Annotated in this window: 51 protein-coding genes (2 of these 51 only partly in view); 17 read left to right on the top strand and 34 right to left on the bottom strand. The window is 71.1% G+C overall.

Translation table 11 applies throughout. From position 1 onward, the window contains the following. Positions 1–403: the start of an NAD-dependent epimerase/dehydratase family protein gene (locus J5X86_RS25415; protein ID WP_208519037.1), read on the bottom strand. 509 nt of this gene lie to the left of the window's left edge; only the first 403 of its 912 coding nucleotides appear in the window; it begins with the start codon at positions 401–403; the stop codon falls past the left edge of the window. Positions 404–508: 105 nt separating this feature from the next. Beyond that, positions 509–1,342, bottom strand: coding sequence for a YwqG family protein (locus J5X86_RS25410; protein ID WP_208519036.1), 834 nt, complete (start codon positions 1,340–1,342; stop codon positions 509–511). Positions 1,343–1,598: 256 nt separating this feature from the next. Between J5X86_RS25410 and J5X86_RS25405 the strand changes: the two genes are divergently transcribed. From J5X86_RS25405 to J5X86_RS25395, 3 genes are all read left to right on the top strand, one after another. Beyond that, complete coding sequence (locus J5X86_RS25405) at positions 1,599–2,816, top strand: TerD family protein (RefSeq protein ID WP_208519113.1); 1,218 nt, start codon at positions 1,599–1,601, stop codon at positions 2,814–2,816. Positions 2,817–2,884: 68 nt separating this feature from the next. Next, positions 2,885–3,175 carry a hypothetical protein gene (locus J5X86_RS25400; protein ID WP_208519035.1) on the top strand — a complete coding sequence of 97 codons (291 nt, stop codon included), beginning with the start codon at positions 2,885–2,887 and terminating at the stop codon, positions 3,173–3,175. Next, complete coding sequence (locus tag J5X86_RS25395; protein WP_208519034.1) at positions 3,157–3,570, top strand: PIN domain-containing protein; 414 nt, start codon at positions 3,157–3,159, stop codon at positions 3,568–3,570. The genes J5X86_RS25400 and J5X86_RS25395 overlap by 19 nt, the downstream gene beginning before the upstream one ends. A gap of 171 nt (positions 3,571–3,741) precedes the next feature. Here the strand turns inward: J5X86_RS25395 and J5X86_RS25390 are convergent, their stop codons facing one another. The 3 genes from J5X86_RS25390 to J5X86_RS25380 form a co-directional block, all read right to left on the bottom strand. Further along, positions 3,742–4,830, bottom strand: a complete 1,089-nt coding sequence (locus J5X86_RS25390; RefSeq protein ID WP_308124715.1) for an LLM class flavin-dependent oxidoreductase — start codon at positions 4,828–4,830, stop codon at positions 3,742–3,744. Between the two features lie 101 nt (positions 4,831–4,931). After that, positions 4,932–6,398: an alkaline phosphatase PhoX gene (locus tag J5X86_RS25385; RefSeq protein ID WP_208519033.1), complete on the bottom strand. Its 1,467-nt coding sequence runs from the start codon at positions 6,396–6,398 to the stop codon at positions 4,932–4,934. Between the two features lie 1,008 nt (positions 6,399–7,406). Next, entirely contained in the window at positions 7,407–8,963 is a 1,557-nt protein-coding gene (locus tag J5X86_RS25380; protein ID WP_208519032.1) for a hypothetical protein, read from the bottom strand. A gap of 450 nt (positions 8,964–9,413) precedes the next feature. Between J5X86_RS25380 and J5X86_RS25375 the strand changes: the two genes are divergently transcribed. Continuing rightward, positions 9,414–11,240: an endonuclease/exonuclease/phosphatase family protein gene (locus tag J5X86_RS25375; protein WP_208519031.1), complete on the top strand. Its 1,827-nt coding sequence runs from the start codon at positions 9,414–9,416 to the stop codon at positions 11,238–11,240. Between the two features lie 77 nt (positions 11,241–11,317). Here the strand turns inward: J5X86_RS25375 and dapD are convergent, their stop codons facing one another. The 11 genes from dapD to J5X86_RS25320 all read right to left on the bottom strand — a co-directional run bounded on the left by dapD (position 11,318) and on the right by J5X86_RS25320 (position 20,104). Further along, on the bottom strand, positions 11,318–12,307 hold the full coding sequence (gene dapD, locus J5X86_RS25370) for a 2,3,4,5-tetrahydropyridine-2,6-dicarboxylate N-succinyltransferase (protein ID WP_208519030.1): 990 nt from the start codon (positions 12,305–12,307) through the stop codon (positions 11,318–11,320). Positions 12,308–12,457: 150 nt separating this feature from the next. Beyond that, positions 12,458–13,033, bottom strand: coding sequence for a TetR/AcrR family transcriptional regulator (locus tag J5X86_RS25365; RefSeq protein WP_208519029.1), 576 nt, complete (start codon positions 13,031–13,033; stop codon positions 12,458–12,460). Further along, positions 13,033–13,353, bottom strand: a complete 321-nt coding sequence (locus tag J5X86_RS25360; RefSeq protein ID WP_078640796.1) for a multidrug efflux SMR transporter — start codon at positions 13,351–13,353, stop codon at positions 13,033–13,035. Before J5X86_RS25360 ends, J5X86_RS25365 begins: the two co-directional genes overlap by 1 nt. Before the next feature lie 116 nt (positions 13,354–13,469). Next, the gene (locus tag J5X86_RS25355) at positions 13,470–13,805 is read right to left on the bottom strand and encodes a metal-sulfur cluster assembly factor (protein WP_059144908.1); all 336 of its coding nucleotides are present in this window, start codon (positions 13,803–13,805) and stop codon (positions 13,470–13,472) included. Then, positions 13,802–14,266 (bottom strand): Fe-S cluster assembly sulfur transfer protein SufU, encoded by a 465-nt coding sequence (gene sufU, locus J5X86_RS25350; RefSeq protein WP_078640797.1) that lies wholly within the window; start codon positions 14,264–14,266, stop codon positions 13,802–13,804. The genes J5X86_RS25355 and sufU overlap by 4 nt, the downstream gene beginning before the upstream one ends. A gap of 11 nt (positions 14,267–14,277) precedes the next feature. Next, positions 14,278–15,534, bottom strand: coding sequence for a cysteine desulfurase (locus J5X86_RS25345; RefSeq protein ID WP_208519028.1), 1,257 nt, complete (start codon positions 15,532–15,534; stop codon positions 14,278–14,280). Continuing rightward, the gene (gene sufC / locus J5X86_RS25340; RefSeq protein ID WP_208519027.1) at positions 15,531–16,295 is read right to left on the bottom strand and encodes a Fe-S cluster assembly ATPase SufC; all 765 of its coding nucleotides are present in this window, start codon (positions 16,293–16,295) and stop codon (positions 15,531–15,533) included. Before sufC ends, J5X86_RS25345 begins: the two co-directional genes overlap by 4 nt. A gap of 7 nt (positions 16,296–16,302) precedes the next feature. Next, positions 16,303–16,626, bottom strand: coding sequence for a bifunctional 3-phenylpropionate/cinnamic acid dioxygenase ferredoxin subunit (locus J5X86_RS25335; protein WP_078640800.1), 324 nt, complete (start codon positions 16,624–16,626; stop codon positions 16,303–16,305). Then, complete coding sequence (gene sufD / locus J5X86_RS25330) at positions 16,623–17,792, bottom strand: Fe-S cluster assembly protein SufD (protein WP_078640801.1); 1,170 nt, start codon at positions 17,790–17,792, stop codon at positions 16,623–16,625. The genes J5X86_RS25335 and sufD overlap by 4 nt, the downstream gene beginning before the upstream one ends. Before the next feature lie 93 nt (positions 17,793–17,885). Continuing rightward, positions 17,886–19,307, bottom strand: a complete 1,422-nt coding sequence (gene sufB, locus J5X86_RS25325) for a Fe-S cluster assembly protein SufB (protein WP_119986924.1) — start codon at positions 19,305–19,307, stop codon at positions 17,886–17,888. Beyond that, complete coding sequence (locus J5X86_RS25320; RefSeq protein ID WP_208519026.1) at positions 19,304–20,104, bottom strand: metalloregulator ArsR/SmtB family transcription factor; 801 nt, start codon at positions 20,102–20,104, stop codon at positions 19,304–19,306. Before J5X86_RS25320 ends, sufB begins: the two co-directional genes overlap by 4 nt. Positions 20,105–20,310: 206 nt before the next feature. Between J5X86_RS25320 and J5X86_RS25315 the strand changes: the two genes are divergently transcribed. From J5X86_RS25315 to J5X86_RS25305, 3 genes are all read left to right on the top strand, one after another. After that, positions 20,311–21,237, top strand: a complete 927-nt coding sequence (locus J5X86_RS25315) for an ABC transporter ATP-binding protein (protein WP_208519025.1) — start codon at positions 20,311–20,313, stop codon at positions 21,235–21,237. Then, a complete protein-coding gene (locus J5X86_RS25310) occupies positions 21,234–22,007 on the top strand; it encodes an ABC transporter permease (protein ID WP_014059863.1) in 774 nt (257 codons plus the stop codon). Before J5X86_RS25315 ends, J5X86_RS25310 begins: the two co-directional genes overlap by 4 nt. Before the next feature lie 83 nt (positions 22,008–22,090). Next, positions 22,091–23,083 (top strand): heme A synthase, encoded by a 993-nt coding sequence (locus J5X86_RS25305; RefSeq protein WP_208519024.1) that lies wholly within the window; start codon positions 22,091–22,093, stop codon positions 23,081–23,083. Here the strand turns inward: J5X86_RS25305 and J5X86_RS25300 are convergent. The 3 genes from J5X86_RS25300 to J5X86_RS25290 form a co-directional block, all read right to left on the bottom strand. Continuing rightward, positions 23,053–24,192, bottom strand: coding sequence for an amidohydrolase (locus J5X86_RS25300; RefSeq protein ID WP_243981328.1), 1,140 nt, complete (start codon positions 24,190–24,192; stop codon positions 23,053–23,055). The genes J5X86_RS25305 and J5X86_RS25300 overlap by 31 nt on opposite strands. Before the next feature lie 84 nt (positions 24,193–24,276). After that, positions 24,277–24,696 (bottom strand): hypothetical protein, encoded by a 420-nt coding sequence (locus J5X86_RS25295; RefSeq protein WP_243981326.1) that lies wholly within the window; start codon positions 24,694–24,696, stop codon positions 24,277–24,279. A 24-nt stretch (positions 24,697–24,720) separates the two neighbouring features. Next, positions 24,721–25,671: a heme o synthase gene (locus J5X86_RS25290; protein WP_208519023.1), complete on the bottom strand. Its 951-nt coding sequence runs from the start codon at positions 25,669–25,671 to the stop codon at positions 24,721–24,723. Positions 25,672–26,065: 394 nt separating this feature from the next. Here J5X86_RS25290 and tkt point away from each other — a divergent pair, with 394 nt between their 5' ends. The 5 genes from tkt to pgl are packed head-to-tail and all read left to right on the top strand — an operon-like array spanning position 26,066 to position 32,762. After that, positions 26,066–28,144, top strand: a complete 2,079-nt coding sequence (gene tkt / locus J5X86_RS25285) for a transketolase (protein WP_208519022.1) — start codon at positions 26,066–26,068, stop codon at positions 28,142–28,144. A 44-nt stretch (positions 28,145–28,188) separates the two neighbouring features. Next, positions 28,189–29,307 (top strand): transaldolase, encoded by a 1,119-nt coding sequence (gene tal / locus J5X86_RS25280; RefSeq protein WP_208519021.1) that lies wholly within the window; start codon positions 28,189–28,191, stop codon positions 29,305–29,307. Between the two features lie 4 nt (positions 29,308–29,311). Then, complete coding sequence (zwf, locus tag J5X86_RS25275; RefSeq protein WP_208519020.1) at positions 29,312–30,835, top strand: glucose-6-phosphate dehydrogenase; 1,524 nt, start codon at positions 29,312–29,314, stop codon at positions 30,833–30,835. Next, complete coding sequence (gene opcA, locus J5X86_RS25270) at positions 30,832–31,983, top strand: glucose-6-phosphate dehydrogenase assembly protein OpcA (protein WP_208519019.1); 1,152 nt, start codon at positions 30,832–30,834, stop codon at positions 31,981–31,983. Before zwf ends, opcA begins: the two co-directional genes overlap by 4 nt. Next, entirely contained in the window at positions 31,980–32,762 is a 783-nt protein-coding gene (gene pgl, locus J5X86_RS25265; protein WP_208519018.1) for a 6-phosphogluconolactonase, read from the top strand. The genes opcA and pgl overlap by 4 nt, the downstream gene beginning before the upstream one ends. Positions 32,763–32,876: 114 nt before the next feature. Here pgl and pgi read toward each other — a convergent pair whose 3' ends face one another. The 13 genes from pgi to J5X86_RS25200 all read right to left on the bottom strand — a co-directional run bounded on the left by pgi (position 32,877) and on the right by J5X86_RS25200 (position 48,939). Then, the gene (gene pgi / locus J5X86_RS25260; protein ID WP_208519110.1) at positions 32,877–34,529 is read right to left on the bottom strand and encodes a glucose-6-phosphate isomerase; all 1,653 of its coding nucleotides are present in this window, start codon (positions 34,527–34,529) and stop codon (positions 32,877–32,879) included. Positions 34,530–34,580: 51 nt separating this feature from the next. Next, positions 34,581–35,819 (bottom strand): MFS transporter, encoded by a 1,239-nt coding sequence (locus tag J5X86_RS25255; RefSeq protein ID WP_208519017.1) that lies wholly within the window; start codon positions 35,817–35,819, stop codon positions 34,581–34,583. 154 nt (positions 35,820–35,973) lie between these two features. Further along, entirely contained in the window at positions 35,974–36,309 is a 336-nt protein-coding gene (locus J5X86_RS25250; RefSeq protein WP_009718803.1) for an RNA polymerase-binding protein RbpA, read from the bottom strand. A 216-nt stretch (positions 36,310–36,525) separates the two neighbouring features. Then, positions 36,526–36,753, bottom strand: coding sequence for a preprotein translocase subunit SecG (gene secG, locus J5X86_RS25245; RefSeq protein WP_046085731.1), 228 nt, complete (start codon positions 36,751–36,753; stop codon positions 36,526–36,528). A gap of 113 nt (positions 36,754–36,866) precedes the next feature. Further along, positions 36,867–37,643, bottom strand: coding sequence for a triose-phosphate isomerase (gene tpiA, locus J5X86_RS25240; RefSeq protein WP_078640815.1), 777 nt, complete (start codon positions 37,641–37,643; stop codon positions 36,867–36,869). Positions 37,644–37,648: 5 nt separating this feature from the next. After that, complete coding sequence (gene pgk, locus J5X86_RS25235) at positions 37,649–38,851, bottom strand: phosphoglycerate kinase (protein ID WP_208519016.1); 1,203 nt, start codon at positions 38,849–38,851, stop codon at positions 37,649–37,651. Between the two features lie 82 nt (positions 38,852–38,933). Continuing rightward, complete coding sequence (gap, locus tag J5X86_RS25230) at positions 38,934–39,938, bottom strand: type I glyceraldehyde-3-phosphate dehydrogenase (RefSeq protein ID WP_059144928.1); 1,005 nt, start codon at positions 39,936–39,938, stop codon at positions 38,934–38,936. A 175-nt stretch (positions 39,939–40,113) separates the two neighbouring features. Beyond that, entirely contained in the window at positions 40,114–43,080 is a 2,967-nt protein-coding gene (locus tag J5X86_RS25225) for a M14 family metallopeptidase (protein WP_208519015.1), read from the bottom strand. Between the two features lie 261 nt (positions 43,081–43,341). Further along, entirely contained in the window at positions 43,342–44,331 is a 990-nt protein-coding gene (whiA, locus tag J5X86_RS25220; protein WP_208519014.1) for a DNA-binding protein WhiA, read from the bottom strand. Continuing rightward, positions 44,322–45,341, bottom strand: coding sequence for a uridine diphosphate-N-acetylglucosamine-binding protein YvcK (gene yvcK, locus J5X86_RS25215; protein ID WP_078640818.1), 1,020 nt, complete (start codon positions 45,339–45,341; stop codon positions 44,322–44,324). Before yvcK ends, whiA begins: the two co-directional genes overlap by 10 nt. Further along, positions 45,338–46,273, bottom strand: coding sequence for an RNase adapter RapZ (gene rapZ / locus J5X86_RS25210; RefSeq protein ID WP_014059882.1), 936 nt, complete (start codon positions 46,271–46,273; stop codon positions 45,338–45,340). Before rapZ ends, yvcK begins: the two co-directional genes overlap by 4 nt. Next, on the bottom strand, positions 46,270–48,363 hold the full coding sequence (uvrC, locus tag J5X86_RS25205; RefSeq protein ID WP_208519013.1) for an excinuclease ABC subunit UvrC: 2,094 nt from the start codon (positions 48,361–48,363) through the stop codon (positions 46,270–46,272). The genes rapZ and uvrC overlap by 4 nt, the downstream gene beginning before the upstream one ends. Before the next feature lie 150 nt (positions 48,364–48,513). Further along, positions 48,514–48,939: a Rieske (2Fe-2S) protein gene (locus J5X86_RS25200; protein WP_208519012.1), complete on the bottom strand. Its 426-nt coding sequence runs from the start codon at positions 48,937–48,939 to the stop codon at positions 48,514–48,516. Positions 48,940–49,167: 228 nt separating this feature from the next. Here J5X86_RS25200 and J5X86_RS25195 point away from each other — a divergent pair, with 228 nt between their 5' ends. Next, positions 49,168–50,238 (top strand): LacI family DNA-binding transcriptional regulator, encoded by a 1,071-nt coding sequence (locus J5X86_RS25195; protein ID WP_208519011.1) that lies wholly within the window; start codon positions 49,168–49,170, stop codon positions 50,236–50,238. Then, entirely contained in the window at positions 50,235–51,185 is a 951-nt protein-coding gene (locus J5X86_RS25190; RefSeq protein ID WP_078640822.1) for a carbohydrate kinase, read from the top strand. Before J5X86_RS25195 ends, J5X86_RS25190 begins: the two co-directional genes overlap by 4 nt. Positions 51,186–51,261: 76 nt before the next feature. Here J5X86_RS25190 and uvrA read toward each other — a convergent pair whose 3' ends face one another. Next, on the bottom strand, positions 51,262–54,279 hold the full coding sequence (uvrA, locus tag J5X86_RS25185) for an excinuclease ABC subunit UvrA (protein WP_208519010.1): 3,018 nt from the start codon (positions 54,277–54,279) through the stop codon (positions 51,262–51,264). Between the two features lie 229 nt (positions 54,280–54,508). Here uvrA and J5X86_RS25180 point away from each other — a divergent pair, with 229 nt between their 5' ends. From J5X86_RS25180 to J5X86_RS25170, 3 genes are all read left to right on the top strand, one after another. After that, on the top strand, positions 54,509–55,240 hold the full coding sequence (locus tag J5X86_RS25180; RefSeq protein ID WP_208519009.1) for a maleylpyruvate isomerase family mycothiol-dependent enzyme: 732 nt from the start codon (positions 54,509–54,511) through the stop codon (positions 55,238–55,240). Between the two features lie 4 nt (positions 55,241–55,244). Then, positions 55,245–55,901, top strand: a complete 657-nt coding sequence (locus J5X86_RS25175) for an MBL fold metallo-hydrolase (RefSeq protein WP_078640824.1) — start codon at positions 55,245–55,247, stop codon at positions 55,899–55,901. A gap of 129 nt (positions 55,902–56,030) precedes the next feature. Next, positions 56,031–57,341 (top strand): MFS transporter, encoded by a 1,311-nt coding sequence (locus tag J5X86_RS25170; RefSeq protein ID WP_208519109.1) that lies wholly within the window; start codon positions 56,031–56,033, stop codon positions 57,339–57,341. Positions 57,342–57,431: 90 nt separating this feature from the next. Here the strand turns inward: J5X86_RS25170 and J5X86_RS25165 are convergent, their stop codons facing one another. Continuing rightward, positions 57,432–57,671, bottom strand: the end of a protein-coding gene (locus J5X86_RS25165) for a TerC family protein (RefSeq protein ID WP_208519008.1). It continues 765 nt past the right edge of the window; only the last 240 of its 1,005 coding nucleotides appear in the window; the start codon falls outside the window, past its right edge; the stop codon is at positions 57,432–57,434.

The following is a 57,671-nucleotide window of genomic DNA, read 5'->3' as shown; positions in this document are numbered from 1 at the left end:
CGCGGATGGGGTGGTCGGGCTCCCAGGCCGATCCCGGGTCCAGGACGCCCTCGTCGTAAACCACCTCCGACGCCTCGCCCTCCGTGCCGGTGCCGACCGTGCTGGAGCCGCTGGTGTGGATCAGCGCCTTACCTGATCCGGCCAGGGCGGCGATGAGCGTGTCCACGGCCGCGCGGTGGTCGCTGTCGGCCGCGTTGACCACGGCGTCGGCCCGGCGGGCCCGCGCGGCGAGGAGGTCCGCGTCGTCGAGCGAACCCACCACCGGCTCGATGCCCAGCCGGGCGAGCTGCCCGGCCTTGGCCGGATCGCGGGTCAGCCCACTGACGTGGTGGCCTGCTCGGAGCAGGCGGACGGCGACGGTGCCGCCGATGTAGCCGCTCGCGCCGGTGACGAAGACATGCATGGGCGGGTGCCTTTCTGACGGGTCGGCCTCCCTGACGGGATCAGCCCGCAGAATCGATCGGCACCCGACGGATCCCCAACGGGGTTTGCCGGGGCGGCAAAGCCGTCAGCAGCACTGCCAGGTGAACATGGCCTTCTCGAAGCGGCCCGCGGCGAGGTCGTCGGGGCGGATCAGCCAGTACAGCGCGCCGCCGTCGCCCCACATCATGTCCGCGTCCTCGTCGGAGTCGAACTGCGCGAGGAGCACCCAGCGCCCCGCCTCCTCGTCGAGCCGCGGGTCCTCCCACGACACGTCCCGTCCGCCCAGCGCGCCATGGGCCACCACGATCTCCACCGCGCCCTGAACGGCCTGGGCATGGCCGCCGATCTGATGGGCGACACCGCTCTGGTGGTCCCATATCGCCCTCTCGAACGCGTCCGGAAACGCGTCCTCGCCGCACGCCGCGGTCAGCGCGGGCAGATCGAAGTCGGGGGCGCTCGGCGCCATATGGGCGGTCAGCGGCAGCTCCGGGTAGGGGGTGAGACCGGGCGGTGCGGGCCGTACGGGCGCGTCGGCGGGCGCGGGCGGGAGGTGGAGCACGCGGGCACCGGCCCAGGTGTCCGGGTCGGCGGTGTCGACCAGCACGTCGTCGTCCTCGTCGCCGTAGTAGAAGAAGGCCAAGCGGCCATCGGCGGGCAGCGGTATGTCCAGCTCCCCCCGAGGCAGCGCGGCGCAGTCCAGATCGGCGACGAAGCCCAGCGGCCCGTGCCCCTCCCACACCGGCCACTCCACGCCCTCGGGCAGCCGGGGCAGCCCGCCGAGCCGGCCGACGACCGGATCGGCCGCCCCGGCCGGGCGGAGGTGGGCGGCCGGGCGCAGCAGCCCGGTCCAGCGGGCGGCGAGGTCGGCGGGCAGGTGGGTGCGGGCCAGGGTGTGCAGCGCGTCGGGCTCGGTCGTCATGCGGACCATGATGGCGGGGGCCACCGACAGCCGGACCGGGCCGACCGGGGCGAGGCGACCAGGGCCCGACCGCGGCGAGGCAGGCCACGGCCCGACCGCGGCCGGGCGGCTCACGGGCGACCGCGGCGGGGCGGCTCACGGGCGACCGCGGCGGGGCGGCTCACGGGCGACCGCGGCGGGGCAGGTCTTGACGGAAGTCAGACGCAGGTCAAGGAACCGTAAAGCGGGGGCGTTCGTTACCCCGGGCATGACCGCTATGACACCCGGCTCGAATCTCCCCCTCTCCGTCGCGCGCGTGGCGGTTGACGTCACCGCTCCGGTGCGGCTCGACGTATCGGGCCTGCTGCTCACCGCCAACGGCAAGGTGCGCTCCGACGACGACTTCGTCTTCTACAACCAGCCCGCCGGACCCGGGGTGACCCATCGCGCCGGAGCGGCGGGCGCGGGCGACACCATCACCGTGGACACCGCCGCCGTCCCCGCCGACATCGAGAAGATCGTGGTGACCGCGAGTCTGGACGCGCCAGGGGCGACGTTCGCGGGCACCGAGCCGACCGCCACCGTGCGCGGCGCCGACGACGGCGCGGTGATCGCCACGTTCACCCCGCCGCAGCTGGGCAACGAGACCGCTCTGGTGACCGTGGAGGTCTACCGGCGCAATGGGGCGTGGAAGGTGCGCGCGGTCGGGCAGGGGTATGCCAACGGTCTGGCGGGCATCGCCACCGACTTCGGGGTGTCGGTCGAGGAGCCCGCCGCACCGGCCGCCCCCGCCGCCCAGGCGCCGGCCCCGCCGAGCGGCCCGCCCGCCGGTTTCCAGCCCCCGCCGCCCATGCCGAGCGCCCCGCCGCCCGCCGCCCCGGCCGCGCCGCCCGCCGCCGCACCGGCCCCGGCCACCGGGAAGATCAACCTCGACAAGGGCCGCGTCAGCCTGCAGAAGAACCAGACGGTGTCGCTGGTCAAGGGCGGCCGCCCGTTGCTCAGCTCCGTGAAGATGGGCCTGGGCTGGGAGCCCGCCTTCCGCGGCAAGGACATCGACCTGGACGCGTCCGTGATCGCCTTCGGCGTCGACCGTAAGAAGATCGACGCCTGCTTCTTCGGCAAGCTGGCCATCCTCAACGGCGCCATTCAGCACTCCGGCGACAACCTCACCGGTGAGGGCGGAGGCGACGACGAGTCCATCACCGTCCACCTCGGCGGCCTCCCGCCCGAGGTCACCGCCCTGGTCTTCACGGTCAACTCCTTCACCGGCCAGAAGTTCACCGATGTGGCCAAGGCGTACTGCCGCCTGCTCGACGCCCAGTCCGGCGAGGAACTGGTCCGCTTCGACCTCACCCACGCCGAGTCGCGCACGGGCGTGATGATGGCGAAGCTGATCAAGCAGTTCTCGGGCGAGTGGGAGATGACCGCGATGGGTGAGTACGTGGACTCACGCACCGTGCGCGGCATGGCCAAGCCCGCCGGCAAGGCCCTGTGAACCACCCCGCCCGCCACCCGTCAGGCGTTTCCGCCCCGGATTATTAAACCGATTGCTAAACTGGCCGCATGCATGAGGACTCAGTGGAGCCGGGAATCGGGGAGGGACCCGCGAAGGCGCTCAGCGTGTCCCTCCCCGAGGGCACGGTGCGGGCGTTGCGGGACCGGGCGGGCAACCGCGGCGTCTCCGCCCTTGTCGCCGCTGCCATCGAGGCGCACCTGCGCAACCAGGCCACTCGCGAGAATCTCGCCGAGTTCGAGAAGGAGCACGGCCCCTTCACGGCCGAGGAGCGCCAAGCGGCCGCGGACGTCTGGTCCGCGGCCGAAGGCCGGGAGTCCCGGTGGCGCGAGGCCGGCTGACCGGGGCCGGCAGCTTGGTGCTGGACAGCCAAGGGTTGTCGCTCTACCTCGAAGAGGACCGGGCCGTGATGAACATGGTGCGGTCCGCGCTGGACCGCGGCGCCGACCGCGTGGTCAGCGGAGCCACGCTCATCGAAGCCCAGCACAACGGCATCAAACGCGCCCGCTGGAACCACGTGCTGTCGCAACTGCGCGTCGAACCGCTCAGTGTCGACTGGTCCAAGGAAGCCGCGCTGCTCCTGCGGGACACCGGCCTGCACGGCCACAAATACGCCATCGACGCCATGGTGGCCGTCACCGCGCTTCACCAGGCAGGTCCTGTGGTCATGCTGACCTCGGACACGGACGACATGGCCAAGCTGTGTGGGGAGAGGATCACGCTTGTCGCCGTCTGACGTGAGCCCAAACGAACTGACGGGCGCCGATTGCCACCAGGCCGCGCGGCGACAGGTCGAGCGGGACCGTCTTGCCGAGCTGACCGCCGAGTACGAAGCCCGTCATGGGGCACTGAGCCGGGCGGAGGTCGACGCGGCGCGGGCGCTTCTGCGCCACTGCGGATGCCGGACTCATGACCACGACTCGGCATGCGCGAACCCGGTGACGTTGCGGCCCGGCGCCGAACCGGAACCCGGGCCGGGGCCGGAGTCGCCCGACAGCCCCGCCAAGCGGGCCAGGCGTCGGTACGAATCCAGCAGGGCCTCGCGGTCGTAGGTGCTCGTCGTGACCAGCACCTCGTCGGCGTCGCTGCGCTCGATCAGCTCGTCGAGCGCGGCGGCGACCTCGTCCTCCGTGCCGTACAACTGGCCGCGCAGGCCCCGCTCGTAGAAGCCGCGCTCCTTCTCGGTCATCTCCCGGGCCTCGATCTCCGAAGCCGGGGCCAGCGGCGGGAAGGCGCCGTGGGTGCGGGAGTAGGCCATCGCCCATGCCTCGGGGAGCAGCAGCCGGCGGGCCTCCTGCGCCGTGCCGGCGACCGCGACATTGCCCGAGACGACGACGTACGGGGCGGAGGACCACGCCGAGGGGCGGAAGCCCGCGCGGTAGCGGTCGATCGCGCGCAGCATCTCGTCCCGGCCCCGCAGATCGCCGATCACCAGGGACAGTCCGGCCCGCGCCGCCAGATCCGCGCCCGCGCCGGTGGCCAGGACGAAGACGGGCAGCCGCAGCCCCTCCGCCGGATGGGCGTGGACCTGGGGGTAGGCGTCCTGCTCGCCGGTGAACCAGCCGAGCAGCTCGTCCAGTTGGGCGCCGAAGTCCTGCGCGGCGTCCTTCTCGGTGCCCAGGGCGCGGCGGATGCCGTCGGTGAAGCCGACGGAGCGGCCCAGGCCCATGTCGATCCGGCCCGGGAAGAGGGATTCGAGCACCCCGAACTGCTCCGCGACGACGAGCGGGCGGTGGTTCGGCAGCATCACCCCGCCCGTGCCCACCCGGATGCGGACCGTCGCCGCCGCGACGGCGGACGCCAGCACCGTGGGCGCCGAACCGGCGACGCCGGGCACGCTGTGGTGCTCGGAGACCCAGAAGCGGTGGTAGCCGAGGGCCTCGGCCTGCTGGGCGAACCGTACGGTGTCGCGAAGCGCCTGCGACCGCTCCCGGCCCTGGCGGGTGCGGGAGCGGTCCAGGATGGAGAAGGGGGTGGTGCGCAGGCGTGAGGTCACCCTCACGTCAACGCATCCCCCGGCCGGGAGGATTCCCCCGGGCCTTGCGGCCGTCCGGCCTTCGCCTTCGGCCTTCGGCCTTACGGCCTGATCGGCGTACGTCAGCGCTGGCGGCGCCAGGGGCCGGTGATCGCGAGCATGATGCCCGGCACCTGGATGTTGGCGTACAGCGTCGATCCGTCGGGCGAGAAGACCACACCGGTGAACTCGCTGAACTCCGGCTCCTCCGCCGTGCCGATGTTCAGGTCGTTGCGCGCGATCGGGTACGTCCGGCCGTCCTCGGTGGCGCCGAAGAGGTGCTGGATGCCCTCGCCGTCCTCGGCGATGACCAGACCGCCGTACGGCGAGACGGTGATGTTGTCCGGGCCGTCGAAGGCGCCGTCCTTCGACGGGTCGGGGTTGACGCCGAGCAGCACCTTGAGGGTGAGGGTGCGGCGCTTGGGGTCGTAGAACCAGACCTGGCCGTCGTGCTGGACCGGGCTCTCCTCACGGGCGAACGAGGAGACGATGTACGCGCCGCCGTCGGCCCACCACATGCCCTCGAGCTTGCGCGCCCGGGTGATCTCGCCGTCCTTGAACTGCTTGCGCACCGACACGGACTTCGCGTCGCGGTCCGGCACCGGCTCCCAGTCCACGCCGTAGACCGTGCCGGTCTTGGTGGCGCGGGACAGGTCGTCCACGAAGTTGCCGCCCGAGTCGTAGCACTTGGGCGCCTGAAGCACGCCCGCGTCGTCCTTGAGCCGGTCGAGCTTGCCGCGGCCGTGCTCGAAGCCGTGCGGCGGCACCCAGCGGTAGAGGAGGCCGTTCGGGCCGGAGGCGTCCTCGGTGAGGTAGAGGTGGCCGCGCTTGGGGTCCACGACGACGGCCTCGTGGGCGTACCGGCCCAGGGCCTTGATCGGCTTCGGGTCGCGGTTGGCCTTACGGTCGTGCGGGTCGACCTCGAAGACGTAGCCGTGGTCCTTGGTCATGCCGTTCTGGCCGGCCTTGTCCTCGGTCTCCTCGCAGGTCAGCCAGGTGCCCCAGGGGGTGCGGCCACCGGCGCAGTTGGTGGCGGTGCCCGCGATGCCGACCCACTCGGTGACATGGTCGCCGTGCTTGGAGACCTCGACGACGGTGCAGCCGCCGGAGGCCGCCGGGTCGTAGACCAGCCCCTCGATCAGCGGGACCGGGTGCGGCCAGTCGCTGCGGGGGCCGGCCAGCTCGTGATTGTTGACCAGCAGCGTCGCACCGCGCGAGCCCTCGAAGGTGGCGGTGCCGTCGTGGTTGGACGGGGTGGACTCGCCGGACTCCAGCTTCGTCTCACCGGTGCGGGTGATGATCTTGTAGCGGAACCCCTTGGGCAACGCCAGGATGCCCTTGGGGTCCTCGACGAGCGGACCGTAGCCGAGCGACGCGCCGCCGTGACCAGGGTGGCCCGCGACGCCCGCGGCACCCGCGGCGCCCGCGTCGGTCGCCTCAGCGGCGAGCGCGCCGGGGGCGGTGGCGAGCACCCCCGCGCTTCCGACCAGGGCGACCCCGGCCCCGGTGTACGCGGAACGCTTCGCGAAGTCTCTTCGGCTGAGCGACATGTCTTCTCCCGAACGCAGGATGGTGTCCTCCGACTGCGGCCATACGTTCCCGTCCCCGCCCGAACATCAGTTGAACGGAGCGCGACATCAAGGGACGAATGACCGCCGACCCCTTATACGGAGCGTAGGCCGATACGGCTCTAGGCAGCCCTCAACTTCCCGGCCGGGGGAAATCGCGAGCCCCTCGCGGGACCGGTGCCCCCCGAGGGGCCTTCGGCGCGGCGGAGTGGGCGTGCCGCCCGGCGGCACGCCCGTCCAGCGGGCGGGCGCCCGCACCGGACCGCGACACGCAAGCGCCAGGCAGGCCCCGGGACGGGGCCAGCCCCGCCCACGCCCGTGCTCGTGCCAGGGGGTGCCCGGCGGATCTTTCCCCTCCCCGCCCCTTCCCGATACCAAGGGCTCCGCCCCTGGACCCCGGAGTCCGAGGCGGACCCCCACCAGGCGGCGGAGCCGCATACCGATGCCGCGGGAAGGCACAGGGACGGGAACAGCCTGCCCGGACCGCACCCGTCACCAGGACTTCACCCCCGGACCCCGGGGTCCAGCGCAGAGCCCCACCACACGGCGAAGCCGCACACCGATGCCGCGGGAAGGCACAGGGACGGGAACAGCCTGCCCGGACCGCACCCGTCACCAGGACTTCACCCCCCGGCCCCGGGGTCCAGCGCAGAGCCCCACCACACGGCGAAGCCGCACACCGATGCCGCGGGAAGGGGCGGGAGGGGAACAGCCCCGTCGCAAGCGGCACGATCCGGCGGATATCCCTGAGCGGGGTCTCCCGCGCGGCGGATGCCGCGAGACGCCCCCGGCGGTACGCCCGTGGGTGTTGCGAGGCGCGGTGCGCGGGTGTGGGGCGCTTCTGCCGTCCGGGGCCCGGGGTGTCGGGGGCACGGGCGGCACCGGGCCGGGCCAGGCGGGCGGTCGTTCTGCGACGACGCCACGGGCCGGCCCAGGCCGCAGCGCGCCCGCGTCACGGATCGGCCACGGCCGCGGTGAGCCCCCGCGTGGCTATGCCCTTGAGCGGGCCTTGAAGGCGGCCTTGCGGGCTTCCTTGGCGGCCTGCTTGTCCGGGTGCAGTCGGCCCATCGCCTCCAGCACCTCCGCGGTCGCCGGGTGGTCCACCCGCCAGGCCGAGTCGAAGAAGCTCCCCGACTGGTCGACCAGGCCGCGCACCAGATCCCGCAGCTCCGCCGAGTCGCCCTCGGTGGCGAGCTGGGCCGCGAGGGTGTCCACGGTCAGCCAGAAGACCATCGCCTCCGACGGCTCCGGGACGCCCGCCACCTCGTGCTCGGCCAGCCAGACCCGGGCCAGTCCGCCCAGGTGGCGGTCGTCGAGTACCTCGCGCAGCGCGGGCTCGGCCTCGGTCCCGACCAGCGAGAGGGTCTGCTGGCAGGTGAGGCGGCGCAGGGGTGCGTCCTCGTCGTCGCCGCGCGCGGCGGCCAGCAGCTCGCGGGCGGCCTCCTCGGGCGTACGGCGGGCCAGCCACTGCTCGGCCTCGGCCTGCGCGGCGGGCTCGGGGTGGCCGGGGAGGGCGTCCAGCAGGATGTCGGCGCCCTTGTCGGCCAGGTCACCGACGGCCGGGGCGTCGATGCCCGCCTCGATCATCCGGGCCCGTACGGCGTAGACGCCGAGCGGGGTGAGCCGCACCATGCCGTAGCGGGAGACGTCCTCGTCCTCGAGCTCCTCGGCCGTCTCGGGCTCCTGGATCCGGCCCTCGCCGTCGACCTCCTGGATCAGCGCCTCGTCCACCGGCTGGTAGTCGATCAGGCCGGTCGGGGCGAGCAGCCGGAACTGGTCGTCCAGCCGCACCATCGCCTCGGAGACCTCTTCGAGGACGTCGTCGGTGGGCTCGTCCATGTCCTCGGGGACGATCATGGAGGCGGCCAGCGCGGGCAGCGGTACGGAGGCCGCGGCGGCCTCCTCGTCCAGGGCGGTCAGCAGATAGAGGTTGCCCAGCACCCCGTCGAGGAACTCGGCCTCCTCCTCAGGGTTCCAGTCGATCGCGTCGAGGTCGAGCTCACCGCCCTCGCTGATCTGGGCGGCGATGTCACCCAGGTCGGGGGCGGCGGCATCGGCCAGCACCGTCTCGAAGCCGTCGAGCCAGATGTCCAGAATGTCGCGGGGGCCGCCCTCGGTGATCAGCCGCAGCTCCTCGCCGCTGATCGCGAGGGCGGAGAACTCGTCCCCGAGCGGCGCCTCGCCGTCCGCACGGTCGCCGTCACCCTTACCGTCGCCATCGCCGTCGCCATCGGGCCGCGCGGCCGCCCCGGCGCCCGACGCCTCCTCGGACTCGTCGATCTCGACCAGCCCGGTGTCGACGGCGAGCTGCCACGCCTGCGCCGTGTGCTCGGGCCCGTCCTCGTCCCCCGCGAGCCCCAGCAGCTCGATCGCCGCCCGCAGCTCGCCCTCCGGCAGCACCCCGCCCGACGCCACCGGCTTCCCCGGCTCGGCCCAGCGGGCGAGCCGGACCGCGCGGGCGAGGAGCGGCGCGGCGAGTGCGTCCCGCGCGAGTTCCGCGTCGGTGCGAAGCCGCACGGGCGGCATGGTGGGGCGCTCTTCTGGCATGGGCGGACGTCACTCCTCGGGGCGCGGAAGTCGCGGGGGCTGTGGGGCTATAGGGCTGTGGGGCTATGGAGCTGTGCGGGGGCTGTGGAGCTATGAGGCTACGGGTCTCAGGACCCCGCTGTGGAGCCATGGGGGTACGGATATGCGGGTGTACGGGCACGGGCGCCACGGCACGGCCCGGACCCCAGCGTAGACGGAACGGGAGGGCACTTTCGTCCCGATGTGGTCCCGCGTCCGATCCCGCACCGCGGCAAGCGGTGAATTCGGCCGGCGGGCTCCGGGAACCGGCCGGGGCGAGGGGGCGGGCGGCGCCCCCTGGTTCATGTCCCCGCCCCGCTCCCGCCATCCGCAAGCCACCCGTCCTGTCTTGACAACTTCAGCGCCCAGGAAAGAGATTGACGCGCGTAGAGGCGATTTCCTCGCCGTTCACTCCTTTCGGAGGCCACCACCATGTCCCTTCGCGCACCGCGCGGACCCGTCGCCGTCACCGCCGTCGCCGCCTCCGCCCTCGCGGCCGGGCTGCTCGTCGTGCCCTCGTCGGCCTCCGCCGCCGAGATCCGCATCCATGACATCCAGGGCACCACCCGGATATCCCCGCTCGCCGGACAGCAGGTGACCGAGGTCCCCGGCACGGTCACGGCGATACGCGCCTTCGGCTCGTCGCGTGGCTTCTGGATCCAGGACACCGAGCCCGACCGGGACACGGCCACCAGCGAGGCGATCTTCGTCTTCACCGGATCGACCACGCCCTCGGTCGCCGTGGGCGACTCGGTGCTGGTCTCCGGGACGGTGTCCGAGTACTACCCGGGCGGCAAGGACGCCGGTCTGCAGTCGCTCACCGAGATCTCCAAGGCGACCTGGACGGTCCGGTCCTCCGGCAACGCGCTGCCCGCCGCATACCGGCTCAACCCCGCCACGATCCCCGACCGCTACACCCCGGACGCCGGCGGCGACTCCATCGAGGGGCTGACGCTGCGGCCGCGCTCGTACGCCCTGGACCGCTACGAGTCGCTGGAGGGCATGCGGGTCTCGGTCGAGAACGCCCCCGTGGTCGGCGCGACCAACACCTACAAGGAGCTGTGGGTCACCGCCGAGCCCCGCCACCAGCGGACCGAGCGCGGCGGCGCCCTCTACGGCTCGTACCGCGACCCGAACGCGGGCCGGGTGAAGGTGGTCTCCCTCCTCCCCTACGCCGAGCACCCCTTCCCCGTCGCGGACGTCGGCGACTCGCTGACCGGCACCACGGCCGGGCCGCTGGACTACGACAACTTCGGCGGCTACACGCTCGCGGCCACCACGATGGGCGACCTGGCCGACCACGGCCCGAAGCGGGAGACCACCCGCAAGCAGAAGGCGGACGAACTCTCCATCGCCACCTACAACGTGGAGAACCTCTCCCCCAAGACCGCCCAGTCGAAGTTCGACCGGCTGGCCACCGGGCTGGTGGAGCACCTCGCCTCGCCGGACATCGTCGCGCTGGAGGAGGTCCAGGACGACAACGGCGCCACGAACGACTCGGTGGTGGGCGCCGACGCCACGCTGACGAAGCTCACCGACGCGATCAAGGCGGCGGGCGGCCCCTCGTACGAGTGGCGCCAGATCGACCCGGTTGACGACCAGGACGGCGGCGAGCCGGGCGGCAACATCCGCGTGGCGTTCCTCTACAACCCGAAGCGGGTCTCCTTCACCGACATCCCCGGCGGCGACTCCACCACCCCGGTGACGGTCGAGAAGAAGGGCGGCAAGGCCACGCTGTCGGCCTCCCCCGGACGTATCGACCCGGCGAACGGCGCCTGGAAGGACAGCCGCAAGCCGCTGGTCGGGCAGTTCTCCTTCCGGGGCCGCCCGGTGTTCGTGGTCGCGAACCACTTCAACTCCAAGGGCGGCGACCAGGGCCTGGACAGCCGCTTCCAGCCCCCGGCCCGCTCCTCGGAGACCCAGCGCACCGGACAGGCCAAGACCGTCAACACCTTCGTCAAGGCGCTGCTCAACGCCGACCCGAAGGCCGCGGTGGTCGTCGCGGGTGACCTCAACGACTACCAGTTCTCGCCCGCGCTGGCCGACCTCACCAAGGGCGGTGTGCTGACGGACCTGGTGACCCGGCTGCCGAGGGACGAGCGCTACGGCTATGTCTACAACGGCAATTCGCAGGTGCTGGACCACATCCTGACCAGCCGCGCGCTGCGCCGTGCCGACTACGACATCGTGCACATCAACGCCGAGTTCGCGGACCAGTCCAGCGACCACGACCCGCAGGTGGTGCGGGTGCGCCCCTGAGAAAACCCTTCCGGGGGTGCGGAGGCTGTGCTGCCCCCGCACCTCCGGGACCGGCGCGAAACCCCGCGCGCCCCAACTCAGTTGTGGCTGTGCAGCGCCTCGTTCAGCCCGCCCCAGGAACCGGTGCGGGGCAGCGCCTCGACCGCGCCGGTGATGGAGTTGCGGCGGAAGAGGAGGTTGTCGGCGCCGGAGAGCTCCAGGGCCTTGGCGATCTTGCCGTCCGGGAGGGTGACGCGGGTGCCCGCCGTGACATACAGCCCCGCTTCGACGATGCAGTCGTCGCCGAGCGGGATGCCCAGGCCCGCCTCGGCGCCGAGCAGGCAGCGCTCGCCGATGGTGATCGTCTGCTTGCCGCCGCCGGAGAGGGTGCCCATGATCGAGGCGCCGCCGCCGATGTCGGAGCCGTCGCCGACCACGACGCCCGCGCTGATCCGGCCCTCGACCATGGAGGTGCCCAGCGTGCCCGCGTTGAAGTTGACGAAGCCCTCGTGCATGACCGTGGTCCCGGGGGCGAGGTGCGCGCCGAGGCGGACCCGGTCGGCGTCGCCGATGCGGACGCCGGCGGGGACGACGTAGTCGGTCATCCGGGGGAACTTGTCGACACTGGTCACCGCCAGGTGCAGCCCCTCGGCGCGGGCGGCGAGCCGGGCCCGCTCGACCTGGTCGGCGGCGACGGGGCCGAGCGAGGTCCAGGCGACGTTGGCGAGCAGGCCGAACTGGCCGTCCAGGCTCAGGCCGTGCGGCTTGACCAGCCGGTGGCTGAGCAGATGCAGCCGCAGATAGACGTCGTGCGCGTCCAGCGGCTTCTCGTCCAGCGAGGCGATGACCGTGCGGACGGCGACGACCTCGACGCCGCGCCGGGGGTCCGGCCCGACCGCCTTGAGGGCGGTCTCGCCCAGCAGTTGCGCGGTCCGCTCGGCGTCGAGCCGCTCGGTCCCGGCCGGGCCGGGCTCGGCGGCCAGCTCGGGGGCCGGGAACCAGGTGTCCAGAACGGTGCCGTCCTCGGTGAGGGTGGCGAGACCGGCGGCGACGGCGCCGGTGGGGGCGGTGGTGGATGCATCGGTCATGGTCAGAACGCTAACCGGAGGCGGGGCCGGGAGGCGAACCGGTCTCAGCGAGCGGTCCCGGGGCGGCCCGGCGTGCCGTCTCATCGGCCGATCCCGGGCGGCCCGTCATGCGGCCTCAGCGACCAGTCCCGGACGGCCCGTCATGCGGCCTCAGCGGCCGGTCCCGGACGGCCCGTCGCCGCCGTCTCCGCCCATGATCCGCGCCAGCGCCGCACGAGTGCCCTCCCGGTCGTACGGGCGGTCCGCCAGCAGCACCTGCAAGGTCAGCCCGTCGATCAGAGCCACCACCGCGCGCGCCGTGGCCGCGTCGCGCACCAGTCGCGTCAGCATCCGGGCCATCTCGTCCAGGCACTCGGCGGCGAGCGGCCGCAGCCTCTCATGGCGCAGCGCGGCGAAGTACAGCTCGTACTCCAGCTCCATCCGCGTCCGGTCGCCGGTGAGCTGCTCCTCCAGCCACCGGGCCAGCTCGTCGGCGGGCGGCGCGGCCGGATCGACGCCCTCCACCCAGCTCTCCACCTCCGCCAGCCACTCCGCGTTGATCTGGCGGAGCGCCGCGACCAGCAGGTCGTCGAGGGTCGCGAAGTGGTATGTCGTCGAGCCCAGCGGCACATCGGCCGCGGCGGCCACGGCCCGGTGGCTGAGCCCCGTGATGCCGCGCTCGCGGACCACGGCGGCCGCGGCGTCGATGATCCGCTGGCGCCGCTCGGGGTCGTAGCGGCGGCCCATCAGTGGGCGCCGTTCAGATTGAGCACCACCACCCCGGCGATGACCAGCAGCACGCCGAGCACCTTGGCGGCGGTCATCGCCTCCCCCAGGAAGAGCATGCCGATCGCGGCGATGACGGCGGTCCCGGCCCCGGCCCATATGGCGTACGCGGTGCTGACGGAGATGGACTTGAGCGTGTGCGCGAGCAGCACGAAGGACAGCAGGTAGCCCACGCCCGTGGCCAGCGAGGGCCAGAGCCTGCTGAAGCCTTCGCTGTACTTCATCGAGGTGGTCGCCAGGATCTCGGCCAGGATGGCCCCGGAGAGTGTCACATATGCCATGCGTACAATCGTACACAACGATGCGTACGGCCGTACATAACCAGGGGCCCCGGAACATGCGAACGGCCCCCGCGCCGAAGCGCGGGGGCCGCTCTCAAAGCCCAGGAGGCGAGACGTCAGACGTTGAAGCCGAGGGCGCGCAGCTGCTCACGTCCATCGTCGGTGATCTTGTCCGGGCCCCACGGCGGCATCCAGACCCAGTTGATCCGGAGCTCGTTGACGATGCCGTCGGTCGCGGACTTGGCCTGGTCCTCGATGACGTCGGTCAGCGGACAAGCCGCCGAGGTCAGCGTCATGTCGATCGTCGCGATGTTGGCGTCGTCGATGTGGATGCCGTAGATCAGCCCGAGGTTGACCACGTCGATGCCCAGCTCGGGGTCCACGACGTCGTACAGGGCCTCGCGGACCTCTTCCTCGCTGGCGGGCTTGGTGGTGGTCACGTTGTCACTCATGCGGTCTTCCCTCCGGCGGTCTCACCCAGTGCCTGTGCCGTGGCGTCCTTCCACGCCATCCAGCTCAGGAGGGCGCATTTCACACGGGCCGGGTACTTGGAGACACCGGCGAACGCGATCGCGTCCTCCAGCACCTCCTCCATGGCGTCGTCCGGCTCGGCCTTGCCCTTGGACTGCATCAGGTGCAGGAAGGTCTCCTGGATCCTGCGGGCCTCGGCCAGCTCCTTGCCCACCAGCAGCTCATTGAGCACGGAGGCGCTGGCCTGGCTGATGGAACAGCCCTGGCCCTCGTAGCTCACGTCCTCGATGGTGTCGCCGTCAAGCCGCACCCGGAGCGTGATCTCGTCACCGCAGGTCGGATTGACATGGTGTACCTCTGCGTCGCCGTCCCTCAGGCCCCGTCCATGGGGGTTCTTGTAGTGGTCCAGGATCACGTCCTGGTACATCGAATCCAGCTTCACGCGGCACGCCCCTACCCGAAGAAGTTCCGTACGTGCTCCAGGCCCTCCACCAAGGCGTCGACCTCGGCCGGAGTGGAGTACAGATAGAACGACGCTCGGGTGGTCGCCGGAATTCCATAGCGCAGGCATACGGGGCGGGCGCAGTGGTGGCCGACCCGGACCGCGATTCCCTGCTCGTCGAGCACCTGGCCCACATCGTGGGGGTGGATGTCGCCGAGCGTGAAGGAGATCGTGGCGCCGCGCTCCTCGGCCGTGGTGGGGCCGATGATGCGCAGGTCCGGCACCTCCAGGAGCCTGCCGACCGCGTAGTGCGTGAGGGCGTGCTCATGGCGGGCGATGTTGTCCATGCCGATCGAGGTGAGGTAGTCCACGGCCGCGCCGAGGCCGACGGCCTGGGCGATCGGGGGCGTACCGGCCTCGAACTTGTGCGGCGCCGGGGCGTAGGTGGACGAGTGCATCGAGACGGTCTCGATCATCTCGCCGCCGCCGAGGAACGGAGGCAGGTCCTCCAGCAGCTCCTGACGGCCCCACAGCACACCGATACCGGTCGGGCCGCACATCTTGTGGCCGGTGAAGGCCACGAAGTCGGCCTGGAGCGCCTGCACGTCCAGCAGCATGTGCGGGGCAGCCTGGGAGGCGTCGATCACCACGAGGGCGCCGACGTCCTGGGCGCGGCGGACGATCGCCTCGACCGGGTTGACCGTGCCGAGGATGTTGGAGACCAGCACGAACGAGACGACCTTGGTCTTCTCGGTGATGACCTGCTCCATCTCCGACAGGTCGAGCCGGCCGTCCTCGGTGAGGCCGAACCACTTCAGCTTCGCGCCGGTGCGCTGCGAGAGCAGCTGCCACGGAACGATGTTGGAGTGGTGCTCCATCTCGGTGATGACGATCTCGGTGTCCTGGTCCACCCGGTAGGGCTCGTCGGCCCAGCCGAGCATGTTGGCGACCAGGTTCAGCGACTCCGAGGCGTTCTTGGTGAAGATCACCTCGTCGCGGCTGGGAGCGTTGATGAAGGCGGCGACCTTGTCGCGGGCGCCCTCGTACAGCTCCGTGGCCTCCTCGGCGAGCACATGGACGCCGCGGTGCACATTGGCGTTGGAGCGCTCGTAGTAGTCGTTGAGCACGTCCAGCACCTGGCGCGGCTTCTGCGACGTCGCCGCGTTGTCCAGGTAGACGAGCTTCTTGCCGTCATGGACGACACGGTCCAGGATCGGGAAGTCCTTGCGGATCGCCTCGGTGTCGAGGAGGCCCGGCAACTGTGTCACTCGGACGCGCCTCCCTTCACGTACGCCTCGTAGCCCTCTTCTTCCAGCTTGTCGGCCAGCTCCGGGCCGCCGGACTCGGCGATCCGGCCCGCCGCGAAGACGTGGACGTGGTCGGGCTTGATGTACCGCAGGATGCGGGTGTAGTGGGTGATCAGCAGGGTGCCGACCTGGCCGTCCTCACGGACCCGGTTGACGCCCTCGGAGACCACCCGCAGCGCGTCGACGTCGAGGCCGGAGTCGGTCTCGTCGAGGATCGCGATGGCCGGCTTCAGCAGCTCGAGCTGGAGGATCTCGTGGCGCTTCTTCTCACCGCCGGAGAAGCCCTCGTTCACATTCCGCTCGGCGAAGGACGGGTCGATGTTGAGGCGCTCCATGGCCTCCTTGACCTCCTTCACCCAGGTGCGCAGCTTGGGCGCCTCGCCGCGGATCGCGGTCGCGGAGGTGCGCAGGAAGTTGGAGACGGAGACGCCGGGCACCTCGACCGGGTACTGCATGGCGAGGAAGACACCGGCGCGGGCGCGCTCGTCGACGGACATCGCGAGCACGTCCTCGCCGTCCAGCGTCACGGTGCCGCCGGTGATCGTGTACTTCGGGTGCCCGGCGAGCGAGTAGGCGAGGGTGGACTTGCCGGAGCCGTTGGGGCCCATGATGGCGTGCGTCTCGCCCTGCTTCACGGTCAGGTCGACACCGCGCAGGATCTCGCGGGGGCCGCCCTCGGCGTCGACGGAAACGTGCAGGTCGTGGATCTCAAGCGTGGCCATGGGTGCCTCAGGACTCCTGGGTGACGGAGACGAGCACATCGTCCCCTTCGATCTTTACGGGGTATACGGGGACGGGGCGCGTCGCGGGGAGGCCGGACGGCTTGCCGGTGCGCAGGTCGAAGCTGGAGCCGTGCAGCCAGCACTCGATCTGGCAGTCCTCCACCTCGCCCTCGGACAGCGAGACGTTCGCATGCGAGCAGATGTCGTTGACCGCGAACACCTCGCCCTCGGTGCGCACCAGTGCCACCGGCACGCCCTCGAGCTCGACCCGCTTGGGGGTGTCGTCCTCGAGTTCGTCCAGCGCACAGGCGCGTACGAAGGTGTTGGTCATCCTACGGACGCCTCCAGCTCGGCCTCGATCTTGGCGATGAGCCGCTCCTCCAGGTCGGGGATCCCGATCTGCTGGACGACCTCGGCGAAGAAGCCGCGGACCACCAGACGGCGGGCCTCGTCGGCGGGGATGCCGCGCGCCATCAGGTAGAAGAGCTGCTCGTCTTCGAAGCGGCCGGTCGCGCTCGCGTGACCGGCGCCGACGATCTCACCGGTCTCGATCTCCAGGTTCGGCACCGAGTCGACCCGGGCGCCGTCGGTGAGGACCAGGTTCCGGTTGAGCTCGTAGGTGTCGGTGCCCTCCGCGGCGGCCCGGATCAGCACATCGCCGATCCACACCGCGTGCGCCTCCTTGCCCTGCAGCGCGCCCTTGTAGGCCACGTTGCTGCGGCAGTGCGGGGTGTCGTGGTCGATGAAGAGCCGGTGCTCCTGGTGCTGGCCGTTGTCGGTGAAGTACACGCCGTACAGCTCGGCCTCACCGCCCGGGGCGCCGTAGACGACGCGCGGGTGGAGCCGCACCAGATCGCCGCCGAAGGTGACAACCACGGACTTGAAGGTGGCGTCCCGGCCGACCAGCGCGGTGTGCTGACCGACGTGGACCGCGGTGTCGTCCCAGTCCTGGACCGAGACCACGGTGAGCTTGGCGCCGTCGCCGATCAGGTACTCCACATTGGCGGCGAGCGTGGCCTCACCGGTGTGGTCGATGACCACGACCGCCTCGGCGAAGGCGCCGAGCTCGATCACCTGGTGGCCGAAGGCGGTGCCGCCCTCGCCGTGCACGGCGATCCGCACCGGCTCGGTGAGCACCGTCTCCTTGGGCACCGTGACGACCGACGCCTTCTCGAATGAGCTGTACGCCTGGGCCGCCACCCGGTCCACCGGCTTGCCGGCCTTCCCCAGGCGTGCGTCGTCACGGCCCACGGTCTCGACCGTGACGCCCTCGGGGGCGGTCACCTCGACCTTGACGCCGCCGTCGGCGACAGCCGTGCCGTCATGGAGACCGCGCAGCCGCTCCAGGGGGGTGAACCGCCAGTCCTCCTCGCGGCCATGGGGCACCGGGAAGTCGGCCACGTCGTACGACGCGGGCGCGCTCACCCGGGCATCGGTGGGCTGGCCCACCTGGATGACGCCGTCCGTGGTGGATCCGGCCGGGATGGTTTCAGCCATGGCTGTCGTACTGCTCTCTTTCTGCCTGATGGGCCTGAACGGGATGCCCGGGCGGAGGACGGTGCCCCCGCCGGGGCCGGAAGGGGGGTGGCGTCAGCCGACCGCGCCCTCCATCTGCAGCTCGATCAGCCGGTTGAGCTCCAGCGCGTACTCCATGGGCAGCTCGCGCGCGATCGGCTCGACGAAGCCGCGCACGATCATCGCCATGGCCTCGTCCTCGGACAGACCGCGGCTCATCAGGTAGAAGAGCTGGTCGTCGCTGACCTTGGAGACGGTCGCCTCATGGCCCATGGACACGTCGTCCTCGCGGACGTCCACATACGGGTAGGTGTCCGAGCGGGAGATCGTGTCGACGAGCAGGGCGTCACAGAGCACATTGGACTTGGAGCCCTCGGCGCCCTCGCCGATCTCGATCAGACCGCGGTAGGAGGTGCGGCCGCCGCCGCGCGCCACCGACTTGGAGATGATGTTCGACGAGGTGCGGGGGGCCATGTGGACCATCTTGGCGCCCGCGTCCTGGTGCTGACCCTCGCCCGCGAAGGCGATGGACAGGGTCTCGCCCTTGGCGTGCTCACCCATCAGGTAGACGGCGGGGTACTTCATGGTCACCTTGGAGCCGATGTTGCCGTCGACCCACTCCATGGTCGCGCCCTCGTAGGCCACGGCACGCTTGGTGACCAGGTTGTAGACGTTGTTCGACCAGTTCTGGATGGTCGTGTAGCGGCAGCGGGCGCCCTTCTTGACGATGATCTCGACGACCGCGGAGTGCAGCGAGTCCGACTTGTAGATCGGCGCGGTGCAGCCCTCGACGTAGTGGACGTAGGCGTCCTCGTCGACGATGATCAGCGTCCGCTCGAACTGGCCCATGTTCTCGGTGTTGATCCGGAAGTACGCCTGCAGCGGGATCTCCACGTGCACGCCCTTCGGCACGTAGATGAACGAGCCGCCGGACCAGACCGCCGTGTTCAGCGAGGCGAACTTGTTGTCGCCCGCCGGGATCACGGTGCCGAAGTACTCCTGGAACAGCTCCGGGTGCTCCTTGAGCGCGGTGTCGGTGTCCAGGAAGATGACGCCCTGCTCCTCCAGATCCTCACGGATCTGGTGGTAGACGACCTCGGACTCGTACTGGGCCGCGACACCCGCGACGAGGCGCTGCTTCTCGGCCTCCGGGATGCCCAGCTTGTCGTACGTGTTCTTGATGTCCTCGGGCAGGTCATCCCAGGAAGCGGCCTGCTGCTCGGTGGAGCGGACGAAGTACTTGATGTTGTCGAAGTCGATGCCCGACAGGTCCGAGCCCCAGGTGGGCATGGGCTTCTTGCCGAAGAGCTTCAGGCCCTTGAGGCGGAGCTTGAGCATCCACTCCGGCTCGGACTTCTTCCCCGAGATGTCGCGCACGACCTCCTCGGAGAGGCCGCGCTTGGCCGAGGCGCCGGCCACGTCGGAGTCGGCCCAGCCGTACTCGTAGTTGCCCAGGCCCTCAAGCTCGGGGTGAGCGGTCTCCGTGGGGAGAGTCATTCGGGGTTCCTCCCGGCCGTGCTGGCAGATGCGGTGGTGGTCTTGGTGGTACTGGTGTCGGTCTTCTCGACCTTGCCGGTCTTCGGAATGAACGTCGTGCACACCCCGTCGCCATGGGCGATGGTGGCCAGACGCTGCACATGAGTTCCGAGCAGCTGGGAGAAGACCTCGGTCTCCGCCTCACACAGCTGCGGATATCGCTCGGCTGCGTGGGCGACCGGGCAGTGGTGCTGGCAGAGCTGTTCGCCGACCGGCGCGCTGCGCGCCGTAGCAGCGTACCCGTCCACGGAGAGCGCGTCGGCGAGGGCTGCGGTGCGGCGGCCGGGGGCGGCGGCCTCGACGGAGCCGCGGTACCCCTCCGCCTGGGCGGCGAGCCTGGCGCGGGCGAACGCGGCGACCGCGGCACGGCCCGCCTCGCCGCCTCCGGCGCTCTGCTCGATCCAGTGCAGGGCGTCGACGGCGAGCTTGTCGTAAGCCTGGTCGAAGGCATCGCGGCCGCAGTCGGTGAGCGCGAAGACCTTGGCCGGGCGGCCGCGCCCCCGCGCCCCGTACACCCTCTTCTCGCGGGGCTCGACGACGCCGTCGGCAACGAGGGTGTCCAGGTGGCGGCGGACGGCCGCCTGGGTCAGCTCCAGCCGCTGGGCGAGCTCCGCCGCGGTGGAGGGACCATGGTCGAGGATGGAGCGCGCGACCCGGTTGCGGGTGCCGTGCTGCTCTTCCGGTGCGGATGCGGGCGCGCCGGACCGCGCGGCCGCTTCGGCCGCGCGTTCGTTCGGAGCCTCGCTCGCGTATTTCACAACGCCATTGTTGCGTAATTCCCCGGCGCGACACAAGCGGGGAGATCTGCAGGTCCGGTGGGGTACGTCACTTAGGTGTACCTAAGTCCGAGAGGGTCCCGCGCCCCGGTTCCACCTGCGGCGACGCCTTTGCGGCCGGGCGGCGGGCACCGCGGCTTCCGGCCCTGCCGCCCACAGAGGGCCCGGCGATTCGTAGACTGCCGGACATGCGAGAAGAGCCCGCGGTCGACATCGTCGGCCTGGTCAAGCGGTACGGCCCGAAGACCGCGGTCGACGGGCTCGACCTGTCCGTGGACCGGGGCGCCGTGACCGCCGTTCTCGGCCCCAACGGAGCCGGTAAGACCACCACCGTCGAGACCTGCGAGGGGTACCGCCGACCCGACGCCGGCACGGTCCGGATACTCGGGCTCGACCCGGTCGCGGACGCCCCCGCACTGCGCCCCCGGGTCGGGGTGATGCTTCAGTCCGGAGGCGTTTATTCCGGCGCGCGGGCAGAAGAGATGCTGCGCCACACCGCCTCCCTGCACGCGCATCCGGTCGACGTCGACCTGCTGATCGACCGGCTCGGCCTCGGCTCCTGCGGCCGGACCACCTACCGGCGGCTCTCCGGGGGCCAGCAGCAGCGGCTCGCGCTCGCCATGGCCGTCGTCGGCCGCCCCGAGCTGGTCTTCCTCGACGAGCCGACCGCCGGACTCGACCCGCAGGCCCGCCGCGCCACCTGGGACCTCATCCGCGATCTGCGGGACGACGGGGTCACCGTAATGCTGACCACCCACTACATGGACGAGGCCGAGCAACTGGCCGACGATGTGGCGATCATCGACGGCGGCAAGGTGATCGCCCGGGGCAGCCCCGAGGAGCTGTGCCGGGGCGGCGCCGAGAACACTCTGCGCTTCGGCGGCCGACCCGCACTCGACCTGGCCTCGCTCCTCAAGGCGCTGCCCGCCGACTCCACGGCCGCCGAGCTGACGCCCGGCTCGTACCGCGTCACCGGCAAGGTCAACCCCCAGATGCTGGCCACCGTCACCTCCTGGTGCGCGCAGAACGGGGTGATGCCGGACCGGATCTCGGTCGAGCGGCACACCCTCGAGGACGTCTTCCTGGAGCTCACCGGTAAGGAGCTGCGAGCGTGACCGCCACGGGCACTTTTCTCCCCAAGCCGGGGGCGGCCCCGCTGATGAGGATGATCCGGGCGCAGGCCGCGCTGGAGACCCGGATGCTGCTGCGCAACGGCGAGCAACTGCTGCTGACCGTCGTCATCCCGTCCCTGCTGCTGGTGCTCTTCAGCACCGTCGACATCGTCGACACGGGCGCCGACGGCAGCACGGTGGACTTCCTGACACCCGGTGTGCTGGCCCTTGCCGTGCTGTCCACGGCGTTCACCGGACAGGCCATCGCCACCGGCTTCGAGCGGCGCTACGGCGTGCTCAAGCGGCTCGCCGTCTCACCGCTGCCGCGGTGGGGGCTGATGACCGCCAAGACCCTCGCGGTGCTGGTCACCGAGGTCCTGCAGATCGTGCTGCTGACCGCGATCGCGCTGGCGCTGGGCTGGTCCCCGCACGGCGACCCGCTCTCGGTCGCGCTGCTGCTGATCCTCGGCACGGCGGCGTTCTCCGGCCTCGGACTGCTGATGGCGGGCACCCTGAAGGCCGAGGCGACCCTGGCCGCCGCCAACCTGGTCTTCCTGCTGCTGCTCGTGGCCGGCGGGGTGATCGTGTCGCTGGACAAGTTCCCGGGCGCGGTGCGCGGCGCGCTGGAGCTGTTGCCGATCTCGGCACTCTCGGGCGGGCTGCGGGATGTCCTCCAGGACGGGGCCGGGATGCCGTGGCGGGATCTGGGGATCCTGGCGGTGTGGGCGGTGCTGGGGCTGGGCGCGGCGGCGCGCTTCTTCCGCTGGGAATAGCCCGAACACCTCTGCGAGCTGCGGCTTTACCGAAGCACTACCCCTCGTGAAAAGCTGCACAAGCGGCGGCCTACGATGGGCGCGTGCCGAATTCGCTGAATCCGTTCGAGCTGATCGCCCGGCGCTGGCAGCCCTCCGCGCGCTTCGTGCAGCGGGCCGCGCTGGCCACCGTGGTGATGGCCGTGGTCATCGTCGTGACCGGTGGCGCGGTCCGGCTCACCCAGTCCGGGCTGGGCTGTGACACCTGGCCGAAGTGCACCTCCGGCAGCCTGACGCCGACCTCCGACATGGGCATCCACGGCGCCATCGAGTTCGGCAACCGCATGCTGACGTACGTCCTGTGCGCCGTCATCGGACTGCTGATCATTGCCGCCCGCGCCCGGACGCCGGTGCGCCGCTCCCTCACCCGGCTCGGCTGGGCCCAGTTCTGGATCGTCATGGGCAACGCCGTGGTCGGCGGCATCACGGTGCTCACCGGGCTCAACCCGTACATCGTCAGCTCGCACTTCCTGCTGTCCTCCGCGCTGCTCACGGTCGCCGTGGCGACCTGGTGGCGGGCGCGCGAGGGCGACGCCGAGCCGCGCGATCTCGTGGCCGTGCCGGTGCGCCAGCTCACCCGGCTGCTGATCGCCGCCACCGGCGTGCTCATCGTCATCGGCACCGTGGTCACCGGCGCGGGTCCGCACGCCGGTGACGCCCGTAAGGTGCACCGCATCCCGCTGAACTGGCAGGAGATCACCCAGCTCCACGTGGACTTCGTCTACATCGTGCTGGGCCTCACCGTCGCCCTGTGGTTCACGCTGCGGGCCGTGAAGGCCCCGGCCGCCCAGCGCCGTACGGTCCTGGAGCTCCTCGTCGTCCTGCTCCTGCAGGGCGTGGTCGGGTACGTGCAGTACTTCACCCATCTGCCCGAGGTCGTCGTCGGCATCCATATGCTCGGCTCCTGCCTGGTGTGGATCGCGGTCCTGCGGGTGCTGCTCGCCCAGCGCGAGCGCGCCGCGCTTCCGGCGGCCGTCCCCGCCCCCACCGGCGACCACGAGACCGTTCAGGCCGAGCCGGCCGCGTCCAGCCGGTAGACGCGGCGCGCGGTCCCGGCCGCGACCAGCCCGGCGATCCGCTGGGCCTCGGCCCGGGTGCAGATCTCCTCGCCGACCCACTCGTCCGCGAGCCGGGCCATGGCCTGGCCGAACAGCCGGGACGCGGTCACATACAGCTCGGGCAGCCCCCGCGCGCCCGTCGAGAAGAGCAGCTTGCCGAACGGCGCCTCGCCCAGGGTCTCCCCGGGCCGCGGCCCGGCGTCCGCGTAGACATGCGGGAAGGCCGCGGCGAGCTGGGCGGCCCGGCGGTGGTGCGGCCGGTCGGGCAGCAGCACCAGATCGGTGCCGAAGCCCGCCGTGGCGCGCAGAAAGCCGACGAGCGACTGCGGATCGGCGCAGTGCAGCTGCACCGGCAGGCCCGTCGCGACGGCGCTCCACAGCAGATGCTGGGCGAGCGCGGGGTCGGGGGCGCGGTCCCGCGCCGGGCGTACGGTGAGCGCGAGCCAGCGGGCGGCGGCGCGCCGGACCTCACGCGGGTCGGGCGGCAGTTCGTCGCAGAAGGCGATCCCCATGGCGAAGGCGGTCGCGTGCTGGGCCGCCGCGTACAGCGCCTCGGCGGTGTTGCCGATGAAGGCGTCGACCGTGCCGGAGGTGTCGGCGACCTGCTCGGCCAGTGGCTCCAGGCGGACCACCTCATGGACCGCGCCGTCGGCGGTCGCGGCCAGTTCCTCGGCGGTGCTGAGGTCGTCCCGGGCGCCGGACTCCAGCAGGAAGGTGCCGATACCGGCGCCGCGCAGCAGCAGCCGCGCGGCGCGGTAGGCGCCCAGTTCACGGCGGCGGGCGAGATAGCTGACGGGCGCGCAGTGGGGCTCCATGCCCAGCAGCGGGGGGCACCAGCGGCGCACGGCCAGACCGGTCCAGCTGTCGAAGAAGGTGGTGCCGGCCGGGGCCGCACCCGACCCGGCGGCGGCGGCCAGATGGGTTTCGAACGAGCCGACGCCGAGCTCGCCGTCCACCGTGCCGTGGCTGTGCTGGTCGACCAGCGGCGGCAGCGTGATCGGTGGTGCCGCCACCGGGCCCGGCCCGTCCCGGGGGACCGGGCCGGTCGGCGGGCCCAGGGTGTTCGGGGAGTCCGTCGCCTCGTGCATCGCCGCCGCCTCTCGCCCTCCGGCATCGACGGGCTTAACGGACGGAAGGGGTGCGAGGTGTCGCCGGACCCGTTCTCAGGCGTTCTACGAGGCGGGTGCCGGAGGGTTGCCGGGTCCGCCGAGCTGGATGCCCGCCATGCGCGCCCACTCGTACGGACCGGTGCGGACCCTGGCGGCGAGCTCGCCGTCGAAGGCGTCCTGGAGGGTCAGCCCGGCGAGCTCGGCCGCGCGCCGCGCGCTCTCCTGCGAGGGGGCGACGAGGACGCCCCATTCGCCGTCGGCGCCGACGAGGGCGATCCGGACGGAGCCGCGCCCGATGTGGGCGATCTGCCCCTCGGCGCCGCCGCCGTGACCGGTGGCGAAGGCCGTGATCTGGCGGGCGAGCCGCTCGGCCCGCTTCTCGTCCTTGGAGGGCTTGGGCGGCTTCGAGGATGCTTCCGGCGCGGAGAGCTGTGCGGCCGACTCGCCGCTCTCGGTCGGCTCCGGCTGGGTGGTGTCTGCCATACAGGCGATGCTACCCGCCGGTAATCACCGCAGGAAAGGGTCCACGGCCACGGCGACGAACAGCAGCGACACATAGGTGATCGACCAGTGGAACAGCCGCATCTCCTTGAGCTTCGCGCCCATGATCCCGGCCTTGGCGCGCCCCTGGAGGGCGTGCGCCTCCTTGAGCCAGAACCCGCCCAGCACGGCCGCGACCACCGGGTAGAACCAGCCGGTGTAGCCCAGCGGCCACAGCAGCAGGGAGACGCCGACCATGGCCCAGCTGTAGAGGACGATCTGGCGCGCGACCACCTTGTTGCCCGCGATCACCGGCAGCATCGGCACGCTGGCCCGCTCGTAGTCCTCCTTGACCTTCATCGACAGCGGCCAGTAGTGCGGCGGCGTCCAGAAGAAGATCACGAGGAAGAGGATGACGGCGGCCCAGGAGACCTCGTTGGTCACCGACGACCAGCCGATGAGCACGGGCATGCAGCCGGCGATGCCGCCCCAGACGATGTTCTGCGAGGTACGCCGCTTGAGCAACATCGTGTAGACGACGACGTAGAAGACCAGCGCACCGAGCGACAGCATCGCGGACAGCGGGTTGACCAGCGCCCAGAACCAGGCCGTCGACCCCGCCGCGAGCGCGAAGGCGAAGACGAGGCATTCGCGCGGCGAGACCATGCCGGTCACGAGCGGGCGCTGCGCGGTGCGCTCCATCAGCGCGTCGATGTCCCGGTCGTAATACATGTTGAACGCGGCCGCGCCTCCGGCCGACAGATAGCCGCCGACACAGGTCGCGACCACCAGCCACAGGTCGGGGACGCCCTGGGCGGCCAGGAACATGACCGGCACGGTCGTCATCAGCAGCAGTTCGATGACGCGCGGCTTCGTCAGCGCCACGAACGCCTTGACACGGGCCCCGAACGGCCGGTGACCGGAGCTCGTTTCGCTCGTCTCGAGCACCCCCGCAGGACGGGATTCGACGGCCGTCACGCACACCCCTGGTGGAAGCAAGAACCAGCAAGCACCGGACATGAAGAGCCGGTAAAGACTTGCGCGTACCACGCCACTCTAGACGTAGCGGATACGCCGCCCGCCGCCGGGGTCCCCCGTGTTGAAGGGGCACCGCAAGGCACCCGCAAGGCGCCCGTAAGGCGGCCACACACGGCGGACGACGGGCCGGGCAAGGCCCGGAACGGCGCCTTCCGCAGGACCCGGGACACCGTCCGGACGGGCCCCGGAGGGAATGCGGCCACCTCGGAATTCGTTCCTTATCCCGTTGAGTGGAACTCGAAAAGATGACCGTTGTTCCAGGGGTAGGCTCGACATCGCCGGTGCACATACGGTCACCGGATTTCGACATTGTGGAGAGGAGCCCTGACTCAGGGTGAGCACCAAGCCGACTACCACAGACCTCGAGTGGACCGATCTGGACCGGCAGGCCGTCGACACGGCCCGGGTCCTGGCCATGGACTCCGTACAGAAGGTCGGTAACGGCCACCCTGGCACGGCCATGAGCCTCGCGCCCGCCGCGTACCTGCTCTTCCAGAAGCTGATGCGGCACGACCCCTCCGACGCGGACTGGACGGGCCGCGACCGCTTCGTGCTGTCTCCGGGGCACACCAGCCTGACCCTCTACGTCCAGCTTTACCTGGCGGGCTTCGGGCTGGAGCTCGAGGATCTGCGGTCGTTCCGCACCTGGGGCAGCAAGACCCCGGGCCACCCGGAGTACGGCCACACCACCGGTGTCGAGACCACCACCGGCCCCCTGGGCCAGGGCATCGCCAACGCGGTGGGCATGGCGATGGCCGCCCGCTACGAGCGTGGCCTGTTCGACCCGGAGGCGCCCGAGGGCGCCTCTCCGTTCGACCACACCATCTGGGCGATCGTCTCCGACGGCGACCTGGAGGAGGGCATCTCCGCCGAGGCGTCCTCGCTGGCCGGCCACCAGAAGCTGGGCAACATCGTCGCCCTGTACGACGACAACCACATCTCGATCGAGGGCGACACCGCGACCGCGCTCTCCGAGGACGTGCTGAAGCGCTACGAGGCGTACGGCTGGCACGTCCAGCGCATCGAGCAGGCCGAGAGCGGCGACTTCGACATCCACGCGCTGTACGCGGCGCTCAAGGCGGCGCAGGCCGAGACCGAGCGCCCCTCGATCATCGCGGCCCGTACGATCATCGCCTGGCCCGCGCCGAACGCGCAGAACACCGAGGCGTCGCACGGCTCGGCGCTCGGCGCCGACGAGGTCGCCGCCACCAAGCGCGTCCTCGGCTTCGACCCCGAGCAGCACTTCGCGGTCGAGACCGACGTCATCAACCACACCCGCGCCCTGGTCGACCGCGGCCGCGAGGCGCACGCCGCCTGGGAAAAGAAGGTCCAGGAGTGGCGGAACGCCAACCCCGAGCGGGCCGCCCTGTTCGACCGGATCACCGCGGGCGAGCTGCCCGAGGGCTGGGAGTCCGCGCTGCCGGTCTTCGAGCCGGGCAAGGACGTCGCCACCCGTAAGGCGTCCGGCCAGGTGCTCAAGGCGCTGGGCGGGGTGCTCCCCGAGCTGTGGGGCGGCTCCGCCGACCTCGCGGGCTCGAACAACACCACGATCGACGCGTCCTCGTCCTTCCTCCCGAAGGGCAACCCGCTGCCGGAGGCCGACCCGTACGGCCGCACCGTGCACTTCGGCATCCGCGAGCACGCCATGGGCTCGACCATGAACGGCATCGCGCTGCACGGCAACACCCGTGTCTACGGCGGCACCTTCCTGGTCTTCTCCGACTACATGCGCCCGGCCGTCCGGCTCGCCGCGCTGATGAAGCTGCCGGTCACCTATGTGTGGACGCACGACTCCATCGGCCTCGGCGAGGACGGCCCGACCCACCAGCCGGTGGAGCACCTCTCGGTGCTGCGCGCCATCCCGGGCCTGAACGTCGTCCGCCCGGCCGACGCCAACGAGACGGCCATCGCCTGGCGCGAGATCACCCGCCGCCACACCGCGAACCCGGCTCCGCACGGCCTCGCGCTGACCCGGCAGAACGTGCCGACCTACGAGGCCAGTGAGGACGCCGCCAAGGGCGGTTACGTCCTCTTCGAGGCCGAGGGCGGCCAGCCGCAGGTCATCCTCATCGGCACCGGTTCCGAGGTGCAGCTCGCCGTGGAGGCGCGTGAGCAGCTCCAGGCCGCCGGGGTTCCGACCCGCGTCGTGTCAATGCCCTCGGTCGAGTGGTTCGAGGAGCAGGACAGGGGGTACCGGGAGACAGTGCTGCCGCCGTCCGTCAAGGCCCGCGTGGCCGTCGAGGCGGGTATCGGCCTGACCTGGCACCGCTACGTCGGCGAGGCCGGCCGCATCGTCTCGCTGGAGCACTTCGGCGCCTCCGCCGACTACAAGGTGCTCTTCCGGGAGTTCGGCCTCACCGCCGAGGCCGTGGTGACCGCCGCCCGCGAGTCTCTCGACGCCGCCGGGCGCTGACCCCCGCAGACGACTTAGTAGCGACGAGTAGGAGAACACATCCCATGACAGACGCACTCAAGCGGCTGGCCGACGAAGGCGTCGCGATCTGGCTCGACGACCTCTCCCGTAAGAGGATCACCTCCGGCAACCTGGCCGAGCTGATCGACCAGCAGCATGTCGTAGGCGTCACCACCAACCCGTCGATCTTCCAGAAGGCGATCTCCGGCGGTGAGGGCTACCAGCAGCAGGTGGCCGACCTCGCGGTCCGCAAGGTCACCGTCGAGGAAGCCGTCCGCATGATCACCACGGCGGACGTCCGCGACGCGGCCGACATCCTCCGGCCGGTCTACGACGCGACGGGCGGCCAGGACGGCCGGGTCTCCATCGAGGTCGACCCGCGCCTGGCCCACAACACGGCCGCCACCATCGCCGAGGCCAAGCAGCTCGCCTGGCTGGTGGACCGGCCCAACACCTTCATCAAGATCCCGGCGACCGAGGCGGGGCTGCCCGCGATCACCGAGGTGATCGGCCTGGGCATCAGCGTCAATGTCACGCTGATCTTCTCCCTGGAGCGGTACCGCGCGGTCATGGACGCCTTCCTGGCCGGTCTGGAGAAGGCCAAGGCCGCGGGCCTGGACCTGCAGAAGATCCACTCGGTGGCGTCCTTCTTCGTCTCCCGCGTGGACACCGAGATCGACAAGCGCATCGACAAGCTCGGCACCGATGAGGCCAAGGCGCTGCGCGGCAAGGCCGCCGTCGCCAACGCCCGCCTCGCGTACCAGGCGTACGAAGAGGTCTTCAGCTCCGACCGCTGGGCCGCCCTGGACCGGGCGAACGCCAACAAGCAGCGTCCGCTGTGGGCCTCGACCGGCGTCAAGGACCCGGCGTACAAGGACACCATGTACGTCGCGGACCTGGTCGCCCCCGGCACCGTCAACACCATGCCGGAGGCCACCCTGGAGGCGGTCGCCGACCACGGCGAGATCAGCGGTGACACCGTGCGCGGCACCTACGAGCAGGCCAAGGCCGACATCGACGCGCTGGCCGGGATCGGGATCTCCTACGACGACGTCGTCCAGGTCCTGGAGGACGAGGGCGTCGAGAAGTTCGAGTCCGCCTGGAACGACCTGCTGAAGTCCACCGAGGCGGAGCTCAAGCGCCTCGCACCCTCGGAGGCGTGAAACCGTGACCAGCAGCAATCCGCTGCGTGACCCACGAGACCGACGGCTCCCGCGCATCGCGGGGCCGTCCGGCCTCGTGATCTTCGGCGTCACGGGCGATCTGTCCCGTAAGAAGCTCATGCCCGCCATCTACGACCTGGCCAACCGCGGACTGCTGCCGCCGGGCTTCTCGCTGGTCGGCTTCGCCCGCCGCGACTGGGAGGACGAGGACTTCTCCCAGGTCGTGCACGACGCGGTCAAGGAGTACGCGCGGACCCCGTTCCGCGAGGAGGTCTGGCAGCAGCTCGCCGAGGGGTTCCGCTTCGTACCCGGCGCGTTCTCCGACGACGAGGCGTTCACGACTCTGCGGGCGACCATAGAGGAGCTCGACAAGGCGCGCGGCACCGGCGGGAACTTCGCCTTCTACCTGTCGGTCCCGCCGAAGTTCTTCCCCACCGTCGTCCAGCAGCTCAAGAAGCACGGGCTGTCGCAGGGGCAGGGCGACTCCTGGCGGCGCGCGGTCATCGAGAAGCCCTTCGGCCACGACCTGAAGAGCGCCCAGGAGCTCAACCAGGTCGTCCACGAGGTCTTCCGGCCCGGCGATGTCTTCCGGATCGACCACTACCTGGGCAAGGAGACGGTCCAGAACATCATGGCGCTGCGGTTCGCCAACACGATGTTCGAGCCGATCTGGAACCGGTCGTACGTCGACCATGTGCAGATCACCATGGCCGAGGACATCGGCATCGGCGGGCGCGCGGGCTACTACGACGGCATCGGCGCGGCCCGTGACGTCATCCAGAACCACCTGCTGCAGCTCCTCGCGCTGACCGCCATGGAGGAGCCCGCCTCCTTCGGGGCGTCCTCCCTGGTCACCGAGAAGCTGAAGGCGCTCCGGGCGGTCAAGCTGCCCAAGGAGCTGGGCAAGCACACGGTGCGCGGGCAGTACGCCCCCGGCTGGCAGGGCGGCCAGGAGGTGCACGGCTATCTCGAGGAGGAGGGCATCGACCCCCACTCGAAGACCGACACCTACGCCGCGATCAAGCTGGAGATCGACAACCGCCGCTGGGCGGGTGTCCCCTTCTACCTGCGCGCCGGCAAGCGGCTGGGGCGGCGGGTCACCGAGATCGCGGTGGTCTTCCAGCGCGCCCCGCACTCCCCCTTCGACGCCACCGACACCCAGGAGCTCGGGCAGAACGCCCTGGTCATCCGGGTGCAGCCGGACGAGGGCGTCACCATCCGGTTCGGCTCCAAGGTGCCCGGCACCTCCATGGAGATCCGGGACGTGACGATGGACTTCCAGTACGGCGAGTCCTTCACCGAGTCCAGCCCCGAGGCATACGAGCGGCTGCTGCTCGACGTCCTGCTGGGCGAGGCGAATCTCTTCCCCCGCCATGAGGAGGTCGAGCAGTCCTGGCGGATCCTCGACCCGATCGAGGAGTACTGGGAGAAGCACGGCAAGCCCGAGCAGTACACGTCCGGGACCTGGGGGCCGAAAGCCGCGGACGAGATGCTCGCACGAGACGGACGGAGCTGGCGGCGGCCATGAACATCGATCTCACGGACACCACGTCCAGCCGGATCAACTCCGCTCTGATCCAGGCGCGCCGGTCCACCGGCACGCCGGCCGTGGGCATGGTGCTGACCCTCGTCATCGTCACCGACGAGGGCAATCACTACGACGCGCTCCGGGCGGCGAGCGACGCGTCCAAGGAACACCCCTCGCGCATCCTGGTCGTCATCAAGCGGCCGGGCCGGTCGCCGCGCGACCGCAAGATCGCCCGGATGGACGCCGAGGTGCGGGTCGGCGGCGAGACCGGTACCGGCGAGACGGTACTGCTGCGGCTGCACGGCGAACTCGCCAACCACGCCTACTCGGTGGTCCTGCCCCTGCTGCTGCCGGACGCCCCGGTGGTGGTGTGGTGGCCGGAGGACGCCCCGGAGCACCCCAGCGAGGACCTGCTCGGACAGCTCGCCCAGCGCCGGATCACCGACGCCCAGGCCACCGAGGACCCGGTCGCGGCCCTGGGGCTGCGGGCCGCGACCTACACCCCGGGCGACACCGATCTGGCCTGGACCCGGATCACCCCGTGGCGCAGCGTCCTGGCCGCCGCCCTGGACCAGCGGCACTCCCCGATCACCTCCGCGGTCGTCGAGGGCGAGGCGTACAACCCGAGCAGCGAGCTGCTCGCGCTGTGGCTCGCCGAGCGACTGGGGGTGCCGGTGAACCGGCAGGTCTCGGAGGGCCCAGGGCTCACCGCGGTGCGGCTGGAGACGGCCGACGGCGTGATCTGCCTGGACCGGGCGAACGGCTCGCTGGCCGAGCTGGCGATGCCGGGCCAGCCCGACCGGCATGTGGCGCTGCAGCGGCGTGAGGTGTCGGAGCTGATCGCCGAGGAGCTGCGCCGACTGGACCCCGACGAGATCTACGCGTCGTCGGTGAAGTTCGGCGTGAACAAGCTGGGCAAGGGCGGCGTGGGCACGCTGGAGCGGGACGCCAAGGCCGCCCCGGCGACTCAGGTGGCACCGGAGCCGGACCGGCCGCCGCTGCCGACCCGGGACCCGGAGGCGCCGCCGGAGCATGCGCCCGGCTCGCCGAAGAACCCGCCGCAGGCACCGGCACAGCCGCCGGCTCCCAAGCCTCACCCCCCGGCGAAGGCCCAGGAGCGGAAGGCGGACGGGAAGGCGGACAAGTGACCGCACCACAGGTGGTCGTCCACCGCGACAAGGAGCTGATGGCCCAGGCCGCGGCGGCCCGGCTGATCACGAAGATCGTGGACGCCCAGGCCGCCCGTGGCTCCGCCTCGGTCGTCCTGACCGGCGGGCGCAACGGCAATGGCCTGCTGGCCGCGCTCGCCGCCTCCCCGGCGCGCGACGCGGTCGACTGGTCGCGGCTGGACCTGTGGTGGGGCGATGAGCGATTCCTGCCGGAGGGCCACGCCGACCGCAATGTCACCCAGGCCCGCGAGGCGCTGCTGGACGCGGTGGAGCTGGACCCGGCGCGGGTGCACGCGATGCCCGCGTCCGACGGGGCGAACGGCGGTGACGTGGACGCCGCGGCCGAGGCGTACGCCGCCGAGCTGGCCCGGGCCGCGCGGCCGGAGAACCACGGCGCGGTGCCGTCGTTCGACGTGCTGCTGCTGGGCGTCGGCCCGGACACCCATGTGGCCTCGCTCTTCCCCGAGCTGCCCGCCGTCCGGGAGACCGAGCGGATGGTGGTCGGGGTGCGCGGCGCGCCCAAACCGCCGCCCGTACGGACCTCGCTGACCCTGCCCGCGATCCGCGCGGCACGGGAGGTGTGGCTGCTGGCGGCCGGTGAGGACAAGGCGAGGGCGGTCACGATAGCCCTGTCGGGTGCCGGGGAGCTGCAGGCTCCGGCGGCGGGCGCGTACGGCCGTCGCCGCACGCTGTGGCTGCTGGACCGGGCCGCGGCGACGGGTCTGCCGCGGGAGCTGTATCCCCCGGCGTCGCCGTAACCCTCGTATCGCAGACGATCCCCCGCGCGCCTCGGGCGCCCGGGGGATCGTCGCGTTTTCCCCGCTGTTCCGTGCTGTTCCGTGCTCTCCGTGCTCTTGCGCTGCGTCGGGGCCTCAGCGGCCGCGCAGCGAGCGGTAGGTGGCGACCAGATGCTCGGTGGAGGTGTCCAGACCCGGCACCTCGGCGCCCTCGGTCAGGGCGGGCTCGACGCGCTTGGCGAGCACCTTGCCCAGCTCCACTCCCCACTGGTCGAAGGAGTCGATGTTCCAGACGGCGCCCTGGACGAAGACCTTGTGCTCATAGAGGGCGACCAGCTGGCCCAGCACCGACGGGGTGAGCTCGGAGGCGAGGATGGTGGTGGTGGGGCGGTTGCCCGCGAAGGTCTTGTGCGGCACCAGCTCCTCGGCCACCCCCTCGGCGGCGACCTCCTCGGAGGTCTTGCCGAAGGCCAGCGCCTGGCCCTGGGCGAAGAGGTTGGCCATCAGCAGATCGTGGTGGGACTCCAGCCCGGGCGGCATGTCCTTCACCGGCCGGGCGAAGCCGATCAGATCGGCCGGGACCAGCTTGGTGCCCTGGTGGAGCAGTTGGTAATAGGCGTGCTGGCCATTGGTGCCGGGGGTGCCCCACACGATGGGGCCGGTCTGCCAGCCGACGCGGTTGCCGTCCCGGTCCACGGACTTGCCGTTGGACTCCATGTCCAGCTGCTGCAGATAATCGGTGAACTTCGACAGATAGTGGCTGTACGGCAGGACGGCATGCGCTTGGGCGTCATGGAAATTGTCGTACCAGATGCCCAACAGGCCCATCAGCAGGGGGACGTTCTCCTCCGGCGGGGCGGTGGCGAAGTGCTCGTCGACCAGATGGAAGCCGGCCAGCATCTCGCGGAAGCAGTCCGGGCCGATGGCGACCATCAGGGAAAGGCCGATGGCCGAGTCATAGGAATAGCGCCCGCCGACCCAGTCCCAGAACCCGAACATGTTGTCGGTGTCGATGCCGAACTCGGCGACCTTCTCGGCATTGGTCGACACCGCCACGAAGTGCTTGGCGACGGCCTCCTCACCGGCCCGCAAGCCGGTCAGCAGCCAGTCGCGGGCGGAGAGGGCGTTGGTAATGGTCTCGACAGTGGTGAAGGTCTTGGAGGCGACGATGAACAGCGTCTCGGCCGGGTCCAGATCGCGCACCGCCTCATGCATATCCGCGCCGTCCACATTGGAGACGAACCGGAATGTCATCGAGCGGTCGGAATAGGCGCGCAGCGCCTCGTACGCCATCTTCGGGCCCAGATCGGAGCCGCCGATGCCGATGTTGACGACATTCTTGATCCGCTTGCCGGTGTGGCCGGTCCAGTCACCGGACCTGACGCGATCGGCGAAGACGGCCATCTTGGCGAGCACGGCGTGCACTTCGCCGACGACGTCCTCACCGCCCAGCTTGATCTCCGCTGAGTGTGGTGCGCGCAGCGCGATATGCAGCACCGCGCGGTCCTCGGTGGTGTTGATCCGCTGGCCGCGGAACATGGCGTCCCGCAGCTCGGCCACCTTGGTGGCCCGCGCCAGCTCGCGCAGCAGCCGCAGGGTCTCGTCGGTCACCAGGTGCTTGGAGTAGTCGACGTGGAGATCGCCGACCTGAAGGGTGAGGCGGCGCCCGCGCTCCGGGTCGCCCTCGAACAGGTCGCGCAGATGCGCATCGCCCAGATCCTTGCGGTGTGCGGCCAGCGCGTGCCACTCCGGCAGCCGGTCCAGCCTGGTGCGGCCTTCCATGGTCATCTCGGACATCAGCCCACTTCTCGTCGGTGCCTGGCCCCCGTGGCCACCAACCTAATTGATGACAGACCGCATTCCCGGAACGAGGGCCGCCACCCCGCAGACGAAGAGCGCGGCCGCCCCCAGCGCGGGGGTGTTGAGCCCCCACGCCTCGGCCATCACCCCGCCCAGCAGCGCGCCGAGCGGGGTGCCCGCGATCGACAGGGTGCGGAAGGCTGAGCTCACCCGCCCCAGGGCCCCGTCGGGGCTGCGCTGCTGCATCATCGTCACCTCGGTCACGTTCCAGACGATCCCCGCGAAGCCGAAGAGGCCCATGGCGGCGACCGCGACCGGCAGGCTCCGTATCGCCCCGAGGACAACCAGGGCGCCGATCTGCGCGATGCCGCACACCACGAGGGCACGGACGCGGCCCAGCTTCTCGGTGAGCCGGGCGGCCACCAGCCCCCCGATCACACTCCCGATGCCGTACACGGTGATGACGGCCGCATAGCCGGTGTTCCCGGCGTCCAGCCAGCCGGTGATGTGCAGCACCAGGGTGGCGATGAGCGCGCCGATGCCGATATTGCACAGCGTGGTGGAGGCGCACAGCGCCCGCAGCGTCCGGTCCCGCCACAGCACGGCCAGGCCCTCGGCGATATCGCGCCGCAGCGATCCGCCCGGCGGGCGCGGGGCCCGCTGAGGGGGCGTCACCCCCAGCGAGGCGACCAGCACGGCGGCGGCGAGATAGGTGACCGCGTCCGCCGCGAACGGCATCGCGGCGCCGAGGCCCAGCAGCACCGGCACCAGCGGGGCGCCCACGAACCGGCCCATGACCTCCTGCCCGGTCATCAGCCGGGCGTTGGCCCTGCCCAGCGCCTCCTGCCCGACCACCGAGGGCAGCAGCGCCGTGGCGGCGTTGTCGAACAGGGTCTGCAGCGTGGTCAGGGCGAAGGCGAGGGCGAGCAGCAGCCCGATGGTGGCCTGGTCCAGCCAGACCGCGACGGCGAACCCCGCCATCAGGACGGCCCGCGCGCCGTCCACCGCCCACATCGCCCGCCGCTGGTCCACCCGGTCGGCGATCGCCCCGCCGATCAGCCCGAACAGCAGCCAGGGCAGAAAGCCGCAGGCGGTCACGAGCGAGACCAGCACCGGCGAATCGGTGAGCGAGACGGCCAGCAGCGGCAGCGCCGCACCCCGCAGGGCGTCCCCGAACCGGGAGACGACCGCGGCCGCCCACAGCCGCCCGAACCCCCCGCGCCACGCGGGCACCGCCGGTTTTCCGGCGCCCAGCTCACCGGCGTCCACCGCGGCCATGACAATCCCCCCCCATGCATCCGCCCCGCCCGGTGGGACGGCTCCCCCCGGAGATTCAGCACCCCACGACCGTAGCCCGCACCACTGACAACGGCCCGGCCGCGCACCCCTCACAGGGAGGTGCCCGGCCGGGCCGTCGTACCGCGTTCTGTGTCTAGATCTCGCCCCGGAGCTTGGCGAGTGCCTCGGCGAGAATCGCCTCGCCGTCGGCGTCGCTGCGCCGCTCCCGTACGTACGCCAGATGCGTCTTGTACGGCTCGGTGCGCGGCGGGTCCGGCGGGTTGTCCCGGTCCTTGCCGGCCGGGAAGCCGCAGCGGGGGCAGTCCCACGTGTCAGGGATCTGCGCATCGCTGGCGAAGCTCGGCACGGTCTCATGCCCGTTCGAGCACCAGAAGGAGATGCGCAGGCGCGGCGCCGATTCGCCTCGCTCGGCCTCTCCCATCGGCCCCGCTCCGACCCGGCTTCCACGGATCGCGTTGCCACTTGCCACGGTCGTAACTCCCTGCGTGATGGTGCCGCGAAGCCTCGATTGGCAGCTTCGCCGCCCGGCGCCCCAGTCTACGTAAGGCCCAACGCGCGTCCAGTGAGAGGAGTTACACCCGTCCCCGAGGACGCCATGCCATCATAGGCCGCATATGGGCCCCGCTGACGACGGTACGTCAGTTATCGGGCGTCGGCCGGGCCCTCAGCGGGCCCCGCCGGAGCCTCAGTCGAGCTTCATCAGCAGCCCGAGCACGACGATGCAGACGAACCACAGCAGCCCGACCACCACGGTGATGCGGTCCAGGTTGCGCTCGGCGACCGAGGAGCCGCCCACCGAGGACTGCATGCCGCCACCGAACATGTCGGACAGGCCGCCGCCCTTCCCCTTGTGCATGAGCACCAACATCATCAGCAGCAGGCTGAAGACGATGAGGGCGATCGAAAACCCCATGATCACAGCTGGACCAACCTTCTCGGGCTTGTACGGACGTCGGGGGCCGGACGGTGCGATTCCCACCGCCTCGACCCCCGACAGGGTACGACGACGCGCGCGCTAGGGCCTACTCACTGGTCACGGAAACGAACGATCTTGACGAATTCGTCCGCGTCCAGCGCGGCCCCGCCGATCAGGGCGCCGTCCACATCCGGCTGGGCCATGATCGCGGCGACGTTCCCGGACTTCACCGAGCCGCCGTACTGGATCCGGACCTTGTCGGCGACCTCCTGGCCGTAGAGCTCGGCGAGCCGGCCGCGGATGGCCCCGCAGACCTCCTGGGCGTCCTCGGGGGTCGCGACCTCGCCGGTGCCGATCGCCCAGACCGGCTCGTAGGCGATCACGATGGTCTCGGCCTGCTCGGCGGGGATGTCCTTGAGGCCGCCGTCCACCTGCGCGAGGGTGTGGGCGACCTGGTTGCCCGCCTTACGGACCTCGAGGCCCTCCCCGACGCACAGGATCGGGGTGAGGTCATGGCGGAAGGCCGCCTTGACCTTGGCGTTGCACAGCTCGTCGGACTCGCAGTGGTACTGGCGCCGCTCCGAGTGCCCGACGACGGCGAAGGCGCACTTGAGCTTGGACAGCATCGGGCCGGAGATCTCGCCGGTGTAGGCGCCGGAGTCCTGCGCGGAGATGTCCTGGGCGCCGTACTTGATCTTCAACTTGTCGCCATCGACCAGGGTCTGCACCGACCGCAGATCGGTGAAGGGCGGCAGCACCGCGACCTCCACGGCCTCGTAGTCCTTGTCGGCGAGCGCGAAGGCGAGCTTCTGGACATGGGCGATGGCCTCGAGGTGGTTGAGGTTCATCTTCCAGTTGCCCGCCATCAGCGGCGTACGGTCACTCACAGTGTTCAGTCCTCCAGTGCGGCGAGGCCGGGGAGCGTCTTGCCCTCGAGGTATTCGAGGCTCGCTCCACCGCCGGTCGAGATGTGGCCGAAAGCGTTCTCGTCGAAGCCCAGGATCCGTACGGCCGCGGCGGAGTCGCCGCCGCCGACCACGGTGAAGGCCGGGCTGTCCAGGAGCGCCTGGGCCACGGCCCGGGTGCCCTCGGCGAAGTCGGGGTGCTCGAAGACGCCCATCGGGCCGTTCCAGAAGACGGTGGCCGCGTCGGCCAGCTTCGAGGCGTACAGCTTGCGGGTCTCCGGGCCGACGTCCAGCCCCTGAAGATCGGCCGGGATCGCGTCCGCGGCGATGACCTGCGGGTTCGCGGGGGCCTTGGTCTTCAGGTCCGGGAATTCGGACGCGGCCGTGACATCGACCGGGAGCACGAACTCCACCCCGCGCTCCTTGGCCCGGCGCAGATAGTCCTGGACCGCCGGGACCTGGTCCTCCTGCAGCAGCGAGCCGCCGACCTCATGGCCCTGGGCCTTGAGGAAGGTGTAGGCCATGCCGCCGCCGATCAGGATGCGGTCGGCCTTCTCCAGCAGGTGGTCGATGACGCCGAGCTTGTCGGAGACCTTGGCGCCGCCGAGGACGACCGCGTAGGGCCGCTTGACGTCCTCGGTGAGCTTCTTCAGGACCGAGAGCTCGGCGGCGATCAGCTCGCCCGCGGCATGCGGCAGCCGGGCCGGGAGGTCGTACACGGAGGCGTGCTTACGGTGGACCGCGCCGAAGCCGTCGCCCACGTAAAGGTCGGCGAGGGTGGCGAGCCGGTCGGCGAAGGCGCCGCGCTCGGCGTCGTCCTTACTGGTCTCGCCGGCGTTGAAGCGCAGGTTCTCCAGCAGCGCGACCTCGCCGTCGCCGAGCGCCGCCACAGTGGCCTGAGCGCTCTCGTCCACGGTGTCGGTCGCGAAGGCGACCTGCTTGCCGAGGAGTTCACCGAGCCGCCGGGCGACGGGGGCGAGCGAGTACTGCGGGTCCGGGGCGCCCTTGGGGCGGCCCAGGTGCGAGGCGACGATCACCCTGGCGCCCCGGTCCAGGAGCTTGTTGATCGTCGGGACGGCGGCGCGGATCCGGCCGTCGTCGGTGATCGTCTCGCCGTCGAGCGGGACGTTCAGATCGACGCGGACGAAGACCCGCTGCCCGGCGACCTGAAGATCGTCAATCGTCTTCACAGGGATGACTCCTTGATCATGGATCGGGGCCCGCTACGACGCCGTCGTAGCGGGCCCCATTCCTAGCTCATCGGGACAGCGGTCAGAGCCGCTCGCCGACGAAGACGGTCAGGTCGACGAGGCGGTTGGAGTAGCCCCACTCGTTGTCGTACCAGCCGACGACCTTGACCTGCTTGCCCTGGACCATGGTCAGGGAGGAGTCGAAGGTGCAGGACGCGGGCCAGTTGACGATGTCCGAGGAGACGATCGGGTCCTCGGTGTACTCCAGGATGCCCTTGAGCTGACCCTCGGCGGCCTTCTGGAAGGCCGTGTTGATCTCGTCCTTGGTGACCTCGCGGTCGAGCTCCAGGACGAGGTCGGTGACCGAGCCGGTCGGAACCGGGACGCGCATCGCGATGCCGTCCAGCTTGCCCTTGAGCTGCGGCAGGACCAGCGCGGTGGCCTTGGCGGCACCGGTGGAGGTCGGAATGATGTTCTCCGCCGCCGCGCGGGCGCGACGCAGGTCCTTGTGCGGGAAGTCCAGGATGCGCTGGTCGTTGGTGTACGCGTGGACCGTCGTCATCATGCCCTTGACGATGCCGAAGTTCTCGTCGAGGACCTTGGCCATCGGCGCCACACAGTTGGTGGTGCAGGAGGCGTTGGAGATGACGTGCTGGTTCGCCGGGTCGTACTTGTCGTTGTTGACGCCCATCACGATCGTGATGTCCTCGTCCTTGGCGGGCGCGGAGATCAGGACCTTCTTGGCGCCGGCGGCGAGGTGCTTGGCCGCGTCCTCACGCTTGGTGAAGATGCCGGTGGACTCCACGACGATGTCGGCGCCGAGCTCGCCCCACGGAAGGGCCGCCGGGTCGCGCTCGGCCATCGTCTTGAAGGTCTGGTTGCCCACCGTGATGGTGTCCTCAGTGTGGCTGACCTCGTGCTTCAGCCGGCCGAGGATGGTGTCGTACTTCAGCAGGTGCACCAGGGTGGCGTTATCGGTCAGGTCGTTGACACCGACGATCTCGATGTCCGCGCCCTGCTCAAGGAGCGCGCGGAAGTAGTTGCGACCGATGCGGCCAAAGCCGTTGATGCCTACGCGGATCGTCACGAACCGATCTCCTCGTTGGTATGCCGGTCTGGACGCCGGCGAACGTGTATGGGATGTCCCCGACCGCCTCCGACCCTACCGCTATCACGGGACGTACGTGACATTGGCATCGGCGGCCCATGACCACCGGAAAGTGGTACGGGCCGCCGATTCAGTCACGATTTGTCACGCGCTGTCAACGACGCAGCGCACGCAGCGCGTCGGCCACCAGCCGGGCCCTCTGGGCGGCGTCCGGGACATGCTCCAGGCCGAAGCCCAGCAGCACGGTGTCCCGGGTGGTGACGCCCGCGACGGTGTGGAAGAGCTCCCGGGACCGGGACCAGTCCCCCGAGTTCGCCGGGCTGCCCTCCGGCGCCCCCGGGACCGACCAGGGGCCGAGCGCGGTCTCGAAGCCCTCGGAGTCCTCGGCGGTGCCGCCGACGGTGAACTCGGTGCCGTCCACGAAGGCGCCCCGGCCGCCGGTGCCCGGGTCGGTGACGTACGAGACGGCCAGCTCGACCTTCTTGCCCGCGTAGCCGCTCAGGTCCACGGAGACCGGCCGCCACCCCTCGGAGGAGCCCGTCAGGCTGTTCCAGGCTCCGGTGCTGCCCTGCGCGCCGCAGCCGTCGTCGCCGGGGGTCAGGTAGTGCTTCAGGAACGGGTGCAGATTGAGCAGGAAGCCCTCCTCGCACTCGGTGGGCACCTCGGTGGAGGAACCGCCGTTCGCGTCGGGGAGGGTGGTCCAGTCGTCCTGGCCCGCGGTGTGCGCCTCGATGACCACATGGTCGTAGCCGGGCTCGGTGTCATAGCTGAGCCGGAAGGCCAGGGCCGGTTTGTCGGCGGCGGCCACACCGGTCAGGTCGACCGTACGGGACAGCCGCATCCAGGAGTTGTCACGGTGGCCCGCGGCCGCCATCCAGTCGCCCTCATAGGGCTGGTACGGGGTGCGCGTGCCCGGGTACGCCCCCGCGCCCGCGCTGCGGAAATGGGGGAAGTCCTTCGGCGGCAGCACATCGGAGGTGACCGTGTAGGCGCCCGCGGCGTCCAGGGGATTGCCGGGGGCGTCGCCGAGGTTCGCGCCGGTGCCCGCGAGCGCGCCGGCGCCCTGGAAGGCGGTGGGCGACTTCAAGGTGAGCCGGCTGTCGGCGCCCAGGTAGTACTGGCTGAAGTCGTCGGTGTCGGCCGGTCCCACCTCGGAGCTGCCGCCCGCCCGCTCACCGGTGGTGATCAGCTTGCCGCCCTCGTTGAGGAAGTCGCGCACCGCGAGCAGGGTCGGGCCGCCGGGCCGTTCGGCGCCGGTGTACCAGAGCACGGTCCTGAAGTGGCTCAGCACCCCGAGCGCGGACGGCGCCCCCTGGGTGGCCACGTCCCAGACGGCGGCCTTACGGCCGTTGTCGGCCAGCGCCCGGGTGTACGCGGCGGTGTGCCGGGCCGGGGAGGTGCCGCCCTCCTCGGCGATCACCAACGTGTCGGCGCGGGGCCGCTTGGCCACGGTGTAGGTGAACGGCTCGCTGACGGTCCGCTTGCCGCTCTTCGTACGGCCGGTGAACCAGACCTTGACCTGCTGCCCGGGGTCCGCGCCCTTGACGGCGGCGCGGTACTGGTCGAAGAGGACGTTGTCCTCGCCGCCGTAGGTCTCGCCGCCCTTCCACGCCTTCAGCGAGGCGGTGCGGGTGCGGCCGCCGTCCACGCGGTAGTTGAGCCGCTTGTCGCGAACACTCTTGCGGACGGTGACGGCGACGTCCTGGTCGCCGCCGCGGGCGTAGGACGTGGTGAAGGTGTCCGGGGTGAAGTCGGGCGCGGTCAGGCCGACGGACGAGGACGGCCGGTCCGGGTGCTCGGCGGTCTCGGCGACGGAGAGCGCGAAGGGGATGTTCTTGGTGAACTCCTGCGCGATCAGCTTCTCGTCGTCGGGGAAGGTGAAGACGGACGCGCAGTCACGCGGCTGCCAGGCGTCGTTCGGATCGACGCCGGAGGCGGTCTGACACGTCGACATCTCCGGGGTGAACATCATCATCCCGTTGACGTTCGCGGCGTGGCCGTCGGCCTCGCCGTTGGTGGTGTACAGCTCGGAGGAGACCTGCGGGTGGTACCCGGGGATCGCGGAGTGCTCCGGGGTGCCGGCCAGGGACTTGTAGAGAACATCGTCCGGGGTCGGGGTGGCGACCTGCCAGCCGACGCCGTAGAGCAGCAGTTCGGCGGCCGAGTGGTAGTTGATGCCGTACGTGAAGCCGATGCGCTTCTCGAAGGCGTCCAGCGCCTTGGTCTCCGGCTCGGAGCCGGGGGCGGGTCCCCGGTAGGTCTCGTCGGCCGGGTCGGCGGACGAACCCTCGTTGTCGTAGCCCCACTTGTAGCCGAAGTTGCGGTTGAGGTCGACGCCGTCGCCCGCGGTGATCTTGCCGTCGCCGTTGTTGTCGCGCAGGTTCTTGCGCCACTGGCGGTTGTCCGGGCTCTGATGCGTGTAGTCGTAGCCGTCCGGGTTGGCGGACAGGACGAACCACAGTTCGGTACGGTCCACGATCCGGGTGACGCGGTCGTCCTTGCCGTAGTTGTCGAGGTAGTAGTGCATCAGCCGGCGGGTCATCTCCGGGGTGATCCACTCACGGGCGTGCTGATTGGACATGTACAGCACCGACGGCTTACTGCCGTCGCGGGTCTTCCCTGCGCCCTTGCTCAGCTTGAGGGCGAGGATGTCCTTGCCGCGGCCGGTCTTGCCGATGCTGACGACCTTGGTGAGGCCGGGGTGGGCCCGGCCGGTCTCGACGATCTCCTGCTGGAGCCCGCCCTCGCCGCTGTAGGGGCGGAAGACGCCGTCGCCCGCGGCCTTCAGGCGATTGCGGGTCGGTGCGGAGATCTTCTTCTCGGTGAGCCGCACGCCCTTGCCGCGCAGTGCGGCGGCCTGCTTCCCGGTGAGGTAGAGCTCGACCGGGCCGGTGCCCTTCTCGGGCACCTGCCGCCCCAGTTCGGTGCCGTCCGCTCCGGCGCGCAGCAGCAGCGGAATCTGACCCTTGGTGACCTGGGCGGTCCATACGGACAGCCCGTCGCCGGCGGGGTTCGCCGGCGGTTGTGCGGGGGCCGCGGGTGTCGCGGCCAGTCCCCCCAGGAGCAACGCGGCGAGTGCCACCACCGCGCCGCTCGATCTCACCGTGCGTCTGAGCTTCATCAGCCCCCCTGGCTGTCGTGTGAAGACCCGCGGGTGCGCAGGCGCACCAGACTTGTCAGGACACATGGTCATGTCAACAGCGGCGCGCGGAACCGGACCGTACACAACCCTGGGGACGCAAACACCCCCGGATCGCTCGTGTGATCCGGGGGCGCGGGGTGCGGCTTCGGTGCCCAACTCGGGCGGCCGTTCTCGGGGCAGCCGTTCTCAGGGCAGCCGTTCTCAGGGCAGCCGTTCTCAGGGCAGCCGTTCTCGGGGCGGTCAGCCGACCATGCCCTCGGCCATCTCCTCGGTCAGGCTGGACTCGGTGCCGGGGATGCCCAGGTCCTGGGCGCGCTTGTCGGCCATGGCCAGCAGCCGGCGGATGCGGCCCGCGACGGCGTCCTTGGTCAGCGGCGGGTCGGCGAGGGCACCCAGCTCCTCCAGGGACGCCTGCTTGTGCTCCATGCGCAGCCGGCCGGCCGCGGCGAGGTGCTCGGGCACCTCGTCGGCCAGGATCTCCAGGGCGCGCTGCACCCGGGCCCCGGCGGCGACGGCGGCGCGGGCCGAGCGGCGCAGATTGGCGTCGTCGAAGTTGGCGAGGCGGTTGGCGGTCGCCCGCACCTCGCGTCGCATCCGCCGCTCCTCCCAGGCGAGGACCGACTCATGCGCCCCCAGCCGCGTCAACAGCGCGCCGATGGCGTCACCGTCCCGGACGACCACCCGGTCCACCCCGCGCACCTCGCGCGCCTTGGCGGGGATCTGCAGCCGGCGGGCGGCGCCGACCAGTGCGAGCGCGGCCTCCGGGCCGGGGCAGGTCACCTCCAGGGAGGACGAGCGGCCGGGCTCGGTGAGCGAGCCATGGGCGAGGAAGGCCCCGCGCCAGGCGGCCTCGGCGTCGCAGGTGGCGCCGGAGACGACCTGCGGCGGCAGTCCGCGGATCGGCCGGCCGCGGCCGTCGACCAGGCCGGTCTGCCGCGCCAGCTGGTCACCGCCCGCCACCACCCGCACCACGTACCTGCTGCCGCGGCGCAGCCCACCGGGGGCCATCACCACCAGATCCGAGGAGTGGCCGAAGATCTCCAGGATGTCCTTGCGCACCCTGCGGGCCGCGATCCCGGTGTCCAGCTCCGCCTCGATCACGATGCGCCCGCTGACCAGGTGCAGCCCGCCCGCGAACCGCAGGATCGCCGAGACCTCTGCTTTCCGGCAGCAGGTCCGGGTGACGGGGAGCCGGGAGATTTCGTCCTTCACCGCTGCCGTCATCGCCATGGGCCGATCCTTCCATGCATCCGAAAAATACGGTCGTACGCGGCCGCCAGAAGCTCCGGGTCGTGCTTCGGGGCACCGTCGGTCGCGGCCACCGGCGCCAGCTCGACCGTGCCGCCCAGCCGCTTGGCCGCGTCGCACAGACTGCTCTGGTCGGGGACGGCGGCCTCATCGGCCAGCACCACGTCGAAGGCGAGTTTAGGGGCGTGTCGGGCCAAAACCTCCAAATGACGCTGCGGAGAGAAGCCATCGGTTTCTCCCGGCTGAGGGGCGAGGTTCAGTGACAGCACCCGCCGGGCCTTGGTCTCGGTGAGCGCCTGGAGCAGATCGGGGACCAGCAGATGCGGGATCACGGAGGAGAACCAGGAGCCGGGCCCCAGCACCACCCAGTCGGCGTCCATGACCGCCTCGACGGCCTCGGGGACGGCCGGAGGGTCGTGCGGCACCAGATGAACCGACTGCACCTCGCCGCGGGTCAGCGCCACGGTGGCCTGCCCGGCGACGGTGGAGACCTCGTCCGGGCGCGCCGGGTCATGGCCCCGGACGTACGCCTGGAGCTCCAGGGGGACGGCCGACATGGGCAGCACCCGGCCATGGGCGCCCAGCAGCTTGCCGACCAGGTCGAGCGCCTTCACATGGTCGCCGAGCTGCTCCCACAGGGCGACGATCAGCACATTGCCGACCGCGTGGCCGTGCAGCTCGCCCTCGCTGATGAAGCGGTGCTGGATGACCCGCGCCCAGGTCTGGCCCCAGTCGTCGTCGCCGCACAGCGCGGCCAGGGCCTTGCGCAGATCGCCGGGCGGCAGCACGCCCAGCTCGTCGCGGAGCCGCCCGCTGGAGCCCCCGTCGTCGGCCACGGTGACGACGGCGGTGAGGTCGCCGGTGATCCGGCGCAGTGCGGCGAGCGACGCGGACAGGCCCATGCCGCCACCGAGTGCGACGACCTTGGGCTGCGCGCTCCGGCTGGTCCGTGCTCCGACCAGCCGTCGCAGCCGCTTGGTACGAATGGTCACTCGCGCCCCATGTCCCGGTGGACGATGACGGTCTCCACTCCCTCGGCGGCCAGCCGCGGGGCGAGCCGCTCGGACATCGCCACACTGCGGTGCTTGCCGCCGGTGCAGCCGATGGCGATGGTCACATAGCGCTTGCCCTCGCGGCGGTAGCCCGCGGCGATGAGCTGGAGCAGCTCCGCATAGCGGTCGAGGAACTCCTTGGCGCCGGGCTGGTTGAAGACATAGCTGGAGACCTCCTCGTTGAGCCCGGTGAAGGGGCGCAGCTCGGGGACCCAGTGCGGATTGGGCAGGAAGCGGCAGTCCACCACCAGATCGGCGTCGACCGGCAGCCCGTACTTGTAGCCGAACGACATCACGGTGGCCCGCAGCTCGGGCTCCTCCTCGCCCGCGAACTGGGGGTCCATCTTGGCGCGCAGCTCATGCACGTTGAGGCTGGAGGTGTCGATCACCAGGTCGGCGTCGCCGCGCAGCTCGCGCAGCAGATCGCGCTCGGCGGCGATGCCGTCCACGATCCGGCCGTCGCCCTGGAGGGGGTGCGGGCGGCGCACGGATTCGAAGCGGCGCACCAGGGCCTCGTCGGACGCCTCCAGGAACAGCACGCGCCGCTTGACGCTCTTGGCCGCGAGATCGGCGAGGGACTCGCGGAGGTTGTCGAAGAAGCGGCGGCCGCGGACGTCCACCACCACGGCGATCCGCGCCACATTGCCCTGGGAGCGTGCGCCCAGGTCGACCATGGTGGGGATCAGCGCGGGCGGCAGGTTGTCCACGACGAACCAGCCGAGGTCCTCCAGACACTTGGCGGCGGTGCTGCGGCCCGCGCCCGACATTCCAGAGATGATCACCAGCTCGGGGATGGCCGCCGCCTCGGCGGGCTCGCCCGACGTGCCCGTATTCACCTGCGCTCCGTCTCCATGGTTCTCGTGCTCGGTCATGGTCTGGTTCCCCCGTTCGATGAGGACGCCGCACCGGCGGCCTCGTCCTCAATGATCTCTCCTGTGGCGGTGTTCACGGCGGGCGCGGCCGGGGCGGACCCGGCGAGCGCCGCGGCGACCGTCTCGGCCGTCTTACGGCCGACGCCCGGCACCTCGCAGATCTGCTCGACCGTGGCGGCGCGCAGCCGCTTGACCGAGCCGAAATGCTTCAGCAGGGCCTGCTTACGGCTGTCACCGAGGCCCGGAACGGTGTCCAGCGGCCCGGCCTTCATCGACTTGGCGCGCTTGCTGCGCTGGTAGGTGATGGCGAAGCGGTGGGCCTCGTCGCGGACCCGCTGGAGGAGGTAGAGCCCCTCGCTGCTGCGGGGCAGCACCACCGGGTCCTCCTCGTCCGGCAGCCACACCTCCTCGAGCCGCTTGGCGAGGCCGCAGACGGCGACATCGTCGACGCCGAGCTCGTTCAGGGCCCGTTGGGCGGCGGCCACCTGCGGCTTTCCACCGTCGACCACAACGAGCTGGGGCGGGTAGGCGAACCGCTTCGGCCTGCCCTCCTCGTCGATCGGGCCGGAGGGTCCCTCGGCGGGGCCGTCGGAGAGGCCGTCGAGGGCCTGCCCGGGGGGTGCGGTGATGCCGCTGCCGCCGGTGGCCTCTGTGGCCCCGGTGGCCTGCTCCTCCCACTCCCCCGTCTTCTGCTTCTCCAGCAGATAGCGGCGGAAGCGGCGGCTGACGACCTCATGCATGGAGCGGACATCGTCCTGCCCGGCGAAGCTCTTGATCTGGAAGCGGCGGTACTCACTCTTACGGGGGAGCCCGTCCTCGAAGACCACCATGGAGGCCACCACGTCATCTCCCTGCAGATGGGAGATGTCGAAGCACTCGACGCGCAGCGGGGCGGAGTCCAGCCCCAGGGCCTCGGCGATCTCCTCCAGCGCCCGGGAGCGCGTGGTGAGGTCGGAGGCGCGCTTGGTCTTGTGCAGCGCGAGCGCCTGCTGGGCGTTGCGCTGGACGGTCTGCATCAGGTCCTTCTTGTCGCCGCGCTGCGGGATGCGCAGATCGACCAGGGAGCCCCGGCGCTCGGTGAGCCACTGGGTGACCGGCTCGGCGGGGTCCGGCACGGCGGGCACCAGGACCTCCTTGGGGACCGCGTCGCCGCGCTCCTCCCCGTACAACTGCTGCAGGGCGTGCTCGACCAGCCCGGCGGTGTCGACGGCCTCGACCTTGTCGGTGACCCAGCCGCGCTGACCGCGCACCCGGCCGCCGCGCACATGGAAGATCTGGACGGCGGCCTCCAACTCGTCCTCGGCGACCGCTATCAGATCGGCGTCGGTGGCGTCGGCGAGAACCACCGCGTTCTTCTCCATGGCGCGCTTGAGCGCCCCTATGTCGTCGCGGAGCCGGGCCGCCTTCTCGTACTCCATGTCCTCGGCGGCCTCGTGCATCTGCTGCTCCAGGCGGCGCAGATAGGTGCCGGTGCGGCCGGCCATGAAGTCGCAGAATTCTTCGGCGAGTTCGCGGTGCTCCTCGGCGGTGACACGGCCGACGCAGGGGGCCGAGCATTTGCCGATATAGCCGAGCAGACAGGGGCGGCCGATCTGGGCGGAGCGCTTGAACACCCCGGCGGAGCAGGTCCGGACGGGGAACACGCGCAGCATCAGGTCGACGGTCTCGCGGATGGCCCAGGCGTGTCCGTAAGGGCCGAAGTAGCGCACGCCCTTCTTCTTGGCGCCGCGCATCACCTGGACCCGGGGGAACTCCTCGTTCAAGGTCACGGCGAGGGAGGGGTAGCTCTTGTCGTCGCGGTACTTGACGTTGAACCGGGGGTCGAACTCCTTGATCCAGGAGTACTCGAGCTGCAGGGCCTCGACCTCGGTGGAGACCACGGTCCACTCCACGGCGGCGGCCGTGGTGACCATGGTGCGGGTGCGCGGGTGGAGGTTCGCCAGGTCCTGGAAGTACGACGAGAGCCGCGGGCGCAGGCTCTTCGCCTTTCCTACGTAGATCACCCGGCCGTGCTCATCACGGAACTTGTAGACCCCCGGCGACTCGGGGATCTGTCCCGGCTTGGGGCGGTAGCTGCTCGGGTCGGCCATGGTCACCACCCTACTTGCGGGGAGTGACACATCCGGGCCCTCGGGACGGGGTCGGCCGAGGTCCAGTGGATTTGGGGATTCCGCGGCCGCTCGGGCGCGCGCCGGGCGCCCGCTCAGGCGTCAGGGCCCGCTCGGGCACCGGGCGTCCGCTCAGGCGTCGGGGCCCGCCACGAGCCGTCCGCCCTTCGCGGTGACCGGGATCGACGGCAGCGGCTTCTCCGCGGGTCCCTGGAGGACCTTGCCGGTGCGGGCGTCGAACTGGCTGCCGTGGCAGGGGCAATTGATCTTGCCGTCCTCGACGCTGTCGACGACGCACCCGGCGTGGGTGCACACCGCGCTGAACGCTGTGAACTCGCCCTTGGCGGGCTGAGCGACCACCACCCGCTGCTCACGGTAGATCTTGGCGCCGCCGACCGGGACGACACCGGCCGAGCCGAGCTCGACGGGGGCGGTGGGCGTCGAGGACGTCTTCTGGCCCGAACCGTCCGGGGAGCAGGCCGCCGCCCCGAGCCCGGCGGCTCCGGCCAGCGCGGCGCAGCACAGCAGGGTTCGGCGGGAGGCGGGCTGGCTGGACATACGGCTCCTGGGGGGGTGTGAGGGGCCCTCCGACCATACCGGCACAGATCCCTCCACTCGCAGCCGCCTCCCAGGGACGGCGTAAGCGCTTGCGCAAACGTTTACGTCCGACCGTGGATGCGATACGTTACGTGCCCCCGGGGTCCGGTGGCCCCATGAATCCGGTGGCCCCCATCGGCCCGGTGACCCCGACAACCCGACGACCCTCGACGCGGAGGACCGCAGCGGATGGCAACCATGGTCGACGTCGCCCGGCGTGCCGGGGTGTCCGTGGCCACCGTCTCGCATGTGCTCAACGAGACCCGGCCGGTCCGTCCGGACACCCGTAAGGCCGTGCTGGACGCCATCGACGACCTCGGGTACATCCCCAATACGCTGGCGCGCTCCCTGGTGACCGCGCGCACCCGCTCGATCGGGCTGGCCGTCTCGGCGATCAGCAATCCGTACTTCACCGAGATCCTCCAGGGCGTCGAGTCCAGCGCCCTGGAGCAGGGGTACGGGCTGCTGATCGCCGATCCGCATGACGACCCCGAACATGAGCGCAAGGTCGTCCGGCTGCTCCATGAGCGGCGGGTGGACGGCGTGATCGTCGCCCCGTCGGCCGAGCCCGCCGGGCTGTTGGACTATCTGGCCCGCCGTAAGATCCCCGCCGTCTTCCTCGACCGGCTGGTCGGCGACGCCCATGACCAGGTGTGCGCCGAGAACGCCCGCCCTGTCGAACAGCTGGTCCACCACCTCGCCGGCCTCGGCCACACCCGCATCGGACTGGTCGCGGGACTGCCGGGGCTGAGCACCACCACCGAGCGGATCGCGGGCTACCGTGCCGGGCTGGAGCGGCAGGGGCTGCCGTTCCGCCCCGGGCTGCTGGCCGAGGGCCACTCCGAGGCACGGGGCGCGCAGGACGCCGTCCACCGGCTGCTGGCCTCCCCCGAGCCGCCCACCGCCATCATCACCGCGAACAACGCGATGACCATCGGCGCGCTGCGCGCCCTGCGGACGGCGGGCCGGAGCGTGCCGGACGATCTCGCGCTCGTCTGCTTCGACGACTTCTCCTGGGCGGATGTCTTCTCCCCCGGGCTCACCGCGATCTCCCAGCCCAGCCGGGAGGTCGGCGCCACCGCCGTCCGGCTGCTGCTCGACCGGCTGGAGAACCCTGGGCTGCCGCCGCGCACCGTCCGGCTGCCCTGCGCCTTCGTCCACCGCACCTCCTGCGGCTGTGCGGCCGAAGCCCCCGACCGACCGCTCGACCGACCGCTCCCCGGAACCCCCGGACTCCCCGGAAAGGACCCCGTCTCGTGATCGTCGTCGCCGGAGAAGCCCTGATCGACCTCGTGCCCGAGCGCACGTCGAGCGCCGCGGCGGGCGACCGGCTGCCCGCGCTGCGCCCGGCGCGCGGCGGCGGCCCGTACAACACCGCGCTGGCGCTGGGGCGGCTCGGCTCGCCCACCGCGTTCTGCTCTCGGGTCTCCACGGACGGCTTCGGGGAGGCGCTGCTGGAGGGGTTGCGGAAGGACGGCGTGGACACCGCGCTGGTGCAACGCGGCCAGGAGCCCACGACCCTCGCCGTCGCCTCCATCGGGGCCGATGGCTCGGCCGGATACGGCTTCTATGTGCAGGGCACCGCGGACCGGCTCTTCACCCTGCCACCGTCCCTTCCCGAGGGGGTGCGCGCGCTGTCGCTGGGCACCTGCTCGCTGGTGCTGGAGCCGGGCGCGAGCGCGTATGAGGAGCTGCTGCGGCGCGAGGCCGCGCGTGGCGTCTTCACCACGCTGGACCCCAATATCCGCACCGGCCTGATCCCCGACGCCGACGCCTACCGGGCCCGTTTCCAGGGCTGGCTGCCCCATGTCGGCCTGCTGAAGCTGTCCATAGAGGACGCGCGGTGGCTGGCCGACTCGGAGGATGCGGACGCTGTGGAGACGGCCGTGGGCCAGTGGCTGGCGGCCGGCCCGGCGGCCGTGGTGCTCACCCATGGCGGGGAGGGGCTGAGCGTACGGCGCCAGGACGGCTCCGTGCTCTCGGTGCCGGGCGAGCGGGTGGACATCGTGGACACCATCGGGGCGGGCGACACCGTGAACGCCGCCCTGCTGCACCGGCTGGCGGGGCACCAGGCGCTGTCGGCGCCCGCGCTGGCCAAGCTGGACGAGGCGGCCTGGCTCGATGTGCTGGGCTTCGCCGCCCGCGCCGCCGCGATCACCTGCTCCCGAGCGGGCGCGGAGCCGCCCTACGCCTCCGAGCTGGTCTGACCCACCCCGCGCACGCGAACGCCGCGCCCGGTCGATCCGGGCGCGGCGCGGCGTATGGCAAGCGCGGGGGCCGGGGCTACTTCGCGGCCGTCCGCTTGGAGGCGGCCGTGGTCTTGGCCGCCGCCTTCTTGGCCACGGTCTTCTTCGCCGCGGTCTTCTTGGCCGCCGTGCTCTTGGCCGCGGCCTTCTTGGCGGGCGCCTTCTTGGCGGCCGCTCCGCCGTTGCGCGCGGCGGGCACCGTCGCGTCGCTCACCCAGTCGCCCAGCATGTCGCGCAGGAACTTCCCGGTGTGGCTGGCCGGGACGGAGGCCACTTCCTCCGGGGTGCCCTCGGCGATCACCAGACCGCCGCCGCTGCCGCCCTCGGGGCCCATGTCCACGACCCAGTCCGCCGTCTTGATCACATCGAGGTTGTGCTCGATGACGATCACGGTGTTGCCCTTGTCGACCAGACCGGAGAGCACGCTGATCAGCTTGCTGATGTCCTCGAAGTGCAGACCGGTGGTCGGCTCGTCCAGGACGTACACCGTGCGGCCGGTGGACCGCTTCTGCAGCTCGCTCGCCAGCTTGACGCGCTGGGCCTCACCGCCGGACAGGGTCGGCGCGGGCTGCCCGAGCCGGACATAGCCCAGCCCGACCTCGTTGAGGGTGCGCAGATGGCGGGCGATGGTGGGCACCGCCTCGAAGAAGTCCAGGGCCTCCTCGATGGGCATGTCCAGCACCTCGGCGATGGACTTGCCCTTGTAGTGCACCTCCAGGGTCTCCCGGTTGTAGCGCGCGCCGTGGCAGACCTCGCACGGCACATACACATCCGGCAGGAAGTTCATCTCGATCTTGATGGTGCCGTCACCGGAGCAGTTCTCGCAGCGGCCGCCCTTGACGTTGAAGGAGAACCGCCCGGGCTGGTACCCGCGGACCTTGGCCTCCATCGTCTCCGCGAACAGCTTGCGCACATGGTCGAAGACGCCGGTGTACGTCGCCGGGTTGGACCGCGGGGTGCGGCCGATGGGCGACTGGTCGACATGGACCACCTTGTCGACGAGATCGTCGCCGGCGACCCGGGTGTGCCGCCCCGGAACCGCCCGCGCACCGTTCAGCTCGCGGGCCAGATGGGTGTAGAGGATGTCGTTGACCAGCGTGGACTTACCCGATCCGGAGACACCGGTGACGGCGGTGAGCACCCCCAGCGGGAAGGACACATCGATGTCCTGGAGGTTGTTCTCCCGGGCGCCGTGGACCGTCAGATGCCGCTTGGGGTCCACGGCCCGGCGCGCCGACGGCAGCGGGATGGCCTTCTTGCCGGACAGATAGTGCCCGGTCACCGAGTCCTCGTTGACCAGCAGCTCGCTCAGCGGCCCGCTGTGCACCACCTTGCCGCCGTGCTCACCCGCGCCCGGGCCGATGTCCACCACCCAGTCCGAGGTCTTGATGGTGTCCTCGTCGTGCTCCACGACGATCAGGGTGTTGCCGAGGTCGCGCAGCCGCACCAGCGTCTCGATCAGCCGGTGGTTGTCGCGCTGGTGCAGGCCGATGGACGGCTCGTCCAGCACGTACAGCACACCGACCAGACCGGAGCCGATCTGGGTGGCCAGCCGGATGCGCTGGGCCTCACCGCCGGAGAGGGTGCCCGCGGCGCGGTTGAGCGAGAGGTAGTCCAGACCGACGTCGACCAGGAACCTCAGCCGCTCGTTGACCTCCTTGAGGACGCGCTCGGCGATGGTCTTCTCGCGCGGACTCAGCTCCATGGCGCGCAGGAACTCGGCGCATTCACTGATCGACATCGCCGAGACATCCGCGATGGACTTGTCCTGCACGGTGACCGCGAGAACGATCGGCTTGAGGCGGGTGCCCTCACAGGTGGGGCAGGGCACCTCACGCATATAGCCCTCGAACCGCTCCCGGCTGGCGTCGCTCTCCGCCTCCGAGTGGCGCCGCTTCACAAAGGGCACCGCGCCCTCGAAGGCCGTGGTGTACGCCCGCTGGCGGCCGTAGCGATTGCGGTAGCGGACCTCGATCTGGGTCCGGTGGCCGTTGAGCAGCGCCTTCTTGGCACGCTGCGGCAGCCCGGCCCAGGGGATGTCCGTACGGAAGCCGAGCGCGTCGGCGAGCGCGCCGACCAGCCGCCCGAAGTAGTCCTTGGTGTGGCCGTGGGACCAGGGGTGGATGGCGCCCTCGTCGAGCGACTTCTCCTCGTCCGGGATGATCAGCTCGGGGTCGACCTCCATCCGGGTGCCGATGCCGGTGCAGTCCGGGCAGGCACCGAAGGGCGAGTTGAAGGAGAAGGTGCGCGGCTCCAGCTCCTCGAAGGACAGGTCGTCGTACGGGCAGTACAGATGCTCGGAGAACATCCGCTCCCGCTGCGGGTCGTCCTCGTCGAGGTCGACGAAGTCGAGGATCACCATGCCGCCGGAGAGGCCGAGCGCGGTCTCCACCGAGTCCGTCAGCCGGCGCTTGGCGCTGTCCTTGACGGTCAGGCGGTCGATGACCACCTCGATGGTGTGCTTCTCCTGCTTCTTCAGCTTCGGCGGGTCGGAGAGCTGGATCGTGGCGCCGTCCACCCGGGCGCGGCTGTAGCCCTTGGTCTGGAGATCGGAGAAGAGGTCGATGAACTCCCCCTTGCGCTCGCGCACCAGCGGGGAGAGCACCTGGAAGCGACTGCCCTCGGGGAGCTCCAGCACCCGGTCCACGATCGCCTGCGGCGACTGGCGGGCGATCGGACGGCCGCACTCGGGGCAGTGCGGCTTGCCGATGCGGGCGAACAGCAGCCGGAGGTAGTCATAGACCTCGGTGATGGTGCCGACGGTCGAGCGCGGATTCCGCGAGGTCGACTTCTGGTCGATCGACACCGCGGGGGACAGGCCCTCGATGAAATCCACATCGGGCTTGTCCATCTGCCCCAGGAACTGGCGGGCGTAGGAGGAGAGCGACTCGACGTAGCGGCGCTGCCCCTCGGCGAAGATCGTGTCGAACGCGAGGGACGACTTGCCCGACCCGGACAGCCCGGTGAAGACGATGAGCGAGTCGCGAGGAAGGTCGAGTGAGACGTTCTTGAGGTTGTGCTCGCGAGCGCCACGAACGATGAGACGGTCGGCCACGCCGGTCGGCACCTTTCTTGAGAGAGACGGGGTGCGCCGAGCCCGCTCGCGGGGCGGCCCTGCCGGACGGAGCAGAGGCGGAGCGGAGCGAAACCCCCAACCCAGGGTATGGGGGCACGACGACGATGTCTTAAGGATGCAGCACACCGAGCCTATAGCACGCACATTCGATTTGCGGGCGACGGGAGCCGACTTCACCCGATCGTGTGGTGCGGACTACGGTCGGGTCATGACCGACTACGTCAGGGACGCCCTCGCCGTCCAGGAGGCGACGGATCGGCTGCTGACCGCCGTCGCCGCCCTCGACGACGCGTCCCTCGTGAGCCCCTCGGAGCTCCCCGGCTGGACCCGCGGCCATGTCCTGGCCCACCTGGCCCGCAACGCGGACGCCCTGGTGAACCTGCTCACCTGGGCCCGGACCGGCCAGGAGACCCCGATGTACGCCGACGCGCAGACGCGCGACGCCGAGATCCGGCGCGACGCCGCCCGGCCGCTCGCCGTCCATCTGGACGACCTGCGCACCAGCGCCACCCGCTTCGACGCGGCGGCCACCGCACTGCCCCCGGAGCGCCTGCCGTACGAGGTGACCCTGCGCGGCGGGGTCCGGGAGCCGGCGGGCGGGCTGCCACTGCGCCGCCTCGCCGAGGTCGAGCTGCATCATGTCGATCTCGGTATCGGCTACACCGTGGCGGATCTGCCCGCCACCTTCGTCGAGCGCCAGCTCACCGTGCTCATCCGTACAAGGTTCGCCGGGCGCCCGGATATTCCCCCGCTGCGGCTGGCCACCGGGCCCGGTGACGGGGACGTCCGGCACACCGGCCGCCCCGCCGTCCCCGGGGAGTCCCCGGTCACCGTCGCCGGCTCCCCCGCCGCCCTGCTGGGCTGGCTCACCGGCCGTACGGACGGCTCCGCCCTCTCCTGCCCGAACGGCTCCTTGCCCGTCCTCCCCGCACTAGGCTGAGGCCATGACCTACAGCGGAGTAGTGACGGTCGGTGGACCGGCGGACGTGCACGAACTGCCCGATCTGATGATCTCGAAGGTCGCGGTCGGCCCCATGAACAACAACGCGTATCTGCTGCGCTGCCGGGCCACCGACGAGCAGCTCCTGATCGACGCCGCCGCCGAGCCGCACACCCTGCTCTCCCTGATCGGCGAGAGCGGCATCGCCTCCGTCGTCACCACCCACCGCCACCAGGACCACTGGAGCGCGCTGCGCGAGGTGGTGGACGCCACCGGCGCCCGCACCTACGCGGGCCAGTACGACGCCGAGGGCATCCCGGTGCCGACCGATGTGCCGGTCGCGGACGGCGACACGGTGCGGGTCGGCCGGGTCGAGCTGACCGCGCGCCATCTGGTCGGCCACACGCCCGGCAGCATCGCCCTGGTCTACAACGACCCGCACGGCCATCCGCATGTGTTCACCGGCGACTGCCTGTTCCCGGGCGGCGTCGGCAACACATGGAAGGACTCCAAGGCGTTCGAGAGCCTGATCAACGACGTCGAGACCAAGCTCTTCGACCGGCTTCCGGACGAGACCTGGGTCTACCCCGGCCACGGCGACGACACCACGCTCGGCGCCGAGCGCCCGCACCTCGGGGAGTGGCGCGAGCGCGGCTGGTAGCGGCGCCGGTGGCGCGCGGCTCACAGCGGCGCGCTCACGGCCCCAGAGCGCCGCGCACCTCCGTACGCCCCGTGACCCCTGGCTGGCCATGGCGGTTGTCGCGTCATGCACCATGACCGCTCTCCGTCCATGGCCCGCCTCGCCGCCGCGTCCCTGGCCGGCACCGCGATCGAGTTCTACGACTTCTTCGTCTACGGCACGGCCGCCGCGCTCGTCCTCGGCCCGCTGTTCTTCCCCACCTTCTCGCCGCTGGCAGGCACCCTCGCCGCTTTCGGCACCTTCGCCGTCGGCTTCGTCTCCCGGCCCCTGGGCTCGATGCTCTTCGGGCCCATCGGCGACCGCCACGGGCGCCGGCCGGTGCTCATCGCCTCCCTGCTGCTCACCGGCGTCGCGACCGTCGCCGTGGGCTTCGTCCCGACCTACGACTCGATCGGCATCGCCGCCCCCGTCCTGCTGCTCGTGCTGCGCTTTCTGCAGGGGCTGGGGCTCGGCGGCGAATGGGGCGGCGCGGTGCTGCTGACCGCCGAGCACGCGCCCGCGGAGCGGCGCGGGCTGTGGTCGGGCTTTCCGCAGGTCGGCCCGGCCGTCGGCTTTCTGCTGGCCAACGGCACGATGCTGGCGCTGTCGGCCACCCTGAGCGATGCCGAGTTCCGGTCCTGGGGGTGGCGGGTGCCGTTCTGGGGCGCGGGGCTGCTGGCGGGCGCCGGGCTGCTGCTGCGGGCCCAGCTGACCGAGTCCCCGCGGTTCCAGGAGCTGGCCGAGCAGGGCGACCGGGCCGCCGCGCCGCTGGCCGAGGTGGTGCGCGGCCACTGGCGGCTGGTCCTACTGACCGCGGGCGGGCTCGCGGTGGGCTATGCCGTCTTCTACGCGGTCACGACCTGGTCCCTGGCGTACGGCACGGAGCGGCTCGGTGTCGCGCGCACCACGCTGCTGGGCTGCATCATGGCAGCCGTGGCGGTCATGGGCGCCCTGACGCCTCTGGCGGCCCATCTCGGCGACCGCTTCGGGCGGCGGCCGCTGTGTCTGGTGGGCTGCGTGGCCACCGTGGCGTGGATGTTTCCGCTGGTCGCGCTGTTGCGCACCGGTGAGCCGCCGCTGATGTTCCTCGGCATCCTGGGCGCGCTGCTCGCCTTCATCACCATGTTCGCCGTGACCTCGGCCTATCTGCCCGAGCTGTTCGAGGCGCGGGTGCGCTGCACGGGAGCGGCGCTCGGCTACAACCTCGCGGGCGTCCTGGGCGGGGCGCTCACGCCGATCGTCGCGACGGCGATGTCCCACGGCGACGGGCCGCCCTGGGGCGTCGCCGCGTATCTGACCGCCGCCGCGCTGCTGAGCCTGGGCTGCTTCGTCCTGCTGCCGGAGACACGGCCGACGGCCGACCGTCCGGATGGTGGACGATCGGCCGTACGGCCTCTGGAGGCCGGGGAGGCGGCTGTGTGAGCCGTCTCCCGGATCCGGGACGCGGACAGTCGCCGCACGCCTTCTGACGCCGTCGGGCGTGTCAGGGCGGTGACGCCGCGGAAGACACCGTCAGACGTCGACGCTGTCCTTGTCCCGGGCCCGGCCCTCCCCGTTCCCCGCCTCCGCCAGGGCCTGTTTCTTCGAGGCGTAGAGACTGGTGACCGTCGTGACGGCGAGCACCGCGCAGATGACGCCGAGCGAGACGGGGATGCTGATCTCCGGGACATGCACCCCGGCCTCGTGCAGCGCGTGCAGCACCAGCTTGACGCCGATGAAGCCGAGGATGATCGACAGCCCGTACGAGAGGTG

The sequence above is a fragment of the Streptomyces sp. NEAU-YJ-81 genome (assembly GCF_017592595.1).
Taxonomy (GTDB): Bacteria; Actinomycetota; Actinomycetes; order Streptomycetales; family Streptomycetaceae; genus Streptomyces; species Streptomyces hygroscopicus_B.
Note: the sequence above shows the minus strand (reverse complement) of the source record. Positions and strands in the feature narration are given on the sequence as shown.

What these genes read in the sequence shown, in the direction of transcription:
- J5X86_RS25410 (WP_208519036.1), bottom strand. Translation starts at nt 1,342, where the DNA reads ATGACGACCGAGCCCGACGCGCTGCACACCCTGGCCCGCACCCACCTG.
- J5X86_RS25405 (WP_208519113.1), top strand. Translation starts at nt 1,599, where the DNA reads ATGACACCCGGCTCGAATCTCCCCCTCTCCGTCGCGCGCGTGGCGGTT.
- J5X86_RS25400 (WP_208519035.1), top strand. Translation starts at nt 2,885, where the DNA reads ATGCATGAGGACTCAGTGGAGCCGGGAATCGGGGAGGGACCCGCGAAG.
- J5X86_RS25385 (WP_208519033.1), bottom strand. Translation starts at nt 6,398, where the DNA reads ATGTCGCTCAGCCGAAGAGACTTCGCGAAGCGTTCCGCGTACACCGGG.
- J5X86_RS25380 (WP_208519032.1), bottom strand. Translation starts at nt 8,963, where the DNA reads ATGCCAGAAGAGCGCCCCACCATGCCGCCCGTGCGGCTTCGCACCGAC.
- J5X86_RS25375 (WP_208519031.1), top strand. Translation starts at nt 9,414, where the DNA reads ATGTCCCTTCGCGCACCGCGCGGACCCGTCGCCGTCACCGCCGTCGCC.
- dapD (WP_208519030.1), bottom strand. Translation starts at nt 12,307, where the DNA reads ATGACCGATGCATCCACCACCGCCCCCACCGGCGCCGTCGCCGCCGGT.
- J5X86_RS25365 (WP_208519029.1), bottom strand. Translation starts at nt 13,033, where the DNA reads ATGGGCCGCCGCTACGACCCCGAGCGGCGCCAGCGGATCATCGACGCC.
- J5X86_RS25360 (WP_078640796.1), bottom strand. Translation starts at nt 13,353, where the DNA reads ATGGCATATGTGACACTCTCCGGGGCCATCCTGGCCGAGATCCTGGCG.
- J5X86_RS25355 (WP_059144908.1), bottom strand. Translation starts at nt 13,805, where the DNA reads ATGAGTGACAACGTGACCACCACCAAGCCCGCCAGCGAGGAAGAGGTC.
- sufC (WP_208519027.1), bottom strand. Translation starts at nt 16,295, where the DNA reads ATGGCCACGCTTGAGATCCACGACCTGCACGTTTCCGTCGACGCCGAG.
- J5X86_RS25335 (WP_078640800.1), bottom strand. Translation starts at nt 16,626, where the DNA reads ATGACCAACACCTTCGTACGCGCCTGTGCGCTGGACGAACTCGAGGAC.
- sufD (WP_078640801.1), bottom strand. Translation starts at nt 17,792, where the DNA reads ATGGCTGAAACCATCCCGGCCGGATCCACCACGGACGGCGTCATCCAG.
- sufB (WP_119986924.1), bottom strand. Translation starts at nt 19,307, where the DNA reads ATGACTCTCCCCACGGAGACCGCTCACCCCGAGCTTGAGGGCCTGGGC.
- J5X86_RS25315 (WP_208519025.1), top strand. Translation starts at nt 20,311, where the DNA reads ATGCGAGAAGAGCCCGCGGTCGACATCGTCGGCCTGGTCAAGCGGTAC.
- J5X86_RS25300 (WP_243981328.1), bottom strand. Translation starts at nt 24,192, where the DNA reads ATGCACGAGGCGACGGACTCCCCGAACACCCTGGGCCCGCCGACCGGC.
- J5X86_RS25295 (WP_243981326.1), bottom strand. Translation starts at nt 24,696, where the DNA reads ATGGCAGACACCACCCAGCCGGAGCCGACCGAGAGCGGCGAGTCGGCC.
- tal (WP_208519021.1), top strand. Translation starts at nt 28,189, where the DNA reads ATGACAGACGCACTCAAGCGGCTGGCCGACGAAGGCGTCGCGATCTGG.
- opcA (WP_208519019.1), top strand. Translation starts at nt 30,832, where the DNA reads ATGAACATCGATCTCACGGACACCACGTCCAGCCGGATCAACTCCGCT.
- pgi (WP_208519110.1), bottom strand. Translation starts at nt 34,529, where the DNA reads ATGACCATGGAAGGCCGCACCAGGCTGGACCGGCTGCCGGAGTGGCAC.
- J5X86_RS25255 (WP_208519017.1), bottom strand. Translation starts at nt 35,819, where the DNA reads ATGGCCGCGGTGGACGCCGGTGAGCTGGGCGCCGGAAAACCGGCGGTG.
- secG (WP_046085731.1), bottom strand. Translation starts at nt 36,753, where the DNA reads ATGGGGTTTTCGATCGCCCTCATCGTCTTCAGCCTGCTGCTGATGATG.
- J5X86_RS25225 (WP_208519015.1), bottom strand. Translation starts at nt 43,080, where the DNA reads ATGAAGCTCAGACGCACGGTGAGATCGAGCGGCGCGGTGGTGGCACTC.
- whiA (WP_208519014.1), bottom strand. Translation starts at nt 44,331, where the DNA reads ATGGCGATGACGGCAGCGGTGAAGGACGAAATCTCCCGGCTCCCCGTC.
- rapZ (WP_014059882.1), bottom strand. Translation starts at nt 46,273, where the DNA reads ATGACCGAGCACGAGAACCATGGAGACGGAGCGCAGGTGAATACGGGC.
- uvrC (WP_208519013.1), bottom strand. Translation starts at nt 48,363, where the DNA reads ATGGCCGACCCGAGCAGCTACCGCCCCAAGCCGGGACAGATCCCCGAG.
- J5X86_RS25200 (WP_208519012.1), bottom strand. Translation starts at nt 48,939, where the DNA reads ATGTCCAGCCAGCCCGCCTCCCGCCGAACCCTGCTGTGCTGCGCCGCG.
- J5X86_RS25195 (WP_208519011.1), top strand. Translation starts at nt 49,168, where the DNA reads ATGGCAACCATGGTCGACGTCGCCCGGCGTGCCGGGGTGTCCGTGGCC.
- J5X86_RS25180 (WP_208519009.1), top strand. Translation starts at nt 54,509, where the DNA reads ATGACCGACTACGTCAGGGACGCCCTCGCCGTCCAGGAGGCGACGGAT.
- J5X86_RS25175 (WP_078640824.1), top strand. Translation starts at nt 55,245, where the DNA reads ATGACCTACAGCGGAGTAGTGACGGTCGGTGGACCGGCGGACGTGCAC.
- J5X86_RS25170 (WP_208519109.1), top strand. Translation starts at nt 56,031, where the DNA reads ATGGCCCGCCTCGCCGCCGCGTCCCTGGCCGGCACCGCGATCGAGTTC.